The 44896-nt window shown below is 66.5% G+C and carries 51 protein-coding genes (1 of these 51 running past the window's edge); 44 read left to right on the forward strand and 7 right to left on the reverse strand.

The window, feature by feature from the left end; translation table 11 throughout:
* The 17 genes from B2A78_RS10295 to B2A78_RS10375 form a co-directional block, all read left to right on the forward strand.
* Positions 1-568: the 3' portion of a hypothetical protein gene (locus tag B2A78_RS10295; protein WP_143735139.1), read on the forward strand. It extends 656 nt beyond the left edge of the window; the window shows 568 of its 1224 coding nt (coding positions 657-1224); its start codon lies beyond the left edge, outside the window; its stop codon occupies positions 566-568.
* 8 nt (positions 569-576) lie between these two features.
* The gene (locus B2A78_RS10300) at positions 577-1533 is read left to right on the forward strand and encodes a hypothetical protein (protein ID WP_077729904.1); all 957 of its coding nucleotides are present in this window, start codon (positions 577-579) and stop codon (positions 1531-1533) included.
* A gap of 65 nt (positions 1534-1598) precedes the next feature.
* Positions 1599-1823: a DUF2188 domain-containing protein gene (locus B2A78_RS10305; protein ID WP_026045836.1), complete on the forward strand. Its 225-nt coding sequence runs from the start codon at positions 1599-1601 to the stop codon at positions 1821-1823.
* A 189-nt stretch (positions 1824-2012) separates the two neighbouring features.
* Positions 2013-2225, forward strand: coding sequence for a helix-turn-helix domain-containing protein (locus B2A78_RS10310; RefSeq protein ID WP_024892258.1), 213 nt, complete (start codon positions 2013-2015; stop codon positions 2223-2225).
* Complete coding sequence (locus B2A78_RS10315) at positions 2222-2692, forward strand: hypothetical protein (protein WP_077729905.1); 471 nt, start codon at positions 2222-2224, stop codon at positions 2690-2692. Before B2A78_RS10310 ends, B2A78_RS10315 begins: the two co-directional genes overlap by 4 nt.
* Before the next feature lie 5 nt (positions 2693-2697).
* Positions 2698-2979 (forward strand): hypothetical protein, encoded by a 282-nt coding sequence (locus B2A78_RS10320; protein ID WP_077729906.1) that lies wholly within the window; start codon positions 2698-2700, stop codon positions 2977-2979.
* Complete coding sequence (locus B2A78_RS10325) at positions 2976-3833, forward strand: ATP-binding protein (RefSeq protein ID WP_017364499.1); 858 nt, start codon at positions 2976-2978, stop codon at positions 3831-3833. The genes B2A78_RS10320 and B2A78_RS10325 overlap by 4 nt, the downstream gene beginning before the upstream one ends.
* 12 nt (positions 3834-3845) lie before the next feature.
* Positions 3846-4442 carry a hypothetical protein gene (locus B2A78_RS10330; protein ID WP_077729907.1) on the forward strand — a complete coding sequence of 199 codons (597 nt, stop codon included), beginning with the start codon at positions 3846-3848 and terminating at the stop codon, positions 4440-4442.
* A 15-nt stretch (positions 4443-4457) separates the two neighbouring features.
* Positions 4458-6134, forward strand: coding sequence for a DEAD/DEAH box helicase (locus tag B2A78_RS10335; RefSeq protein ID WP_077729908.1), 1677 nt, complete (start codon positions 4458-4460; stop codon positions 6132-6134).
* Complete coding sequence (locus B2A78_RS10340) at positions 6131-6487, forward strand: DUF6511 domain-containing protein (RefSeq protein ID WP_143735140.1); 357 nt, start codon at positions 6131-6133, stop codon at positions 6485-6487. The genes B2A78_RS10335 and B2A78_RS10340 overlap by 4 nt, the downstream gene beginning before the upstream one ends.
* 10 nt (positions 6488-6497) lie before the next feature.
* A complete protein-coding gene (locus B2A78_RS26590; protein WP_077729910.1) occupies positions 6498-7265 on the forward strand; it encodes a hypothetical protein in 768 nt (255 codons plus the stop codon).
* Entirely contained in the window at positions 7265-9451 is a 2187-nt protein-coding gene (locus tag B2A78_RS10350; RefSeq protein WP_077729911.1) for an AAA family ATPase, read from the forward strand. The genes B2A78_RS26590 and B2A78_RS10350 overlap by 1 nt, the downstream gene beginning before the upstream one ends.
* Positions 9452-9726: 275 nt before the next feature.
* A complete protein-coding gene (locus B2A78_RS10355; protein ID WP_051180857.1) occupies positions 9727-10227 on the forward strand; it encodes a hypothetical protein in 501 nt (166 codons plus the stop codon).
* Positions 10224-10439, forward strand: a complete 216-nt coding sequence (locus B2A78_RS10360) for a hypothetical protein (RefSeq protein WP_077729912.1) — start codon at positions 10224-10226, stop codon at positions 10437-10439. The genes B2A78_RS10355 and B2A78_RS10360 overlap by 4 nt, the downstream gene beginning before the upstream one ends.
* The gene (locus B2A78_RS10365; protein WP_077729913.1) at positions 10426-10821 is read left to right on the forward strand and encodes a DUF6362 family protein; all 396 of its coding nucleotides are present in this window, start codon (positions 10426-10428) and stop codon (positions 10819-10821) included. Before B2A78_RS10360 ends, B2A78_RS10365 begins: the two co-directional genes overlap by 14 nt.
* 373 nt (positions 10822-11194) lie before the next feature.
* Positions 11195-12691: a site-specific DNA-methyltransferase gene (locus tag B2A78_RS10370; protein WP_205780732.1), complete on the forward strand. Its 1497-nt coding sequence runs from the start codon at positions 11195-11197 to the stop codon at positions 12689-12691.
* Positions 12688-13953 (forward strand): site-specific DNA-methyltransferase, encoded by a 1266-nt coding sequence (locus tag B2A78_RS10375; protein WP_077729914.1) that lies wholly within the window; start codon positions 12688-12690, stop codon positions 13951-13953. The genes B2A78_RS10370 and B2A78_RS10375 overlap by 4 nt, the downstream gene beginning before the upstream one ends.
* Here the strand turns inward: B2A78_RS10375 and B2A78_RS10380 are convergent.
* The 3 genes from B2A78_RS10380 to B2A78_RS10390 all read right to left on the reverse strand — a co-directional run bounded on the left by B2A78_RS10380 (position 13917) and on the right by B2A78_RS10390 (position 15167).
* Positions 13917-14285 carry a hypothetical protein gene (locus B2A78_RS10380; protein WP_077729915.1) on the reverse strand — a complete coding sequence of 123 codons (369 nt, stop codon included), beginning with the start codon at positions 14283-14285 and terminating at the stop codon, positions 13917-13919. The two genes, B2A78_RS10375 and B2A78_RS10380, sit on opposite strands and share 37 nt — an antisense overlap.
* A 96-nt stretch (positions 14286-14381) precedes the next feature.
* A complete protein-coding gene (locus B2A78_RS10385; RefSeq protein ID WP_077729916.1) occupies positions 14382-14897 on the reverse strand; it encodes a DUF3489 domain-containing protein in 516 nt (171 codons plus the stop codon).
* 81 nt (positions 14898-14978) lie between these two features.
* On the reverse strand, positions 14979-15167 hold the full coding sequence (locus tag B2A78_RS10390; protein ID WP_077729917.1) for a hypothetical protein: 189 nt from the start codon (positions 15165-15167) through the stop codon (positions 14979-14981).
* A 106-nt stretch (positions 15168-15273) separates the two neighbouring features.
* On the opposite strand from B2A78_RS10390, the gene B2A78_RS10395 reads away from it, so the two are divergent.
* The 27 genes from B2A78_RS10395 (at position 15274) to B2A78_RS10520 (ending at position 37657) form a co-directional block, all read left to right on the forward strand.
* Positions 15274-15804 (forward strand): elements of external origin, encoded by a 531-nt coding sequence (locus tag B2A78_RS10395; RefSeq protein WP_077729954.1) that lies wholly within the window; start codon positions 15274-15276, stop codon positions 15802-15804.
* On the forward strand, positions 15804-17768 hold the full coding sequence (locus B2A78_RS10400; protein WP_077729918.1) for a phage terminase large subunit family protein: 1965 nt from the start codon (positions 15804-15806) through the stop codon (positions 17766-17768). The genes B2A78_RS10395 and B2A78_RS10400 overlap by 1 nt, the downstream gene beginning before the upstream one ends.
* Positions 17756-18220, forward strand: coding sequence for a hypothetical protein (locus B2A78_RS10405; RefSeq protein ID WP_143735141.1), 465 nt, complete (start codon positions 17756-17758; stop codon positions 18218-18220). The genes B2A78_RS10400 and B2A78_RS10405 overlap by 13 nt, the downstream gene beginning before the upstream one ends.
* A 2-nt stretch (positions 18221-18222) precedes the next feature.
* Positions 18223-18429 carry a hypothetical protein gene (locus tag B2A78_RS10410; protein WP_017364480.1) on the forward strand — a complete coding sequence of 69 codons (207 nt, stop codon included), beginning with the start codon at positions 18223-18225 and terminating at the stop codon, positions 18427-18429.
* On the forward strand, positions 18429-19919 hold the full coding sequence (locus tag B2A78_RS10415; protein ID WP_077729920.1) for a phage portal protein: 1491 nt from the start codon (positions 18429-18431) through the stop codon (positions 19917-19919). The genes B2A78_RS10410 and B2A78_RS10415 overlap by 1 nt, the downstream gene beginning before the upstream one ends.
* Before the next feature lies 1 nt (position 19920).
* A complete protein-coding gene (locus B2A78_RS10420; RefSeq protein ID WP_077729921.1) occupies positions 19921-21162 on the forward strand; it encodes a S49 family peptidase in 1242 nt (413 codons plus the stop codon).
* Positions 21163-21165: 3 nt separating this feature from the next.
* Entirely contained in the window at positions 21166-21540 is a 375-nt protein-coding gene (locus tag B2A78_RS10425; protein ID WP_077729922.1) for a head decoration protein, read from the forward strand.
* A 2-nt stretch (positions 21541-21542) separates the two neighbouring features.
* Entirely contained in the window at positions 21543-22547 is a 1005-nt protein-coding gene (locus B2A78_RS10430) for a major capsid protein (RefSeq protein WP_077729923.1), read from the forward strand.
* Positions 22547-22828: a hypothetical protein gene (locus tag B2A78_RS10435; RefSeq protein WP_037411660.1), complete on the forward strand. Its 282-nt coding sequence runs from the start codon at positions 22547-22549 to the stop codon at positions 22826-22828. The genes B2A78_RS10430 and B2A78_RS10435 overlap by 1 nt, the downstream gene beginning before the upstream one ends.
* Positions 22825-23253: a hypothetical protein gene (locus B2A78_RS10440; protein WP_077729924.1), complete on the forward strand. Its 429-nt coding sequence runs from the start codon at positions 22825-22827 to the stop codon at positions 23251-23253. Before B2A78_RS10435 ends, B2A78_RS10440 begins: the two co-directional genes overlap by 4 nt.
* A 5-nt stretch (positions 23254-23258) precedes the next feature.
* Positions 23259-23426 (forward strand): hypothetical protein, encoded by a 168-nt coding sequence (locus tag B2A78_RS26030; RefSeq protein WP_168175389.1) that lies wholly within the window; start codon positions 23259-23261, stop codon positions 23424-23426.
* A gap of 2 nt (positions 23427-23428) precedes the next feature.
* Entirely contained in the window at positions 23429-24181 is a 753-nt protein-coding gene (locus B2A78_RS10445; protein WP_077729925.1) for a hypothetical protein, read from the forward strand.
* Between the two features lie 11 nt (positions 24182-24192).
* Entirely contained in the window at positions 24193-24582 is a 390-nt protein-coding gene (locus B2A78_RS10450) for a DUF6631 family protein (RefSeq protein WP_037411656.1), read from the forward strand.
* A 41-nt stretch (positions 24583-24623) separates the two neighbouring features.
* Positions 24624-24794 (forward strand): hypothetical protein, encoded by a 171-nt coding sequence (locus B2A78_RS10455; RefSeq protein WP_201769617.1) that lies wholly within the window; start codon positions 24624-24626, stop codon positions 24792-24794.
* Complete coding sequence (locus B2A78_RS10460) at positions 24772-25419, forward strand: DUF6441 family protein (RefSeq protein ID WP_077729926.1); 648 nt, start codon at positions 24772-24774, stop codon at positions 25417-25419. Before B2A78_RS10455 ends, B2A78_RS10460 begins: the two co-directional genes overlap by 23 nt.
* A gap of 2 nt (positions 25420-25421) precedes the next feature.
* Positions 25422-28613 (forward strand): tape measure protein, encoded by a 3192-nt coding sequence (locus B2A78_RS10465; RefSeq protein ID WP_168175390.1) that lies wholly within the window; start codon positions 25422-25424, stop codon positions 28611-28613.
* A 10-nt stretch (positions 28614-28623) separates the two neighbouring features.
* The gene (locus B2A78_RS10470) at positions 28624-29874 is read left to right on the forward strand and encodes a hypothetical protein (RefSeq protein WP_077729928.1); all 1251 of its coding nucleotides are present in this window, start codon (positions 28624-28626) and stop codon (positions 29872-29874) included.
* On the forward strand, positions 29874-30800 hold the full coding sequence (locus B2A78_RS10475) for a hypothetical protein (protein ID WP_077729929.1): 927 nt from the start codon (positions 29874-29876) through the stop codon (positions 30798-30800). The genes B2A78_RS10470 and B2A78_RS10475 overlap by 1 nt, the downstream gene beginning before the upstream one ends.
* A gap of 2 nt (positions 30801-30802) precedes the next feature.
* A complete protein-coding gene (locus tag B2A78_RS10480) occupies positions 30803-32497 on the forward strand; it encodes a hypothetical protein (RefSeq protein WP_077729930.1) in 1695 nt (564 codons plus the stop codon).
* Complete coding sequence (locus B2A78_RS10485; protein ID WP_077729931.1) at positions 32494-33303, forward strand: phage BR0599 family protein; 810 nt, start codon at positions 32494-32496, stop codon at positions 33301-33303. The genes B2A78_RS10480 and B2A78_RS10485 overlap by 4 nt, the downstream gene beginning before the upstream one ends.
* Before the next feature lie 9 nt (positions 33304-33312).
* Complete coding sequence (locus B2A78_RS10490; RefSeq protein ID WP_077729932.1) at positions 33313-33546, forward strand: hypothetical protein; 234 nt, start codon at positions 33313-33315, stop codon at positions 33544-33546.
* A 70-nt stretch (positions 33547-33616) separates the two neighbouring features.
* Positions 33617-33835: a hypothetical protein gene (locus B2A78_RS10495; protein WP_077729933.1), complete on the forward strand. Its 219-nt coding sequence runs from the start codon at positions 33617-33619 to the stop codon at positions 33833-33835.
* Positions 33825-36011: a phage tail protein gene (locus B2A78_RS10500; protein WP_077729934.1), complete on the forward strand. Its 2187-nt coding sequence runs from the start codon at positions 33825-33827 to the stop codon at positions 36009-36011. Before B2A78_RS10495 ends, B2A78_RS10500 begins: the two co-directional genes overlap by 11 nt.
* Positions 36011-36364, forward strand: coding sequence for a DUF2793 domain-containing protein (locus tag B2A78_RS10505; protein WP_077729935.1), 354 nt, complete (start codon positions 36011-36013; stop codon positions 36362-36364). The genes B2A78_RS10500 and B2A78_RS10505 overlap by 1 nt, the downstream gene beginning before the upstream one ends.
* Before the next feature lie 65 nt (positions 36365-36429).
* Positions 36430-36729: a DUF6127 family protein gene (locus tag B2A78_RS10510; protein WP_077729936.1), complete on the forward strand. Its 300-nt coding sequence runs from the start codon at positions 36430-36432 to the stop codon at positions 36727-36729.
* On the forward strand, positions 36726-37202 hold the full coding sequence (locus B2A78_RS10515; RefSeq protein WP_077729937.1) for a hypothetical protein: 477 nt from the start codon (positions 36726-36728) through the stop codon (positions 37200-37202). The genes B2A78_RS10510 and B2A78_RS10515 overlap by 4 nt, the downstream gene beginning before the upstream one ends.
* Positions 37199-37657, forward strand: a complete 459-nt coding sequence (locus B2A78_RS10520) for a lysozyme (RefSeq protein WP_205780733.1) — start codon at positions 37199-37201, stop codon at positions 37655-37657. The genes B2A78_RS10515 and B2A78_RS10520 overlap by 4 nt, the downstream gene beginning before the upstream one ends.
* Positions 37658-37668: 11 nt before the next feature.
* On the opposite strand, the gene brxL is transcribed toward B2A78_RS10520, so the two are convergent.
* From brxL to B2A78_RS26305, 4 genes are all read right to left on the reverse strand, one after another.
* Positions 37669-39771, reverse strand: a complete 2103-nt coding sequence (gene brxL / locus B2A78_RS10525; RefSeq protein ID WP_077729938.1) for a BREX system Lon protease-like protein BrxL — start codon at positions 39769-39771, stop codon at positions 37669-37671.
* Positions 39772-39776: 5 nt separating this feature from the next.
* Positions 39777-42299, reverse strand: coding sequence for a PglZ domain-containing protein (locus B2A78_RS10530; protein ID WP_077729939.1), 2523 nt, complete (start codon positions 42297-42299; stop codon positions 39777-39779).
* Between the two features lie 115 nt (positions 42300-42414).
* Entirely contained in the window at positions 42415-43533 is a 1119-nt protein-coding gene (locus tag B2A78_RS10535) for a Fic/DOC family N-terminal domain-containing protein (protein ID WP_205780734.1), read from the reverse strand.
* Positions 43533-44896 (reverse strand): hypothetical protein (locus tag B2A78_RS26305; RefSeq protein ID WP_205780735.1); only part of this gene is annotated, 1364 nt, incomplete at its 5' end. The genes B2A78_RS10535 and B2A78_RS26305, both read right to left, overlap by 1 nt.

Consider the following 44896-nt stretch of genomic DNA (forward strand, 5'->3'; position numbering starts at 1 on the left):
GGTCTACTTTCCCGCATCCGGCATCGTCGACACCGTCGGCCGGGGCGGCGCCAAGGTCCACCAGCCGCTGGTGACGCTCTTCGCACGCCATCTGCTGAAACAGGAGGTCAAGCCCGAGGCAGTGAAGCAGCCGATGTTCTATCTCAACCGGCTGCGGCACGGCTTGGACCTTCCGGAGGACAGCGACATCGACCTCGCCGCCCACGGCATTGATCGCATTCGCCTCCGCCGCGCCCGGCTCAGGAGCACGAGGGCGCCGATCTGCGACTTCTGGGTAGGCGTACCGGCGGATCAGGCCGAACACTGCGTGCTCGCTGCATCGAGCGCCCACCTGAAGGACCACGACCTGTTCCGCGGTCCGTTCAATATCGTCGAGGCCCTCATCAGCATCTACTTCGCCCCTGCCGAGGTGGGCAAGCGCGGTCGCGTACTGAACATCGACCTCAAGCAATCGGGGATCTCCAACCTCCAGGACATGGCAGAGGAGGACGCCAAGCTCGCTGAGCGCCTCCTGCGTGCCTGGCGCGTCTCCGAACCGACCGAAGTCGAACTGGCCCTGGTCGCGTAGAAGCCGCCGTGCAAGCACGCAACGACATCGCCTTCGGCCTGCTCTGCGGGCTCGTCGAGGAATCCGAGGAAAGCCTCCATCCGGATGCCGCCCGGTATTCCGGACAAATGGATGCCTATCGGCATCTCCTCGACCTCGGCGCCCTCGGGGCGGGCGACGGTGTCGGATCGAGCATTCTCTGTCCCTGGTGCGGAATGGGCGATCTGGAGGGGATTCGCTTCGAGCAAGGAGGCCGCCAGGGGTACTGCACGGACTGCGGCTGGGTGGATCTGGCCAGTGATCAAGTGACACGGCTCAGGGTAGACATCACGCGCATCGTCCGCTGGCTCGCCTCGGCCCTGGGCCTTGCGGGACGGTATCAACATGAAGAGCTGGTTCCGACAGCGCTGTGGCGCCTGGGCGAGATCGAACATCGGCGAAAGCGGCGCATTATCTTCTTCGGTCGAAGGCTGAACGACCCGGCCTTGACGCCCATCATCGAACATCGACTTCGCACTGCCTGCGCACCGGGTTGCGGCGTCCTCATCACCACTACACCCGACGTCGCCCAAGCGATCCAGGCCGCCGGCCATCTCGTCGTTCCGCTGCGTGCCGTGGCGCATCTCCGCAAGGCCGGCTTCGTCATCGAGAATCTCGACGCATACCTCGACGGCTCCGCCGGGATCGGCGAACGGGATTCGGAAACCTCCCTGCGGCTCATGCACTCCGGCCGCATCGCACTGATCGACGGAGAGCGGCACGCACTGTCGCCCCAGGTCTACCGCTTTCTTTCGGTACTCGCGCAGGGCGGCGGCGATCCCGTCCATAAACGCACCATCGCCGACGCCTTGGAAATCGATGTCGACAAGTGCAAGGGCGCGGACATCTGCAAGCGGCACAAGGCCGTCTACCGCACCTTCGTCGCCCACGACAACGACGGTCACTATTGGCTGAAACCCGAATTCGTCAACGACCAAAGGAGGTGATGCACCCAACGAAGCGCAATCCTTTCATCCGGCAGTTCAACTTCGATCTGGATGAGGTAAATGACATGAGTGGTAAGAACCAGTGGGTCGTCCGCAACGGCGACAAGTGGGGTGTCCGGGGGGAAGGCAACGACCGCCTGACCTCCGTACACGATACACAACAGGAAGCCTTCGAGCGCGCACGCGACATCGCGCGCAACCAGGGCAGCGAGGTGCTCATCCAGGGCGAGGACGGGAAGATCCGCGAGCGCAACAGCTACGGCAAAGATCCGTTCCCGCCTCCCGGCTGACCACCCCGCATTTCCACCCCCGATAAGGGCCCGGAGCCAACCACTCCGGGCCTTTTTCTTTTCCGGCTCTGCGCAGGGCCGATTTGCACGATTTGCCCGCCCATCCTGCCCGCTTTGCCCGCCGGTTTGTCCACCCCCTGAAACCCAGAATGACCTCACGTTTCCGCAACAACCCGTAAGGAGCGAATCGTGAGTATCAAACACCTCAACCAACGCCAACTGGCCGACCGTTGGGGCGTCAGCGAAGCCACCCTGGAACGTTGGCGCTCCGAAGGAATCGGGCCGGTCTTTCTCAAGATCCAGGGGCGCGTGCTCTACCGCGTCGAGGACGTCGAGTCCTACGAGGCGGAGTGCCTGCGCAAGAGCACCTCCGAGCGCGTCGGCGCGGGAGGTGTGGCATGAGCCGCCTCACCCCAGACCAGGTTCTCGCCACGCCGGCCGGCGAGCTCGCCGCGCTGCAAAGCGATGCGCTGTTCCAGCTGAAGAACGACGCCGCCGATCTGCTCTCGGCCGCCAAGGCCATCGTCGAGCACCTCGAACGCGCATTGGAGCTGAAGTACGCCGACCGCGCGCACGCCCTGCGCCTGGCCGCCCGCAAGGATACCGGTGTCGTGCATTTCGACGACGGCCGCGTGCGCGTCACCGCCGACCTCCCCAAGCGGGTCGAGTGGGACCAGAAGCGTCTCGCCGAGATCGTGCGCCGCATCGCCGAGGGCGGAGAGGACCCCGCCGAGTACGTCGAGACCGCCTACCGCGTCTCCGAGACCAAGTTCAACGCCTGGCCCGAGTCGCTAAAGAGCGCCTTCGCCCCCGCCCGCACCCTCAAGACCGGCAAGCCCGGATTCCGTCTCGCCCTGCTGGAGGAGTGACCGTCATGTTCAAGAACCGCACTTTGCTCGACAAGCTGAAAAAGCAGCACCCCTATCTGCTGGAGTCCCTGCCGGAACGGATCGAGACGAATGGCGCCGACGTGGCCATCGAAGACGCCACTCTGGACCAGATCGCCTTCGCCGTCATCGCCCTCGAAAACGAGGTCCGGCCCATCAGTCGCCGCATGAACGCCTTGCGGGAGCTCTACGACCTCGCCCGTAAACGCGGTGCACTCGGCGCGCACCGGATCGGAGACGCCATCGCCGACAAGGAGGGCCGCTCATGAGCCTTCCCATCATCTCCGCCGACCAGCGCCTGGCCGAGAAGCGCGGCGTGAAAGGCGTGCTGGTCGGCAAGAGTGGCATCGGCAAGACCTCGCAGCTCTGGACCCTGGCGCCCGAGGCGACCCTGTTCTTCGACCTCGAGGCGGGCGACCTCGCGGTCGAGGGCTGGGCGGGCGACACCATCCGCCCGCGCACCTGGCAGGAGTGCCGCGACTTCGCGGTGTTCATCGGCGGTCCGAATCCGGCGCTGCGTGAGGACCAGCCATTCAGCCAGGCTCACTTCGACGCCGTCTGCGCGCGCTTCGGTGACCCGACCGTGCTCGATCGCTACGACACCGTGTTCGTCGACTCGATCACCGTCGCCGGGCGTCTGTGCCTGCAGTGGTGCAAGGGCCAGCCGCAGGCCTACTCGGAGAAGACCGGCAAGCCGGATACCCGCGGCGCCTACGGCCTAATGGGCCAGGAGATGATCGCCTGGCTCACCCACCTGCAGCACACGCGCGGCAAGAACGTGTGGTTTGTCGGCATCCTCGACGAGCGTCTCGACGACTTCAATCGCCGCGTCTTCCAGCTGCAGATCGACGGCTCCAAGACCGGGCTCGAGCTGCCGGGCATCGTCGACGAGGTGGTGACGCTGGCCGAGCTCAAGGCCGACGACGGTACGGCCTACCGCGCCTTCGTCTGCCACACGCTCAACCCCTGGGGCTACCCCGCCAAGGACCGCTCCGGCCGCCTCGACCAGATCGAGGAGCCGCACCTCGGCCGGCTGATGGCCAAGATCGCCGGCCCGGCCCGCCCTGCACTCGAACGCCTCGACTTCGCGCGCCCCGCGCCTTCCGAACCCGTACAGCAATAAGGAGCCACGACCATGAGCTATTTCGATTTCAACGACGCCAACGAGCAGTCCTCGTTCGACCTGATCCCCAAGGGCACGCTGGTGCGCGTGCGCATGGCCATCCGCCCGGGCGGCTTCGACGATGCGAGCCAGGGCTGGACCGGCGGCTACGCCACCCGAAACGACAACACCGGCTCGGTGTACCTCAATTGCGAATTCGTGGTGATGGAGGGTGAGTACGCCCGCCGCAAGCTGTGGTCGCTGATCGGTCTCTACAGCCCCAAGGGTCCCGAGTGGGCCAACATGGGCCGCGCCTTCGTCAAGGCGATCCTGAACTCGGCGCGCGGCGTCCATCCGGGCGATGCCAGTCCCCAGGCCCAGAACGCGCGGCGCATCGCCGGCTTCGCCGATCTGGACGGCATCGAGTTCCTCGGCAAGGTCGATTGGGAGAAGGACCAGAACGGCCAGGACAAGGCGGTCATCAAGCAGGCGATCCAGCCCGATCACAAGGACTACGCCGCGCTGATGGGCAACGCGCGTCCGTCCGCCCCGGCGCCCACCACGCCCAACGCATATGCCCAAGCCACGGGTCGCGCTCCGATCACGGGCCGTCCGAGCTGGGCGCAGTAAGGGGGGACTGCCGGCATGATGCTTCGTCCCCGTCAGGCCCTGCTGGTGGAGCGCTCGCTCGCGGCGCTCTACCGGCACGGCAACACCCTGGCCATCGGCCCGACCGGTTCGGGCAAGACCATCATGCTGTCGGCGGTGGCCGGCGGCGTGTTGGAGGAGCCCGACGCAAAAGCCTGCATCCTCGCGCACCGCGACGAGCTCACCGCCCAGAACCGGGAGAAGTTCGGCCGGGTCAATCCCGGTCTCACCACCTCGGTGTTCGATGCCAAGGAGAAGTCCTGGGCCGGGCGCGCCACCTTCGCGATGGTGCAGACGCTCTCGCGCGATGCGCATCTCGACGCGATGCCCACGCTCGATCTGCTGGTGGTCGACGAGGCGCACCATGCCGCCTCGCCGTCCTACCGGCGCGTGATCGATCGCGTGCTGTCGCGCAACCCCAAGGCGCTGATCTTCGGCGCCACCGCCACGCCCGCGCGCAGCGACGGCAAGGGGCTGCGCGAGGTGTTCAGCAACGTCGCAGACCAGATCACCCTGGGCGAGCTCATCGCCTCCGGCCACCTGGTGCCGCCGCGCACCTTCGTCATCGACGTCGGCGCGCAGTCTGCCCTCGCACAGGTGCGCCGCACCGCCACCGACTTCGACATGACCGAGGTGGAGGCGATCCTCAACAGGACGCCGATCACCGACGCGGTGATCCGTCACTGGCGCGAGAAGGCCGGCGAGCGCAAGACCATCGTGTTCTGCTCCACCGTGGCGCACGCGCAGTGCGTGGCCGACGCGCTCAATGCCGCCGGCATCCGCGCCGTGCTGATCCACGGCGAGTTGTCGGACGCCGAGCGCAAGGCGCGCCTCGCCGAATACGAGACCGGCGAGGCGCAGGTCGTGGTCAACGTGGCGGTGCTGACCGAGGGCTACGACTACACGCCCACCTCCTGCGTGGTGCTGCTGCGACCGAGCTCCCACAAGTCGACGCTGACCCAGATGATCGGGCGGGGGCTGCGGACCGTCGATCCGGCCGAGCATCCCGGCGTGGTCAAGACCGATTGCATCGTGCTCGACTTCGGCACCGCGACGCTCATGCACGGCTCGCTGGAGCAGGAGGCCAACCTGGACGGCCACCAGCACCAGGGCGAGGCGCCCACCAAGGAGTGTCCCTCCTGCGAGGCGACCGTGCCGCTCGGCTGCCGCGAGTGCCCACTGTGCGGCTTCGAATGGACCATTGATCCGGCCGAGCAGGCGGAAGCCATGGACGACTTCGTCATGACGGAGATCGACCTGCTCAAGCGCTCCAACTTCCGCTGGTGCGATCTCTTTGGCTGCGACGATGCATTGATGGCCACCGGCTTCGGCGCCTGGGGTGGCGTCTTCTTCCTGAACGGCCGCTGGCACGCGGTCGGCGGTGGCAAGGACCTGCTGCCCCGTCTGCTGGCGGTGGGCGATCGCACGGTCTGCATGGCCAAGGCGGACGACTGGTTGAACGAGAACGAGTCCCTCGACACCGCCCACAAGACGCGCCGCTGGCTCAACGAGCCGCCCACCGAGAAGCAGCTGCGCTACCTGCCGCAGGCCATACGTTCCGACTTCGGGCTCACCCGCTACCAGGCCTCGGCGCTGCTCGCCTTCCAGTTCAACAAGTCGTCCATCCAGCGCCTCGTGCTGGCAGCCAACGACGAACACCGGAGGGCGGCGTGATATGCGCGATCTGCGGACGAGAGGGACGCGGCTTCTGCTGGCTGTCGCCGAGGAATGGCCCGCGTGCGCCGGACGGAAAACCCCTGTTCAAGCGCTTCTGCTCGATGCGCTGCCAGGACATCCATCTGCACAGCCTGAAGGCGGGAGGTGGCGTCGTGATTGATCCCACCCACAACGAGAAGGCCGCGATGGAGGCCGTGCTGCCCCACCTCGGCGAATACGTCGCCGCCATCGGGATGGACCGGCCGCTGTCGGCCTACAGCCGCAAGGAGGTCCTGCAACTGGTCGACGTGGTGCTCACCGCCTACTTCGACAACCTGCGTGAGATCACGCCCGACGACGTGCCGTTCTGAGGGGGTGGCCATGCTCGATTACAACCACCGCCCCAAGTTCCACGAGCGCCTCGGCGCCGTCATCGACGAGGCGCTGGCGCGTGAACGTGCCTCACAAACGCCGCGCCGTTATCTCGGCGCGTCACGGCTCGGCGTGGCCTGCGAGCGCGCCCTGCAGTACGAGTACGCCCAGGCGCCGGTCGATCCCGGCCGCGAGCTGCCCGGGCGGGTGCTGCGGGTGTTCGAGGTCGGGCATGCCCTGGAGGATCTGGCGATCCGCTGGCTGCGCCTGGCCGGCTTCGAGCTCTACACGCGCAGGGCCGACGGCGGGCAGTTCGGTTTTTCCGTCGCCGGCGGCCGCATCCAAGGACACGTCGACGGCATTCTCGCCGCCGGCCCCGCCGACATCGATCTCGACTTCTCCATGCGTTGGCCCGCGCTGTGGGAGTGCAAGACGATGAACGACAAGTCCTGGCGCGAGACCGTCAAGCAGGGCGTGGCCCGCGCCAAGCCGATCTATGCCGCCCAGCTCGCCGTCTACCAGGCCTACATGGAAGGCGCCGTGCCGGGCATCGCGAGCAATCCCGCGCTGTTCACCGCCATCAACAAGGACAGCGAGGAGATCTGGTTCGAGCTCGTGCCGTTCGACGGCGGGCTCGCGCAGCGCATGTCGGACCGGGCCGTGCGGGTCATCACCGCCACCGAGGCCGGCGAGCTGCTGCCCCGGCACTCCACCACGCCGACCCACTTCGAGTGCAAGTCGTGTCCCTGGCAGGACCGCTGCTGGAGACCGGCTTGATGGCGGAAAACATCGTCTGGCTCGATTTCAATGATGCACCGGATCAGCAGACGCATGCGTCATCCGATACCGAGGCGCTGCGCAGGGGTCTTCTCGATCGCCTGGAGGCGGTGCTGCTCTACCTGTTCCCACAGGGCCGCATCCGCGGCGGCAGGTTCTATGTCGGTGACGTCGACGGCAACCGTGGCAAGAGCCTGGTGGTCGAGCTCGAGGGCGAGCGGCGCGGTCTGTGGAAGGACTTCGCCTCCGACGAAGGCGGGGATGTCATCGATCTATGGGCGCGCTCGCGGGGGCATTCCGCCCGGCACGACTTTCCCCGGCTCGCGGACGAGATCCGCCGATGGCTCGGGCTCGCACCGCCCATCGGCCGAGCGAAGCCATCGGATGTCCGCAGCGCACCGATCGACGAGCTCGGCCCCTACACCGCGAAGTGGGATTACCTCGCGGAGGACGGTCGGCTCATCGCCTGCGTCTACCGCTTCGATCCGCCCACTGGCAAGGAGTACCGCCCCTGGGACGTGCGCGCCCGCCTATGGCGCGCCCCCGACCCGCGTCCGCTCTACAACCTGCCGGCCGTGGCCCAGGCGCGCGAGGTGGTACTGGTCGAGGGCGAGAAGGCGGCCTCGGCGCTGATCGGGACGGGCATCACGGCGACCACGGCTATGAACGGCGCGCGGGCCCCGGTGGAGAAAACCGACTGGACGCCGCTCGCCGGCAAACATGTGCTGATCTGGCCGGATCGCGATGCGCCCGGTTGGGACTACGCGGAGAACGCCGCCCGTGCCTGCGTGGCGGCCGGGGCGGCCTCGGTCGCCATCCTCATGCCGCCGACGGACAAGCCCGACAAGTGGGATGCGGCCGACGCCGTGGCCGAGGGCTTCGATTGCGCCGAGTTCATTCGAGAGGGCGAGCGCAGGGTCGTGAAGATCGCCGCCCCCGGGCTCCCGACCTTCACCCTGGGCATGCTGCTCGACGACGACTCCCCGTTGCCGCCCGACCTCGTCGCGCCCCGCGTGCTCACCCCGGGCGGGATGCTCGTCTTCGGCGGCGCGCCCAAGGTGGGCAAGAGCGACTTCCTGCTGGTCTGGCTCACGCACATGGCGGCGGGCGCCACCTTCCTCGCCATGACGCCGCCGCGCCCGCTGCGGGTGTTCTACCTGCAAGCCGAGGTGCAGTACCACTACCTGCGCGAGCGCGTGAAGGAGATCCGCCTCCCGCCCAGTCGCCTGGGTGCGGCACGCGCCAACTTCGTCGCCACGCCCCAGCTGCGCCTGGTGCTGGACGACGCCGGGATCAATCAGGTCATCCCCGCCATCGCGCAGGCCTTCGGCGGCGAGCCGCCCGACATCATCGCCATCGATCCCATCCGCAACGTCTTCGACGGCGGGGACGCCGGCGGCGAGAACGACAACGCCGCCATGCTGTTCTTCCTGTCGCAGCGGGTGGAACGCCTGCGCGACGCGGTGAACCCGGACGCCGGCGTCGTGCTGGCCCACCACACCAAGAAGCTCGGCAAGAAGCAGTTCGAGGAGGACCCGTTCCAGGCCCTGGCCGGGGCCGGGAGTCTGCGCGGCTACTACACCACCGGCATGCTGCTGTTTCGCCCGGACGAGACACGCACCACGCGCCAGCTGATCTTCGAACTGCGCAACGGCGCGGCCATCCCCTCGATGCACGTGGACAAGATCCGCGGCGAGTGGCGGGAGGTCGATGCCAACGAGCGGCTGGTGATGAAGGACTACGGCGAGCGCCTCGATGCCGAGCGCCGGCGCAAGCGCGACGCCATCCTGCAGATCCTGTTCGACGAGGCGGCCCAGGGGCGCTGCTACACCGCCAACCAGTTCGCGGAAAGCTTCGAGGGCAAGGCGGGGCTCGGCGGCGAGCGCACCATCCGCGAGCGCCTCTCCGCGCTCTCGACCCAGGGCTACATCAAGTACTTCCGCAACGCGCAGGACTACGGCCTGCCGCCCGCCCGCACCAAGTTCGGCTACCTGTGCGTCGAGGCGATGGTGCTGCGCTCGGTCGTCGGCGAGCCCGATCCAGACACCGGCGAAGTGTCGCTGCGCGAACTGCCGGTGCTGCCCACCCACTTCAAATGCCCGCAATCGGGGGCCGCGCTGCCGGTCGAGAACCCCGAGGTGTGGGTTTACCAAGACGACCTGAACGACCCCGAGGAGCCCGCATGAACACGCACAGCCAAGTTGGCAAAACCGCTGCCAACTTCCCCCCGGTTTTCAGAGACGTTGGCAAGTTGGCAAACGCCTGCCAACTTGAATCCCATACTGATCAACGTGTTAGGGAGTTGTCGGCAGGTTGGCAAGTTGGCAACGCTGCCAACTTGCCAACTTCCCCAAACCCGCGTGGTTGCTGGGTTTCCGGAGATTTCCAAGTTGGCGAAAACTCCCTCCCCCCTTCGGGGGGAGAGGAACACGCGGTGTCCTCTCCCCCGACCCGAAGGGGTCTGCCCGGCACGGAAGGTCGGGATCGGGGACCGGGCACTGCCATCCTGAGCCTCGACCTCGGCACCCGGACCGGCTGGGCGCTGCTCGGCCGTGACGGCTCCATCACCAGCGGCTCGGAGTCCTTCAAGCCCCGGCGCTTCGAGGGCGGCGGCATGCGTTACCTGCGCTTCAAGCGCTGGCTCACCGAGGTCAAACAATCGGCGGACGGGCTGGATGCGGTGTACTTCGAGGAGGTGCGCCGCCACGCCGGAGTGGATGCCGCCCACGCCTACGGCGGCTTCATGGCCCAGCTGACCGCCTGGTGCGAGCACCACGGCATCCCGTACCAGGGTGTGCCGGTGGGCACGATCAAGAAGCACGCCACCGGCAAGGGCAACGCCGGCAAGCAGGAGATGGTGGCCGCCATGCAGGCCCTGGGTTTCCGGCCCGCGGACGACAACGAGGCCGACGCGCTGGCACTGCTGATGTGGGCGATCGCGACGCAGGAGGTGCCGGCATGAACGCGCCCAACCCCCACTATCGTTGCCCCCTGGGGCGCCTGCAACCGACTCGCCCGGACGTCGATGTCATCAAACGCGACGGCTGGCGCGACCAGGGCATCCTGGTGGTGTCGCTCGACGACGAGCGGCTGGACTGGATCGAGCGGGAGCTGGTGAAGCGCATCGGCGAGCGGCTCTACGGTCGCCTGGGAGACGGCCATGTGGAGCGTTGACGGCGTCGCCGAGCGCTTCCGGGAGGCCGCCCAGACCGCGCGGCGCCTGCCGCCCGTGCGCGTCCAGGGCTACTTCAACACCTGGCCGGCCATCCTGCGCCAGCCGTGGGAGACCTACTCCGGCGACGACGTGCTGTACCGCTTTCCGCCCGACCCGGCCGCCATCGACCGCATGGAGGAGACCATGCGCTGGGTGCTGTGGCTCACCGAGGAGCAGCGCCATCTCGTCTGGATGCGCGCCGAGGAACGGGGGTGGCGGGAGATCTGCCGGCGCTTCGGCTGTGACCGCACCACGGCTTGGCGGCGGTGGCAGAAGGCGCTCGACATCGTCGCCTGCCGTCTGAACGAGCAGACCCGCCGGACGGTGGCCAGCCTTTCATGAGTGAAGTTGCGGGTCGTTTCCAAAGCGATCCAAGCCATGCGTGCGGATGCGGAAAGATGCCGGTTTCGAGCCATTTTGGACGTGCAACACTTCACCCGTTTTTGCGCTAGGATTTCGCTAACCTCGCGAGAGAAGCATGTGCGAAGGCCACGGAGCGATCCGTGGCCTTCGTCGTTTCTGCCTTCGCGATCCGACCCGCCGAGCGCGATGGGTCCTTCCTGGCCGAAAAGCCATGCGGGGGGCGCGAGCGCGATGCTTTTCTAGCGTCAGAGTGCAAACCGGGGTTTGCACGGTTTGCGGTTTGCAGGCCCCATCCCTGGGGCCTGCCGCTTCGCGGTCAGCCTGCGGCTGTCCAAATCCGCTCCAGGCGGATTTGTGCACTCCCCGATACACATCAAGCCCGCCCACGGTCCTCCGTCGGCGGGCTTTCCATTTCGAGGTTCCGATCCTGAACACACTCAACGTCGAATACCGCAAGGTCGAGACGCTGATCCCCTACGCCCGCAATCCGCGCACCCACAGCGACGAGCAGGTCGCGCGCATCGCCGCCAGCATCGCCGAGTTCGGCTGGACCAACCCCATCCTGGTCGATGGCGAGCATGGCGTGATCGCCGGCCACGGCCGGCTGCTGGCCGCACGCAAGCTGGGGCTGACCGAGGTGCCGGTGATCGAGCTCGCGCACCTCACCCCGGCGCAGAAGCGCGCCTACGTGATCGCCGACAACCGGCTCGCGCTCGATGCCGGCTGGGACGAGGCCATGTTAGCGCTGGAGTTCGCGGAGCTGGCCGACGCCGGCTTCGATCTGGACCTGACCGGCTTCTCTGCCTCCGAGATCGAAGGCCTGCTCGACCACATCGAGGAGACGGAACCGTCCGCCGATGAGGACGAGCGCGCTTTGGTCCCCGACGCGGACGAGGACGACGTCACGCCGCCCACGGTTGCGGTCACGCGACCCGGCGATCTGTGGCTCCTGGGCGAACACCGGCTGCTCTGCGCCGACAGCAGCGACGCGGCCGCCGTCGCGCGCCTCCTCGATGGCGAGCGCGCTCACCTGCTGTTCACGAGTCCTCCTTACGCGAACCAGCGCGACTACACCACCGGCGGGATCGATGACTGGAACGCGCTCATGCAGGGCGTGTTCGGCGCCGCCCGCGGCGCGTTGCGCGAGGACGCGCAAATCCTGGTCAACCTCGGCCTCGTCCATCGCGACGGCGAGTGGCAGCCGTACTGGGACGGCTGGATCGAATGGATACGCACCCAGGGCTGGCGCCGCTTCGGCTGGTACGTCTGGGACCAGTCGGTGACCGTGCCCGGCGACTGGGCCGGGCGCCTCGCACCGCGCCACGAGTTCGTATTCCACTTCAACCGCCAGGCGCGCAAGCCGAACAAGATCGTGCCCTGCAAGTGGGCCGGTCACGAGACGCACCTGCGCGCCGACGGCTCCTCCACCGCGATGCGCGCCAAGGACGGCAAGGTCGGCGAATGGAACCACGCCGGACAGCCCACGCAGGAGTTCCGCATCCCGGATTCCGTCGTCGAGGTGACGCGCCAGCGCGGCCGCATCGGTGAAGGCATCGACCATCCGGCCGTATTCCCGCTGGGCCTGCCGAAGTTCTTCATCGAGGCCTACACCGACGCGGGCGAGATCGTCTTCGAGCCGTTCTCCGGCGGCGGCACCACGCTGCTGGCCGGGCAACTCACCGACCGCAAAGTGCGCGCCATCGAGCTCGCGCCCGAGTACGTCGACGTCGCGCTGCGCCGCTGGCTGCAGCACCACCCGGGCATGGAGCCCGTGCTCGCGGCCACCGGCCAGCCCTTCGCCGAGGTCGCGGCCGAGCGCTTGGGCGAGACGGCGGAGGCGGCCGCGTGAACTGGTTCGCCGAGCGCATTGAGCACTGGCCGATGGACAAGCTACTGCCCTACGCGCGGAACGCCCGCCAGCACTCGGACGAGCAGATCGCCCAGATCGCGGCCTCCATCGCCGAGTTCGGCTTCGTCAATCCCTGCCTGGTCGGCGCCGACGGTGTGCTGGTCGCTGGCCATGGGCGGCTCGCCGCCGCGCGCAAGCTGGGCCTTTCCACCGTGCCGGTGGTGGTGCTCGATCACCTGACGCCAACGCAGCGCCGGGCGCTGGTGCTCGCCGATAACCGGCTCGCGGAGCTCTCGACCTGGGACGATGCGCTACTGCGCATCGAACTTGAGGCACTGCAGGACGAAGGCTTCGACCTCGATTTGACCGGTTTCGATGCCGATGCGTTGGCCGAGCTACTGGCCGGTGAGGAGCCAGAGCACGAAGGCCAGACCGAGGACGACGCCGTCCCGGAGATGCCGGAAGAGCCGGTGTCGAAGCCGGGCGACGTCTGGAGGCTGGGGCCGCACCGCCTGGTCTGCGGCGATGCGACCGCGGCAGAGGCCTACGCGCAGCTGTTCCCGGACGGCGAGCGGGCGGACATGGTCTTCACCGATCCGCCGTACAACGTGAACTACGCCAACAGCGCCAAGGACAAGCTGCGGGGCAAGCACCGTCCCATTCTCAACGACGCGCTCGGCGCAGGCTTTCACGACTTTCTCTACGACGCGCTGTCGCTGCTCGTTGCTCACACCCGCGGCGCGATCTACGTCGCCATGTCGTCGAGCGAGCTCGACACCCTGCAGGCGGCGTTCCGCTCTGCCGGCGGCCACTGGTCTACGTTCATCATCTGGGCGAAGAACACCTTCACGCTGGGCCGCGCCGACTACCAGCGCCAGTACGAGCCGATCCTCTACGGTTGGCCCGAGGGCGCGGAGCGCTACTGGTGCGGCGACCGCGACCAGGGCGACGTCTGGCAGATCAAGAAGCCGCAGAAGAACGACCTGCACCCGACCATGAAGCCAGTGGAGTTGGTCGAACGGGCGATCCGCAATTCGAGTCGTCCCGGCGACGTGGTGCTGGACCCCTTCGGCGGTTCCGGCACCACCCTGATCGCCGCCGAGAAGTCAGGGCGCGTGGCGCGCCTGATCGAACTCGACCCGAAGTATGCGGACGTGATCGTGCGGCGCTGGCAGGACTGGACGGGCAAGCAGACCACCCGCGAATCGGATGGCCTGGCGTTCGATCAGGCGGCGACTTCCTCCTGGACGATCTCGCAGTGAATCACGAACCCGGTCAGATAAGGAAGCCCGCGCGGAATACCGTAGTCCTTACTGGTGCGGCGTCCGATGGTCCATTCCATCCACTGCCGGGTGGCGGCGCGGATCGCGTCGTGGAGGGCATGGCCCGCATGCATGCGGTTGAGGACTTCGTCCGCGAAGTGGCGTCCGTGGCGGCTGTCGAGGAAGGCCCGCACCGCTTCGAAGGGCTGTCCCGTAGCGTCTGAGATGGCGTTCATCGCGATGGGCCAGGCGGCTTGCGCGTGCGCGTCCATCGTGCCCCAGAAGCCCCAGGCTTCGTTGCGGGTGGCGGGAATCGTTTTGGCGATGGTCATCGTTGTTTCCTTCGTTGATCGTTGCGACACACGTATGAACGCGCTGCTGGCGCGGGAAGCCAAGCGTTTTCTGCTTGGCTTCCCATTCCGCTCGAATCACGCGATCCGGTAGATGCGCTCGCCGCCCTCGGGCTTGTCCGAGGTGATGGTGAGGCCCAGCTTTTTCTTGAAGGCGTTGGCAAAGGTGCCGCGCACCGTGTGCGCCTGCCAGCCGGTGAGTTCGCAGATCTGGCGCACCGTCGCGCCCTCCGGGCGCCGGAGCATCGCGATGACTTGGGCCTGCTTGCTGTTCTCGCGGGTGCGGGGCTTGGTCTCGGCGCGCTGCGGTGCCCAGGTGGCTTCGGCGGCTGCGACCTCCGCCTCGAGATCCGCATCTGCCTCCGCCGGCGCCGGCGCGGGACGCGGGCGCCCCAGGGCCTCGTAACCCTCGGCGGCGACGAACCAGGCGGGACCAATGGTGGTGATCAGGGCCCGATTGCAGAGGCCGTCCAGCACCTTCTTGCGGGCGCCGCCTTTCACGTTGTCGGGGAACCACTCGATCTTGCCGCCGGTGTGCTCGACGGCGTAGGCCAGGATGGCGTGCTGGGCGGGGGTGAGTTGGATGGTGCTCATTCGATGCTCCTTCGTGGTGGTTGATGGTGTGGTCATGAACGCGCTGTTCTCTGGAGAAGCCAAGCGCCTTCCGCTGCTTTCTCAGCCCTGCCGCGCGGCCTGCCGGCCTGCCTGGTAGGCGGCTATCAAGGCGCTCTTGACGGCCCAGACGCTGACCTCATGGAAGTCCAGCCGGTCGCTGTTGCGGGTTTCCAGGGTGTCGATGAACAGGTGATCCAGCGCGATCTGCTGCAGCTGCCGGTCGATGTCCTTTTCGGCTTGCTCGGTCACGTGCTTCTCCTCGAGGTGTCGTTGATGGTGATGACATGAACGCGCTGTCCCCGAGAGAAGCCAAGCTGAATCCGAGCGGGAAGGCGCCCAATGCTTGATGGAGACCATGGGACTGTCGATTCGCGCCTACGCCCGCCACCGCGGGGTGTCGGACACCGCCGTACACAAAGCCATCCGCGCCGGGCGCATCACGCCCGAGGCGGACGGCACGATCGATCCGGACAAGGCCGACCGCGACTGGGCAAGGAACTCCGAGCCGCCCAAGGAGGGAACGAGCGCCAAAGCCGCGAAGGTGCGGGTGGCGGACGATCCGGCCCCGAACCTCGCCGCCGGGCTGCCCGTGGGCGGCACCTCGCTGCTGCAGGCGCGCACGGTCAACGAGGTGGTCAAGGCGCAGACCAACAAGGTGCGCCTCGCCCGCCTCAAGGGCGATCTGGTCGATCGCAACCAGGCCATCGCCCACGTGTTCAAGCTCGCGCGCACCGAGCGCGACGCCTGGCTCAACTGGCCGGCGCGCATCTCGGCGCAGATGGCGGCCAGGCTCGGCATGGACGCACACGCGCTGCACGTCGCGTTGGAGGCGGCGGTGCGCGAGCACCTCGCCGAGCTCGGTGAACTGAAGGTCCGCGTCGATTGATGGACGACTACGTCTACGAGGGCTTCGACGCCATCGAGCGCGCCTGGCGCGAAGGACTGACGCCCGATCCGCTGCTCTCCGTCTCCGAGTGGGCCGACCGGCACCGGATGCTCTCCAGCAAGTCCTCGGCCGAGCCGGGCCGCTGGCGCACCAGCCGCACGCCGTATCTCAAGGCGATCATGGACTGCCTGTCGCCGACCTCGCCGGTCGAGCGCGTGGTGTTAATGAAAGGCGCACAGGTGGGCGCCACGGAAACCGGCTCGAACTGGATCGGCTACGTCATCCACCACGCGCCCGGTCCGATGATGGCGGTGTGGCCCACCGTGGAGATGGCCAAGCGCAACTCCAAGCAGCGCATCGACCCGCTGATCGAGGAGTCGCCGGTACTCTCCGAGCTGATCGCCCCGGCACGCTCGCGCGACTCGGGCAACACCATCCTCGCCAAGGAGTTCCGCGGCGGCGTGCTGGTGATGACGGGCGCGAACAGCGCCGTGGGCCTACGCTCGATGCCGGTGCGATATCTGTTTCTGGACGAGGTGGACGGCTACCCGCTCGACGTCGAGGGCGAAGGCGATGCGATCTCGCTCGCCGAGGCGCGCACGCGCACCTTCGCGCGGCGCAAGATCTTCATCGTCTCGACACCGACCATCGCCGGGGCGAGCGCCGTCGAGCGCGAGTACGAGGCATCCGACCAGCGCCGCTACTTCGTGCCCTGCCCGCACTGCTCGCACCGCCAGTGGCTGCGCTTCGAGCAGCTGCGTTGGGAGAGGGGCCGGCCGGAGACGGCGGTCTACGTGTGCGAGTCGTGCGATACGCCCATCGCCGAGCATCACAAGACCTGGATGCTGGAGCACGGCGAGTGGCGCGCGATGGCGCCGGAGAACGGCGTCAAGACGGCGGGCTTCCATCTCTCGTCGCTCTACAGCCCGGTGGGCTGGCGCTCGTGGCGCGACATCGCGAGCGCGTGGGAGAGCGCGGTCAGCAAGGAGTCCGGCTCGGCCGCCGCGATCAAGACTTTCAAGAACACCGAGCTCGGCGAGACCTGGGTCGAGGAAGGCGAAGCGCCCGACTGGCAGCGCCTGATCGAGCGGCGGGAGGACTACCGCATCGGCACCGTCCCCATGGGCGGCCTGCTGCTGGTCGGCGGTGCCGACGTGCAGAAGGATCGCATCGAAGCCTCGATCTGGGCCTTCGGGCGCGGCAAGGCGTCCTGGCTCGTCGAACACCGCGTGCTGATGGGCGACACCGCACGGGATGCGGTGTGGAGACGGCTGTCCGAGCTGATCGACGAGACCTGGACGCACGAATCCGGCAACCAGGTTCCGCTGGCGCGCTTCGCGCTCGACACCGGCTTCGCCACCCAGGAGGCCTACGCCTTCGTGCGTGCCGTGCGTGACACGCGCCTGATGGCGATCAAGGGCGTCCCGCGCGGCGCGGCCCTGATCGGCACGCCCACCGCCGTCGATGTGTCGCAGGGCGGCAAGAAGCTGCGCCGGGGCATCAAGGTGTACTCGGTGGCGGTGGGACTCGCCAAGCTCGAGTTCTACAACAACCTGCGCAAGAGCGCGGATGTGGCCGGCGACGGCACCACGCCGATTTATCCGCCAGGCTTCGTCCATCTGCCCAAGGTCGACGCCGAGTACGTCCAGCAGCTCTGCGCCGAGCAGCTGATCACCCGCCGTGACCGCAACGGCTTTCCGGTGCGGGAGTGGCAGAAGCTGCGCGAGCGCAACGAGGCGCTGGACTGCTACGTGTACGCCCGCGCCGCCGCGGCAGCGAGCGGTCTCGACCGCTTCGAGGAGCGCCACTGGCGCGAGCTGGAAAGACAACTGGGCATCGCCGCACCGCCCGAGCAGGACGAACACACCGTAATCACAGAAGACGCCCCCGACTCCGGGGGCGTCGTCGTTTCGGGCCGACGCATCCGGCGCCGGTCCGTCGTCAAGAGTCGTTGGATGAGCTGAAGATGATCTTGGAAGGCACCTACCGCAACCCGACCACCGGTCGAGACGAAATCCGCTGCATCCGTTGCGATGCGTCGGGACACCTGACGGGCACGCCGGCCCTCGCTTCCGCCTTCGCGGTGGGAGCCCTGTCCGCCGATGGCTCCGTCACCACCGACGCGGTCGATCTGGGTGAGGAGCACGGCTACACGCTGCTGCTGGCCCGCAAGAGCGGCGTCGCCTCCAAGCAGGAAGCGATGGAGATCCAGAGCTCGATCGACGGCGTGCGTTGGCTGCCGGCGGCGGGCATCTATCCGGACGAGAACACGGGCTCGCACGAGCCGCCGAACGGCAGCGACTCCTTCACCGTCCAGGGCCGACCCATCGGTCGCTTCGTGCGCATCGCCTTCAAGAACGGCAACACGGCCCAGACCGAGCTGGTCCTCGAGCTGGCCGCATTGGCGGGTGTCTGACCATGGCCTACACAGCGGCCGATCGCGAGGCGCTGGAGCGGGCATTGGCGCGCGGCGAGCGGCGCGTCACCTTCGGCGACAAGACGGTGGAGTACCGCTCGGTGGACGAGCTGCGCGCGGCCCTGCGCGAGGTGGATGCGGCGCTCGCCCGCGAGGCGGGCCGACCCAAGCTGCGCCAGATCCGGGTCACCACGGGCAAGGGGCTGTGATGGGTTTCTGGAGCCGCCTCAAGCTCGCCTTAGGCGCCACCCCCACCTACGACGGCGTGGGCGCCGGGCGCCGCGCGCTCGCCTGGATGCCGGGCAACCCCGGCGCGGTGGCCGCGCTGCTCACGACGCAGACGGAGCTGCGCGCCAAGAGCCGTGACCTGGTGCGCCGCAACGCCTGGGCAGCCGCCGGCATCGAGGCCTTCGTGGCCAACGCCATCGGCACCGGCATCAAGCCGCAGTCGATGGTCGAGGACCCGGGCCTGCGCGAGACGATCCAGGCCCTCTGGCGGGACTGGACCGAGGAGGCCGACGCCCAGGGGCTCACCGACTTCTACGGTCTGCAGGCCCTGGCCTGCCGCGCCATGCTCGAAGGCGGCGAGGCGCTGGTTCGGCTGCGCTACCGGCGGCCGGATGACGGGCTGGCGGTGGCGCTCCAGATCCAGGTGCTGGAGCCCGAGCACCTGCCGGTGACGCTCAACCGGTTGGCCGACAACGGCAACGTGATCCGCGCCGGCATCGAGTTCGACCGGCTCGGGCGGCGCGTGGCCTACCACCTGTACCGCTCGCACCCGGAGGACGGCCTGCTCTCGCCCATGTCCGGTGGCGGCGGCATGGAGACCGTGCGCGTACCCGCCGCCGAGATCGTGCATCTGTTCCGGCCCTTGCGTCCCGGGCAGATCCGCGGCGAGCCATGGCTCGCGCGGGCCTTGGTGAAGGTCAACGAGCTGGATCAGTACGACGACGCTGAACTCGTGCGCAAGAAGACCGCCGCCATGTTCGCCGGCTTCGTCACCCGCGACCAGCCGGAGGACGCCCTGATGGGCGAGGGGCCGGCCGATGCCTCGGGCGTGGCGCTGGCGGGGCTGGAGCCGGGCACCCTGCAGATCCTCGAACCTGGGGAGGACGTGAAGTTTTCGCAGCCGGCCGACGTGGGCGGCTCCTACGCCGAGTTCATGCGCCAGCAGTTTCGCGCGGTGGCCGCGGCCATGGGCGTCACCTACGAGCAGCTCACGGGCGACCTCACCCAGGTGAACTACTCCTCCATCCGCGCAGGGCTGCTGGAATTCCGCCGCCGCTGCGAGGCGATCCAGCACGGCGTCATCGTCCACCAGCTCTGCCGCCCGGTGTGGCGCGCGTGGATGGCGCAGGCGGTGCTGGAGGGACGACTCGAGCTCCCCGGCTTCGCCCGGGATGCCGCGCGGCGCCGCGCCTGGCTCGCGTGCAAGTGGATTCCCCAGGGCTGGCAGTGGGTCGATCCGCAGAAGGAGTTCAACGCCATGCTCACCGCGATCCGGGCGGGGCTCTTGTCCCGCTCGGAGGCGGTGTCCTCCTTCGGCTACGACGCCGAGGACGTGGATCGGGAGATCGCCGCCGACAACCGGCGCGCCGATGCGCTCGGCCTCGTCTTCGATTCCGACCCGCGCCACGACCGCAACCCACCCGCGGCGGCCTCCGACCCGGCACCGCCGCAAGACATCCAGGACCTCTGACATGCAGCTCGTACACCTGGCGTCCCGTCTCTACGGGACGCCGCTTCTCATCGCGCGTTCGAAGCTGGACGTGATCCTCTCCGTGCTCGGTCCCCGCATCGGTCTGCCCGACGTTGAAGCCGCCGTACCGGCGGTGATGCCCGCGAGCCCGGAGGTCGCGGCACCGCCCGGCATCACCGTGATCCCGATCCACGGCACTTTGGTGCGCCGAACCCTGGGGCTGGAGGCCGCTTCCGGCCTCATGAGCTACGGTGAGATCGGCGCCCGTCTGGATGCTGCGCTCGCCGACCCTGCCGTGTCCGGCATCCTGCTCGACGTGGACTCACCCGGCGGCGAGGCGGGCGGCGTGTTCGAGCTCGCCGAGCGCATCCGCGCGGTCGACGCCGTGAAACCGGTCTGGGCGATCGCCGCCGACTCCGCCTTCTCGGCCGCCTACGCCATCGCCTGCGCCGCCTCGCATCTCGCCGTCACGCGCACCGGCGGCGTGGGCTCGGTCGGGGTCATCGCCATGCACGTCGACCAGTCGGTCCGCGACGCCCAGCAGGGCTATCGCTACACGGCGATCACCGCCGGCCGGCACAAGAACGACTTCTCGCCCCACGAGCCGCTGGACCACGAGGCTTTGGTGCGCCTCCAGGCGGAGGTGGATCGCCTCTACGACCTGTTCGTCGGGCACGTGGCCGCGATGCGCGGGCTGGACCCCGACGCCGTGCGCGCCACGGAGGCCGGGCTCTTCTTCGGCGAGCAGGCGATAGGCAGCGGGCTCGCCGACGCCGTGGCGAGCCGCGACCAGCTGCTCGCCGTCTTCGCGAGCTTCTTGAACACGCAGGGCCGTTTGCGGAACCCGGCCCCCCGCACCCGTCCCGGTTCCGCCTACGCCAAACAGGAGAACGACCCGATGCGATCCCCCGATCCGACCCCCGAAGTCCCCGAGACGACCCTCATCGCCGCTGCTGCCTCCGCGGCGCCCGCGCCCGAGACGCCCACCACCACAGTGGCGGACCGGCGCGAGGCCGTGGCCATCGCCGAGCTGTGCCAGCTCGGCGGCTGCCCGGAGCGCACCGCCGAGTTCCTGGCCGCAGGACTCTCGGAAACCGATGTCCGCCGCGCGCTGCTCGCCGCCCGCACCCAAAGCCCCGAGATCGGTTCGGCGATCCATCCGGATGCGCACGCCGCGCACCGCGCTTCCCCCGAACACAACCCGCTGATCAAGGCGGTCAAGCACCTCACCGGAAAGGAGTGAACCATGCCGACCCTAGTTGAACCGATGAACCTGGGCGACCTGCTGAAGTACGAGGCGCCCAACCTGTACTCGCGCGACCCGGCCACGGTCGCCGCCGGCCGGAGCCTCCTCCTGGGCAGCGTCGTCGGCCGCGAGACCGCCACAAACAAGCTGAAGGCGCTCGACCCGGCCGCCACCGACGGCACCGAGCTGCCCGCCGGCGTGCTGATCGTCGACGCCGACGCCACCGCCGCCGACCTCGATGCGGTCATCGTCGCGCGCCACGCCATCGTCGCCCGCCACGCGCTCGTGTGGCCTGCCGGCATCACGCCCGCGCAGCAATCCGCAGCCATCGCCGCCCTCGAAGCGCGCGGCATCCTCGTTCGTGAAGGAGCCTGACCATGCAGAATCCCTTTTCCAATCCCGCCTTCTCGATGGCGAGCCTCACCGCCGCCATCAACCTGATCCCCAACCGCTACGGGCGGTTGGAGACCCTAGACCTGTTCCCCATCAAGCCGGTGCGTACCCGCCAGGTCGTGGTGGAGGAGATGCACGGCGTGCTGAACCTGCTGCCGACCCTGCCGCCCGGCTCGCCCGGCACCGTGGGCAAGCGCGGCAAGCGGGCGATGCGCGCCTTCGTCGTGCCGCACATCCCGCACGACGACGTGGTGCTGCCCGAGGAGGTTCAGGGCATCCGCAGCTTCGGGCAGGAGACCGAGACCGAGAGCGTGGCCGGCGTGCTCGCCCGCCACCTGGAGACCATGCGCAACAAGCACGCCATCACCCTGGAGCACCTGCGCATGGGGGCGCTGAAGGGCGAGATCCTCGATGCCGATGCCACGCCGCTGGTCAATCTCTACACCGAGTTCGGCATCACGCCCAAGAGCGTGAACTTCTCCCTCGGCAACGCCAACACCAACGTCAAGGGCAAGTGCGCCGAGGTGCTGCGCCACATCGAGGACAACCTCTCGGGCGAGTTCTCGACCGGCGTGCACTGCCTGTGCTCGCCCGAGTTCTTCGACGCGCTGACCGGCCACGCCAAGGTCGAGGAGGCCTACAAGAACTGGCAGCAGGGCGCGGTGCTCATCAACGACATGCGCCGCGGCTTCACCTTCGGCGGCATCACTTTCGAGGAGTACCGCGGCCAGGCGAGCGACGCGTCCGGCACCACCCGGCGCTTCATCGCGGCGGGCGAGGCCCACTGCTTCCCGCTCGGCACCGTCGACACCTTCGCCACCTACGTCGCGCCCGCCGACTTCAACGAGACGGTCAACACCCTGGGCCTGCCGCTCTACGCCAAGCAGGAGCCGCGCAAGTTCGACCGCGGCACCGACCTGCACACCCAGAGCAACCCGCTGCCCATGTGCCACCGGCCCGGTGTGCTGGTGAAGCTGACGGCAGCGTGATGACGCAGGTGACGGATCTATACGAGGCCGCCGGCCGCGCCGGGCTGCTCACCGACGTCATGGTGGGTTCGCTCACGGTGCAGTGCGTCTTCAGCGCCCCGGACGAGCTGGCGCTCGACGGGCTCGCACTGAACCGCGACTACCACCTCGAGTACCCGAGCGCCTGGCTCACCCTCGCCGCCGGCGACACGGTGGAGATCGCGGGAAGCCCGTATCGGGTGCGCGAGGTCCGCCAGCTGCGCGACGGCTCCGAGATGCAGGCCAAGCTGACCCGGCTATGACGTCCTCCGTCCGCGAGCGTCTGGTCCGGACGGTCGTGGCGCGTATCGGTCCCGCGATCGCACCGACGCCGCTGCATCGCCAGCCCACCGTGCCGCTCCCGCGCGAGGCGAGCCCCGCGCTCCTGCTGTTCATCGAAGGCGATCAGGTCCTCACGCAGGCGAACGACCGGCTCGACCGCGCCCTGACGCTGAGGCTGGTCGCGCTCGCGCGCGAAGACGACGCCTTCGACGTGGCCGACGCGCTCATCGTCGCGGCGCACGGCGCGCTGATGGCCGAGCCGAGCCTCGGCGGGCTGGCCCTGGGCGTGCGCGAGATCGACTGCGAGTGGGACACGGAGGACGCCGACAGCCAAGCACTGGCCGTGCCCGCGCGCTACGAGATCCGCTACCGCACCCTGGCCTCCGACCTCACCCAAAAAGGATAGTCACCATGCACATCGAACTCATCGAACCGCACACCCACGCCGGCCGACTCCACGCCCCCGGCGAGATCCTCGATCTCGACGAGGCAGCGGCCCAATGGCTGATCGAGCGCGGAGCCGCGCGGCCGGCCGACCCCCAACCCCAGACCCCGATCAAGACCCGTAAAGGAGACTGACCATGCCTTACTTTTCCGGACAGGGGCGCGTCTACATCGGCGCCCGCGACGCACTCGGCAACCCGCAGGGCCTGGCCTACGTGGGCAACGTGCCCGAGCTCAAGGTGTCCCTCTCGGTGGAGACCCTGGAGCACCAGGAGTCGGTGAGCGGCCAGCGCCTCACCGATCTGCAGCTCATCAAGACCAAGAAGGGCGAGTTCGCCTGCACCCTGGAGGAGCTCATCGCGACCAACCTGGCGCTCGCCCTCTACGGCGCCACCACCGCCCAGACCCCGGGCACGGTCACCGCCGAGGCGCTGCCGAACCCGGTCACTCCCGGCAGCCTCTACCTGCTCGCCAAGCAGGACGTCTCGTCGGTGGTGGTGAAGGACTCCAGCGCCACCCCGAAGACCCTGCCGGTCGCGCAGTACTCGGTGAACGCCAAGCACGGCTCGCTGGTGATCCTCGACGCCACCACCGGCGGCCCCTACGTCGAGCCCTTCAAGGTCGACTACGCCTACGGCACGGCCTCGGTCACCGCGATGTTCACCCAGCCGCTGCCCGAGCGCTGGGTGCGCTTCGAGGGGCTCAACACCGCCGACGGCAACCGCGAGGTGGTGATCGATCTCTACCGCGTGGCCATCAACCCGGCCAAGGAGCTCTCGGTCATCACCGACGAGCTGCTGAAGTTCGAGCTTTCAGGCCAGGTGCTGGCCGACACGCTCAAGCCCGCCGCCGGTGACCTCGGCCAGTTCGGCCGCATCGTGCTGCTGTGAGGGGGATGACGATGAGTGGCTCCGATCTGGATGTTCTCGTGCCGCAGCCGCAAGTTGTGGATCTGGCCGGCCAACGCCTCGCGATCAGCCCGCTGGTGCTCGGCGAGCTGCCGGCGATGCTCAAGGCCGTGCAGCCTTTCGCGCAACGACTGGCGGGCGAACCGGACTGGCTCGCCTTGCTCTCGGACCACGGCGATGCGTTGCTCACCGCGTTGGCGATCGCCAGTCGCCAACCGCGCGAGTGGGTAGACGCGCTGGCTCTCGACGATGCGATCACCCTGGCGGCGACCGTGTTCGAGGTGAACGCGGATTTTTTCGTGCGCCGGATCGCGCCGAAAGTGGGCGATCTGGCGCAGCGTCTGAACGGCCGTTTGGCTGGGCTGACGCCATCGCCCGCCTGATTCGGGGCGGTCACCGCTACCCGGACATCCTCGGCTACACGTTGGGCCAGCTGAACGCCTTCCTCGCCGCCGATCGCCGCCTCGAACACGAACGGCTCGCCACCCGGCTTGCCGTCATGACCGCTGCCGCCCAGGGCAGTCGCGACGGCATCCGTGAGCTCCAGGCCGAACTCCATCGAGGCATGCGTGATGAAGATCGATCTGGTCGCTGACGGTTTGCTGGATCGGCGGCGCTTCAGCGCCTGGCAGGGCGACACCCGCAAGACGATCCACACCGCCGTGGCCCGCGCGATGCGCGACACCGGCAAGGAGATGGCCGAGCGGGCGCGGAGCGAAATGCGCGCCGGTTTCAAGGTCGTGAAGCCGAAGTTCCTCCGCTCGATGCACGCCAAGGTGTTCAACCGCAAGGCCGAGGAATTCCCGGCCCTCTACATCGGCTCGAAAGTGCCCTGGCTGGGTATCCACGAACAGGGCGGAACGATCCGGGGGCGGATGCTCGTCCCGCTGCTGCCGCAGCACCGGCGCATCGGGCGCAAGGCGTTCGCTCGGGTGATCGATGCCCTGATGCGCTCCGGCAATGCCTTCTTCATCGAGAAGAACGGCCGGCAGATCCTGATGGCCGAGAACATCGCCGAGAACGCCCGGCCGCTCGCGCGCTTTCGCCGTGCCGAGCGGGAGCGCACCGGCGCCAGGCGCGTGCGGCGCGGCCAGGAGATTCCCATCGCCGTGCTCGTGCGACGCGTGAGCTTGAGAAAACGGTTCGACCTCGCCCGCTCGGTGCGAGGCGATCTTCCCCGCCTGACGGCGGCCATCCGTAAAGCAATGTCGAAGGTTTGAACGTGGCCGGTAACCGTGCCCAGATCCTCATCACCGCCGTCGATGAGACGCGACGGGCCTTCCAGTCTGTACAGGGAAATCTCGCCCGCCTGCGCGGCGAAGCCGCCCAGGTCGGCCAGGTGCTCTCACGCATCGGCGGCGCGATCGGCCTTGGGCTGGGGGTGCGCGAACTGGTCGAGGTCGCCGACCAGTACAAGAACCTGCAGGCGCGCCTCAAGCTCGCGGTCACCTCGCAAGAGGAGTTCGACCGCGCCGACGCGGCCCTCTTCGAGATCGCCCAGAAAAACCGCGCGCCCCTGGCAGAGACCGTCACGCTCTATGCGCGGCTCGCACCCTCGGTGCAGGCGTTGGGGCGTTCGCAGGCGGACGTGCTGGCGGCTACCGATGCCATCGGGCAGGCCGTGTCGATCTCCGGCGCATCCAGCGACGCGGCGGCCGGTGCCCTGCTGCAGCTGGGGCAGGCCTTCGCCTCGGGCCAGCTGCGCGGTGAGGAGTTCAATTCCGTCATCGAGCAGACTCCGCGCCTGGCGCAGGCCATCGCCGACGGCATGGGCGTGCCGCTCGGCTCACTGCGGGCCCTGGCGCAGGAAGGCAAGATCACCTCGAAGGCCGTGCTCGATGCTTTGCTCAAGGAGCGGACGCGCCTCGCCGAGGAATACGCGAGCCTCCCCGATACGGTATCGGGTGCGCTCACCCGCCTCAAGAACGCCTTCCAGCGAGCCTTCGGCGAACGCGACGCGAGCTCGGGTCTGACGGCGGGACTGGCGCAGGCGATCCAGTTCGTCGCCCGGCATCTCGAGCTGTTGATCGACCTGGCCGGTGTCGTGCTGGTCGCTGCCTTCGGCCGGATGGCAGGCGCCTTTGCGACCAGTGTTGCTGCCGCCCGGGCGGAAGCGGCCGCGCGCCTGGCCAACCTGCGCACGCTGGAAGCCGAGGCGCTCGCTCGGGTGCGGCTCGCCGATGCCGCCTTGGCTCAGGCACGTGCACAAGGGGTTGCCACCAGCGCGCTGGTCGCGGACGCGGCCAAGGCCCGGCTGCAAGCCACCGCCGCCTCCGGTGCAGTTGCTCAAACAGTAGCCTCCACGTCCCTGCTCGGCCGCGCGGCGGGTCTGTTGCGCGGGGTGCTCGCGCTCCTGGGCGGGCCCATCGGCGTCATCGTGACCGCCGCGGGGCTGCTCGCGGGCGCACTCTATTCGGCGCGCGACGCCGTGGTCGAATTCGGCGGCAGGACCGCCTCGATCAAGCAGATCGTCGCCGCCGCCTGGGACCTGGTCGTCGAGAAGGTCGGCGAAGTCGTCAGCGCCTTGGGGCGGCTGATCGGTATCAACGACCTGTCCTGGGCCCGCGTGCGCGCGGCGATGGTCGGCGCGCTGAACGCCGTCGGCACGGCGGTCCGCGCGATGGTGAACGTCGTCATCGGCGCGTTCAACGCCATCGGCAGCGTCGTCGGCATCACGGCCGCCTTCCTGGTCGAGCGCTTTCGTAGCGCCTTCTCCGACATCGGGGAACTGGCGAAGGCCTTGGGCCAGGACGTGGCAGCGGCCTTCAGCGGCGACTTTTCGATGCAGGCGCTGCGCGCGGCACTCGGCCGCCAGCTCGGCGAGGTGCGGGATTTCGGGAAGGAGCTGGCTGGAGCCGTGCGCGACGCCGTCACGCGTGACTACGTCGGGGAGGCTGCGCAAGCCATCGCCCGGCGTATCCGCCCTGAGCAAACCCAGTCGGGCGTCTTCGGCCGTTCGCAGCCGCCGGCCAAGCCGACATCCGACAAGGGAGGCGAAGCAGCGAAGCTCGCCCTCGTGCAGGCCCAGGCCGAGGCCGAATTCAAGCTCCTCAAGGACGCCTTGGATCGCCAGGCGCGGGCATTGGATGCCTCCCTCGAAGACCGGCTGATCTCGCTCAAGGACTACTACGCGGCCAAGACTCGGATCGAACAGCAGGAGATCGATGCGGAGATCCGGCGCGTGCAGGTCTCGCTCGCGGAGCAGCAGCGCCTGCAAAAGACCGGCAAGGACGAACCGGCACGTCTCAAGGCGAAAACCGAGGTCGCCAAGCTCGAAGCGGAGCTCACCGTCCTCAACAACAAGCGCGCGGACGTCGAGGTCGCCAATGCCCGCAAGGCCGCCCAGGCCGAGCGCGAGCTGCGCGAGGAGCTTGCCAAGGTGCGCGACGAACTGCTCGACCTCACCGGCGCCGCGACCAGCCAGGATCGACGCGAGGCGATCGAGCGGCAGTACCAGACCCTGATCGAGCGGCTGCGTGCCGAGGGCGACACCGAAGGCGCGGCCACGGTCGGGCGCCTCATCGACGTCAAATCGGCGGCCGCCGATCTCGCCGACTACGAGCGCCAGTTCAACGACACGCTCGCCCGGATGCGTGCATCCGAGGAGTCGATCAACCTGCAGCGTCAGTCGGGGCTGCTCACCGAATCCCAGGCACGAAGCCAGATCCTCACGCTGCATCGGCAGACTGGCGAATCGCTCGATGCGCTCCTGCCGCAGTTGGAGGCCGCCGCCGCGGCCATTGGCCCGGAGGCCGTCGCCCGGGTGCAGGCCTGGAAGAACGAGATCGCGCAGGTGAAGCTCGTGGTGGACGACGTGGCGGTCGCCATCGACGGGGCGGTGCAGGACGGCTTCGCGCAGATGTTCGAGGCCATCGGCAGCGGCGCCAAGTCGGCCAAGGACGCCTTCGCCGACTTCGCCCGCTCGGTGCTGGCCGCCATCAACCGCATCGCCTCGCAGAAGCTCGCCGAGGCGCTGTTCGGCAGTCTGTTCGGGGGCGGCGGTGCGGGCGGGTTCAGCCTGGGATCGCTGGTCTCGTCGTTGTTCCAGGGCTTCGCTGGCGGCGGCTACGTCACCGGCCCGGGCACCTCCACCAGCGACTCGATCCCGGCACGGCTCTCCGCCGGCGAGTACGTGCTCAACGCCGCCGCCGTGAAGCGCGTGGGCGTGGCGTTCCTGGAGGCGATCAACGGCATCGAAGGCGGACCGCGCATCCAGGGGCCCCGGCTCGCTTTCGCCGCCGGCGGGTTGGTGCCCGAGACGCCGCCCCCGCAATCGCAGGGCCAGGCGGTGCGCATCGTCAACGTGATCGACCCGGCGATGGCCGCCGACTACCTCAACTCGTCCGCGGGCGAGAAGACCATCCTCAACATCCTGCAGCGCAACGCCGGGGCGGTGCGACAGGTCCTGCGCTGAAGGCGACGACATGGCATTCGAAATCGGCACCGCCGCCAACCATGTGGATCTCTTCGAACGACTCGTCACGTTCCTGAGCACCGGACTCGGGGCATCGGAGAACTGGCAGGTACTCCGGCACACCGGGGTCTCCGAGATCGACGCCAGCTCCTTCGTGGTCAACTGGGAACCCTGGACCGCCTTCAAGGGTCCGTACCACGCGCACGCGAACGGCTGGGCGACGGCTGTCGGGCAGTACGCCAACTGCTGGCTGCGCTGGAAGATGGTTCAGCCGTTCGACATCACCCGGCTGAAACTCGTCGGCAGCGCCACCGCGAACCAGTCCCCCAGGGACTTCACGCTGCAATGGTCGGATGACGGGATCAATTGGACCGACCGGAAGGTCTTCACCGGTATCACCTGGGCCAACAACGAAACGAAGGAGTTCACGATCGATGGCACCTCGCCGGGCGCGAAGTCCCACTGGCGAATCTTCGTCTCGGCCAACGGCGGCAACACGACCAGTACCGTGATCGTGCAGGTGCTGCTGCCCGAATGGCAGATCTACCAGGACTTCAACCACGCGCGCCGGCCGGCGGTTTGGTTCAAGGCGCCGGGCATGACCGGCTTCGATCCGTGCTACATCAACTTCCAGCTGTACGATCGCCCGACCAACGATTACTACAACATCGCCGTCACCGGCTGCACGGGCTTCGTGGGCGCCGCCCAGTTCGATGACCAACCGGGTGCACTCACCGCCCTGGCGATCCCGTTGTGGAATCAGCCCATCCCGTATTGGTTCAGCGGCAACGGCCAGCGCGTCATCGTCTCGGCCAAGGTCGACACGGCCTACCTCTCGAGCTACGCGGGGAAGATACTGCCCTTCGGCACTCCCCAGCAGTATCCCTACCCGCTGCTGATTGGGGCGCCGCTGCCGTCCGCCTCGGGGACGCGCTACTCCGACAGCGCCGTGAACCTGCCCTACAAGGGCAATCGGACGACGCTGAAACTGCGCAAGAACGACGGATCGTGGATTCAGCCCCAGGCTTGGCCGTACTCGAAGACGACGACGTTCCGCGACACCGACGGCGCTTACCCCTTGCTGCCGGTCACCCTCTACGACACGTCGAACACCTACGGCGTGCTTGACGGCGTCCATTTCGTCACCGGCTTCGGCAATGCGGTCGAGAACACGGTGACCGTGGGGACGGAGACCCACGTCGTCCTGCAGGACGTGACCCGCAACGGGCTGAGCGACTTCTTCGCCATGAGGATCGGGTGATGGCCTATCAGACCGGAGTCATCACCTCGGCCGCAGACCTGGTCGTCGCCATCACGGATTTCGCGGTGGCCAACGGCTGGACGGCCAACGGCAACGTGTTGAGCAAGGGCGGTACCTACATCCGTCTGACGGCGCCGAGCGCTTCCGAGGTCCGCATCGAGGGCGCGAGAAACGGCAACTTCGTCGCGCCCGACCTGTGCGGGCGTCATTCCCGGATCTACAACACCGCGTGGCCGGCCTCGGCCACCTATCACCTCGCGGCGTTCGACAACCCGGATACCGTCTGGTGCACGATCAACTTCGCCGTGACCACTCACCAGCACATCGGCTTCGGCACGGTCGAGAAGTACGGCAACTGGGCCGGCGGCGGATGGTTCCATGCTCAGCACACGCCGGCCTCCGCGGACGGCGGCGTGTGCTCGCTGATCGACGGCTCGCAGCAACCCTACTACCCGAGCAGCCCGAGAGAGTGTGCGCTCTTCTGGAGCCCCTCCATGCGCGACTCCTGGAACGGCTATTACCAGGAGAACGCCGCCAGCAATGTGCACTGCGAACTGCGAGGCTACGTGTGGGAGCCCCCTATCGGGAGCACGGCGATCGGCGTGCATTGCCCGACCATCGTCTCCCCGATCCACAAGTACAACCCAAACGTGTTCAACGGCCAGACGGTGCTGACGCCGTTCCAGTTGTTCCTGCAGAACACGGACGGCCACTACATGAGCATCGGCCACGTCGGCCATCTGCGGTTCGTGCGCCTGACCAACTACAACCCGGGCGACGTGATCGAGCTGGGCACCGACCGCTGGAAGCTCTTTCCCTGGCACATCAAGAACGCGGCCTATCCGGACGGCAAGCAGGTGGCCTACAGCGACGGCAACTACAGCACGGGGCTCCTGGGGGTCGCCGTGCGCTACGACGGGCCCTGATCGTGCCGGCCCTGACCGGGTTCTATCCCACCGCGTTCCTGCAATGGACGCGGGACCACTTGAACGTGGTGCCGCTGGACCAGCTCGGCGACGCACTCTACGAGAATCGCCGGGCCTCGGCGATCCCCGTCGGTCGATTCGGCCCGCTCACGAACAACGCGCCGGTCGACAGCAGTCCCCGGGCACTTGCCGGCGTGCACGCGCGCAGCTTCGTTGAGGACTACTACTACCGCGTGCACGTGCGGCCGAACCGCATCGACCTCGGCAACACAATGTCGGTGCAGACGCGCGAGGTCGAAGTGTGGAACGCGTGGTTCGAAGCCAACGCGCTGGCCGACATCGTTGCCACCAACGCCGAGGGGATGACCCTGTCCGGTCCCTCGGTGCCGCCGACAAGCTTCGGACCGCTCGAGTCCCGGATCTATGTGCTGTCGGTCACGCCGAACGGGCCGCCCGTCGTCAATGCCGCATTCCGCTTCGACTTCGCGCTCGACGACCCGATCCTGCGGGCGCTCGGTCGCCGGATCGTGGGCTGGGTCTTCGCGCCGGATTGGAGCGAGCCCGTCATCGAGCGGCTGGAGTGGATGACCGACGTGATGGAGTCCCATGTCGGCGTCGAACAGCGGGTACGCCTGCGCGCCGAGCCGCGCCGAAGCTTCGAGTACCGCGTACTTCTGGGCTCCGATCAGGCGCGCGTTCAGATGGAGAACCGGCTGATCTCTTGGCAGGCGCGCGTGTATGGACTGCCGGTCTGGACCGATGCCTCGATCACCGCCAGCGCCATCCCGGCCGGAGCGACGAGCCTCGCCGTTTCGACGGCGAACAAGGATTTCGTGGTCGGCGGCATCGTGGGGCTGGTGAATGGATTGCGCTCCGAGTTCGCGGAAATCACCGCCGTGACCGCGAACTCGGTGACGCTCAATGATCCGATCGCCAACGACTGGCCGGCCGGGACCAAGATCGTGCCGGTGCGATCGGCCCGGGTGCAGAACGACCTGGGCGTGGCTTACCTGACCGACGCGATCGCGGCCTCCCGACCTCAGTTTCAACTGGAAGAGGAATGGCCGATCACGCCCGCCTCCGAGTCGCAGGACTACCTCGGCTACCCGGTGATGCTGACGCCGCCCAACTGGACGGAGGATCTCGAAGGCCGGTTCGGGCGGAAATGGCACGACCTCGACTACCTGACCGGCCGCCGCGTGATCGATGACCTGACCGGTGTGGCAGGCGTGAACCGAACGCACCGGTGGCTGCTGGTGGGTCGTGCCGCCGTCGCGGCCTTTCGCGCGTGGCTCGCGGCCCGGGCCGGCAAGCTGAAGCCGTTCTGGTTGCCGAGCTTCCAGTCGGACCTCGCGGTCGTCGCGCCGGTCGGCGGCACCGACGCCTTTCTGACCGTGGAGAACCGCGGCTACGCCGAGGGGCCGGTGGCGGCGATCGGCCGGCGCGATCTCCTGATCACCACCGTTTCGGGGGTGAGGTTCTATCGCCGCATCACCGCCGCCTCCGAGATCGATGCCGCGAGCGAGATGGTCGCGATCGACGGCACGCTCGGCACCACGCTGCAGCCCCACCAGTTCCAGCGGATCTCCTTCATGCATCTGGTGCGGCTGGACACCGACAACGTGGAGATCGCGCACGTCACCGACGAGGTGGCCGAGGTCGTGCTGCCCTTGCGAAGCCTCCGGGACGACCTATGACCTACGCAGACCGGGAGGTTTCGACCGATGCCGCCAGCCCCGTCGAACTCTACGAGTTTCGGCGCGGTTCGAACGCGTGGCGCTATACCAGCGCATCGCAGGACGTCGTCTATAACGCCTTCAACTACACCGCCGTGCTCCTCAAGCGGGGAAGCATCGAGCAGACCAATGAGATCGGGCGCGCGGGGCTGCGGATCACCCTGGCCCGGGACGTTGAAGTCGTCGGTGAGTTCATCGCGACCCCGCCGTCCGAGGTGACGTTGCTGACGGTGTATCGGCAGCACCGCGGTGACCCCGAGACGGCAGTGGTCTGGATGGGGCGCGTGCTCAACGCCGAATGGCGGGGCTCCGAGGTCGAGCTCAACTGCGAGCCGGTCTACACGAGCCTGCAGCGCACCGGGCTGCGGCGGCTGTACCAGCGCAACTGCCCGCACGTGCTCTACGGCGGTCTCTGCCAAGCGAGCCCCATCGTCCATCGGGTGCAGGGAACGGTCGGGGCCATCGCCGGAACGGTCGTCAGCGTGCCGGCCGCCGCCGGTTTCGCGCCCGGCCATTTCGCCGGCGGCTTCGCCACCTGGTCGGCCAGCGGCATCACCGAGAAGCGGATGATCCTGGTCCATTCGGCCGACAGCATCACCCTCGCGGCGGCGCCGCCGGGACTCTCGGTCGGCGCAACCGTCGTGCTCTATCCAGGGTGCGATCACACCCTGAGCACCTGCGAGAGCAAGTTCGGCAACAGCGCCAACTTCGGCGGCTTTCCGTTCATTCCGACCAAGAACCCCTTCGGGGGAAGTCCGATTTACTGAGCGTGTCCCATGCCCTGGATGCAAATCGTCGTCTGGATCGTCACGGCGCTGATCCAGTACGCCCTCGCCCCCAAGCCGCCCCAACCGCAGGCCGCCGAGCTCAAGGACTTCGATGCACCGACCGCCGACGAGGGGCGTCCCGTGCCAGTGGTGTTCGGAACCGTGCTGGTGAAGAGCGCCAACGTCGTGTGGTACGGCGACCTGCGCACGACGCCGATCAAGTCCAAGGGCGGCAAGAAATGACAAAACGACAGGATTGGCGTTTTGCACGCCCGAAGGGCGCCCGTCAGGGTGGCGCACAGGGAGGTGCGCCATGAGCGAGCTGATCGTGACCCATGCCGACATGCGTTCCCTTGGGTACTGCAACCGGGGCGCGCGGGAATGGTTCGCCCGTCACGGGCTCGACTGGTCGCGTTTCATCGACGAGGGGCTGCCCGCGGACGTGCTGCTCGCCATCGGCGACAGCATGGCCCAGGACGTGGTGCAAGTGGCCAGCCGACGGATGAATGCCGGAGGAGAGGATGGGCGGTAGCAGCAAGAGCGTCACGGTCGGCTATCGGTACTACCTGGGCATGCATCTGGCGATCTGCCATGGGCCGGTCGACGCCGTCACCGAGATCCAGGTCGGCGAGCGGCAGGCCTGGAGCGGCAACCTCACGGCCAGCGGGCGCATCACGGTCAATGCGCCCGAGCTCTTCGGCGGCGAAAAGCGCGAAGGCGGGATCTCGGGCGCGGTGGATGCGGCCTTCGGGGAATCGACGCAGGGTGCGAACGACTACCTGGCTTCGACGATCGGAACCCCCCAGCCGGCGTATCGCGGCCTCCTGAGCCTGATCCTGCGCCAGGTCTACATCGCCGCCAACAACCCCTACATCAAGCCTTGGGCGTTGCGCGTGAAGCGCTGCTTTCGGGACTGGTACTCGACCAAGGCGGAGATCTCGGGCGCGGCCAATCCGGCGCACATCCTCTACGAGTGCCTCACGAATTCCGCCTGGGGCATGGGGTATCCGTCGGTGAGCATCGACGACGCGAGCTTCAAGGCGGCCGCCGATACGCTCTCGTCCGAAGGCTTTGGGCTCAACATGATCTGGCTGCAGCAGAGCAAGATCGAGCAGTTCGTCAAAGAGGTGATGGACCATATCGGCGGTGTGCTCACGACGTCACCGTCTACGGGACGCTTCGTCCTGAAGCTGGTGCGGGCGGACTACACCGTAGCGACGCTCCCCATCCTGAACCCGGACAACGTCATTGAGCTGGAGAGCTTTCAGCGCGCTGCTTGGGGTGAGACGACCAACGAGATCGTGCTCATCTACACCAAGCCGGACACGTTCAAGGAGACCAGCATCGCGGTCCAGGACCTGGCCAATATCCAGGCTCAGGGCGCCGTGGTGTCGCAAACTCGCCGTTACCCCGGCATCACCTCGGACAACCTCGCCGCCCGCGTCGCGATGCGCGATCTGGCATCCGTGTCCACGCCGCTCGCCAAGGTGCGGCTCAAGGTGAACCGCAAGGCATGGAATTTGTACCCGGGCGATGTCTTCAAGCTGGAGTGGCCTGCGCTCGGGATCGCCGGTCTGGTGATGCGGATTGCCGGCGTCGATGGCGGGTCACTCACCAACGGCGCCATCAGCATCGACGCTGTCGAGGATGTGTTCGGCCTGCCGTCAGCGGTCTACACCGCATCCCAGCCCACCGGCTGGACCGACCCGGTGCCAGCGCCATCCGCGACCACACCACGGCGTCTGCTCGAAGCGCCGTACTGGGACGTGGCCCGCGCGCTGTCTGCATCCGAGCTCGCCTACCTCGATGCCACCGACTGCTTCCTGCAGACCCTGGGCGGTCGCCCCGCCCCAGGGGCGCTGAACTACGACCTGTACAGCAAGACGAACTCGGCCACGACCTACAACCAGCGCGGCCAAGGCGAGTTTTGTCCCACGGCGGTGCTCGCCACCAGCCTTGCGCAAGAGGTAACGAGCACGACAACCTACAGCGGCGAACTCGACATCGATCTGGTCGCAACCGGGAGCTATGCCTACATCAACGACGAGGTCGTCCTGGTCACGGCCATCAATACGACCACGCAGAGCCTGACCCTGACCCGTGGCGTCATGGATACCGTGCCAACCAGCCACGCAGCCGGCAGCCGGATCTGGTTCGCCGATGGCGCGCAGGGCGTCGATCCGACCGAGTACGCCGCTGGCGAAACGGTCAACGCGCGACTACTCACCGTGACCGGAAAAGGCACGCTGGCGCTGGCATCGGCACCAACCGATTCCCTGGCCATGAACCGCCGGCAAAACCGCCCATACCCACCCGGCAACATAAAGATCAACAACGTGGCCTACCCGGCAGTCGCCAAGGGTGACTTGGTCATCTCCTGGGCGCACCGGGACCGGCTGAGCCAGACGGTGAGCCTGGTGCCCCAGACCAACGGCAACATCGGCCCCGAAGCCAGCGTGACGTACACGCTGCGCATCTACGGGGAAGCGGGCAGCCTGCGCCGCACCTACTCCGGCCTGACCGGCGCCAGCCAGACCTACACCTTGGCAGACGACACCGCTGATTCCGGCCTTGGCCGACCCAACGCCGCGCTGCGCATCGAACTCGAATCCAACCGCTCGGGCGTGATCAGCCTGCAGAAGCACTCGATCGCCTTCGAGCGTGCCGGCTACGGACTTCACTATGACAAGTACTACGGAGGCATCTGATGCCCGCAATCACTGACCCGAACCTGGGACTCAACTACGGCTGGACGCTCGGCGAAAGCGGCTGGGGCGCCGGCATGGATGCCAACCTGAAGCGGCTGGGCGCCGTCGTCAGCCTGTCGGTCAAAGACCGCGATCTGGCCACACCACCTGCCAGCCCGGTAAATGGTGACCGTTACCTCATTCCCGTTGGCGCAACCGGCGTCTGGAGCGGCAAGACCGATCAGATCGCGGCGCGCATCGCGGGCGTCTGGGAATACCACATCCCTAAAGTCGGCTGGCTCTGCTTCATCGAGGACGAGGCAGTGCTCTCGGCCTACAAGGTCACCGGCTGGAGTCCCGGCATCGCCATCTGACCTCTTTCCCTGAACCCCCGGAAACCCGCCCAAGTGGCGGGTTTTGCATTTCTGGAGCCCACCCTATGACTGACCCACAAATACCCGCACTGGTCGATAACATGCTCCTCCTGCGCAAGGAGGATTTCGAAGAACTTCTGGACCGCGCCGCCGAACGCGGCGCCAGGCGTGCACTTGCCGATGTTGGCTTGGACGGTGACGACGCCGCACACGATATCCGCGAACTGCGCGGACTCCTCGATGCCTTCAATACCGCCAAGCACACCGCGTGGCAGACCGTCATCAAGATGGTCACCACCGGATTCCTGCTGGCATTGGTGGCGGGCGCACTCATCAAGCTCAAGGTGTTTGGAGGTGGCCAATGATCGAGACGTTACTCGGCGGCCTGCTCGGTGGCGCCTTCCGCCTTGCGCCCGAGCTGCTCAAGTGGCTCGACCGCAAGGGCGAACGCGGCCACGAACTGGCGATGCAGGACAAGGCGCTGGAGTTCGAGAAGCTGCGCGGCGCGCAGCGGATGACCGAAATCGGCGCAGGTGCCGATGCGGCCTGGAACGTCGGAGCCATCGAGACGCTGCGCGACGCCGTGCGCACTCAGGGCGAGAAAACCGGCGTGCGCTGGGCCGATGCGCTGTCGAGCAGCGTGCGCCCGGTGATCACCTATTGGTTCATGGCGTTGTATTGCGCCGCCAAGACGGCGGCGTTCGCGGCCGCCGTGACCGCTGGCGCTGGCTGGGGCACGGCCGTTCTACACGCGTGGACAGAGGCCGATCAGGCGCTGTGGGCCGGAGTGCTGAACTTCTGGTTCCTCGGGCGCGTGTTCGACCGGGCGCGGCCGTGATCGAAGTTCCGAAAGCGGCCATCGAGCTGGCCAAGCGCTTCGAAGGGTTTGAGCGCAAGGTGAAGCGTGGAATCGAGATCACCGCCGTTCCGTACATTTGCCCCGCAGGTTTCTGGACGATTGGGTACGGCCATCTCTGTGATCCGAAGCACCCACCGATCAGCGAGGCCGAAGCCGAGGTCTATCTGGCGCGCGATCTACAGACGGCACTGGCGGCGACTCTGCGCTACTGCCCGGTGCTGGCCACCGAGCCCGAGGGGCGGCTCGCGGCCATCGTGGACTTCACCTTCAACCTCGGAGCCGGGCGGCTGCAGACGTCGACGCTGCGGCGGCGGATCAACCAACGAGATTGGGCCGCAGCCGCAACCGAACTGCGCCGATGGGTCTATGGCGGCGGAAAGGTGCTCCCAGGATTGGTGGCGCGACGAGAGCAAGAAGCTGCGCTGCTCTCGTGACCTCCGGGCAATCAAGCCCGGAAGATATCCACCTTCGTTTCAAGGCACTTGCGCAGACTTAGATCGTTCGCGCCCACCTCAAACCAGCCTCCAGGCTTCTGGAAGAAGTCCAGCCCCCGGCCAATCTTGATCACCCAGCCGTTGTCGATACGAATCTCCCGATCGTGCATGTTCGGGTTGAGCTTTACCTCCAGCTCGACATCCAACTCCAGCAGGCTTTGCTTCAGTTCATCGAGCTTTTCAGCAATGTCGGCTAACTGGGTCTTGTCGTCATATCCGGTGATCAGGTTGATCTTCTTCACCGTGCCCGCCTTAAGGACCGTCTCGCAGAAGCGCACGAAGTTCTGAATCTGGTGTTGCAGCCGGATGTAGGGGTCTTCGATGACAACAGACTTCGCGCCTTGCAGGTAGGGGCCGAGGATCGACTCATAGCTGTACCCGGTATCGCCATAGAGGATGGTAAAGTGCTGTTCCTTGAGCTCAACCGGTGACGGCCCAATCGCAGTCAAAGCCGCATCAGGGGCCGGTGATATCGGCGTCGGCACTGCTGGAGAATCCGCAGCAGCAGGCGTCGGTTGCGCAGCGGGCTGAACCTCGACCGCCTCAGCAGGCTTCCCATCCACTTGATTCAAACGACGACGCGCAGGCTCTTGCGTTGCCGACGCATCTTTCGACTCAGGGCAGAAAACCACCACTTCCTCGCCACTGGCTTTGAAGTAGGACAGGTTGATCCTCGCAAACTCGTCGTCCGGTTTGCGCTTGTTCATCTGCTCCTTGACGCGGCGGCGGCACTCGGTGGCATAGGCCACGTATTCCTCGAACTCCTCGTCCGTCGGCGGCCCGTTGGGGTGCAGCACCTTCAAGAACGCGCAGACGGTCTTCTTGATGCCTTTCTCGTCGCGCCCTTCGATCGATTTGCCGAGTCGAATGCGCTTGCTCACTTCCTCATACCGATTCGTGTGCTTGAACTGGTAGTGGAAGGCCTCGGCCAAATAATCGGTGATGAACCCGTAGTTGCTGGTCAGGAACTCGCTGCTGTTCTTGGGCATCTCCCAACCTGGGATGTACGCGGCGAAGCGATCCATCACGGCCAGATCGAGCTCCGGCGGCAGGGGCTGAAACAAGTCGTGCTCGTTGGAATTGACCACCTGCTGCACTGACACGTCGATGTTGCCGACAAAACTCAGGCTGGCATCGGCAATGACCTCGGCCCCACGCGAAAAGCGCCCGTTGGCCATGAAGTCCTTCATGATCTGGATGGTGTCCGGATCACGCACTTTGATCCCGCCAACCTCGTCAAAGGCGACCGTGTCCCAAAACCCAACCAAACCCACCTTGCGGCGCGCGTTGTTGTAAAACAGTGTGGCCTTGGTCGCCTGGCCGCCCGAGATCAGGGTGGCATAGGGCGAAAACTCGCTGAAGAAGTAAGACTTGCCGGTGCCACGTGGCCCCAGCTCGATGTAGTTGTAGTTGGGCTCCACCAGCGCAGCAAGCCTAGCGATGAAATGCATCTGCACGCGCTTCGAGAGCTTGCTGGGTTCCAATCCCACAGAGCGCAACACCGCCGCCAGCCATTCATCACGCGTGAACGCCCCGCGCCCCTCTGCATAGCGTTCGAAGTCAAAGCGGGTCAGCTGAATCGGCCGCAAATCCTCGATGGAAAACGCGTAGTCGTCTTCGTCAATGTCGTTGTGCGCCAGGGTCACTTCCGCCCAAATGCCGCCTTCCAGCAATCGATCGTTGTCGCGGTAGAACTTCTCGCCAATCGCGATGCGTTGCGAGTTGAAGTTCTCCAGCGATGCCCAGTGGCGCTTTTCCTTTTCGACGTAGCGAACGTGAACCTTGTCGATGAACCGATGCTTGCCTTTGGTGGCCACCTTGGACTGCGCCGCATTGGCCTCGTCGGGCCGCACGTAGTTTTCCTGCAGCGACGACAGCACGGCTTCCATGCCGGCATCCATCTCTGCCTGGTCGTTGCTGGCGCAATACTTGGCGAGCAGGAACTCCAGGACGAACGTCGGGACGTTGGTGCCTTTCTTAATTCGATGTAACAGGTCCTTGCGTAGCACCTTCCCGTCGAATGTGGCGTTTAATTTTTTGTCGAGTTCGTCCATAGGGCTCATTCCGTATAGTCGGTTTCAAGCGCCAGATTGCTGTAAGCTGCCAGGGTTGTGGGGTTCAGCGCTTTGACCGAGAACTTGCCTCTGAACTCATCATCCATTCGCAGCGCAATTTGCTTGCGCTGGTCTGGCATCAGGGTCACGGTTCTGGTCGCGGGGTTTACATCGCCGCCTGGGCGCGGCTCTCCCACCACATTACCCTTGCTGTCCTGGGCTTCCAGCAGAATCTCCACGCTCATGTCTTGCGAGAACATATCGTCGGCCACCAGTATCACTTCGATGACCGGCAATCGCGTAGTAATTCGTTTGGCACCGTTCTTGTAGCTCAGCTCCACCACCACCTTGCGCAATTCCGCATGGGCGGCGGTATCCAGGCGTGCCACCAGCACTGGTACAACGGCCTCGGCCAGGGATGCGCCGCCGTGGAAATACAGATGCCCCGAGCGATAGGGAGCCATGCTGCGTGGTAGTGCCACTTCCGTGAAATCACCGCGAATGCCGACCTTCTCTGCACTGACGACCAGGCTGTGACCATCGGCTGTGCCGTCGCCCAGCATCATGCGGTCATGGGCATTCACCGGCCATTTCCCTTGCGGTTTCACGCACACATCGCCAGCTTCCGCTTGCGCATTGAGGAAGAAGCCGTGGTCGGTGACGATGACCGCCTCTTTGAAACCCATGCCACGCAGCTTGTGTAGCGCGACACGGATCAGCTTGAGCGTGCCGGGGATCAGGCCCAGCGTCGTCTCGGGGTTGCTTTCCAGTTGGCTGTCGATTTCCGTGGAGCGCAGCACCAGCAGATCGACGGTGTCTGCGATCTTGGATTTGCCGCGCACAAAATCGTTGAGCGGCATTTCCGCGAAGCGATCTCCATACCGCTTGGCCAGCACATTCATACGCTGTGCGACGTTGCTCACTGGCGCCCCCGCCAGCTTCGGCACCAGTGACTCGCTCTCCAGCGACAGGGTCAGCCCCGTGCGTGCGCCCGGCAGCAAACTGGCCATACCCACCAGCGTGATGGTCGGCAGCTGCGCATAGGCCGCTTGCAGCTCCACAGGCCCATCCTCCGCCAGCAGCTTTTCGAGGGCCACACCCAACTCATAGCGCAGTGCGTCCACCATCAGGTAGGCCACCTTGCGTCCGCTTTCCTTGAGGCGATCCGCCACCAGGCGATCAAAGGCATCGGCATTGGCCAGGCGCCCGGTGGGTGGCCAACCGGCGGTCTCGACGTGTTTCACAAACACGCCCTGAACCTTTTCCGCCAAGCGTCGATAGCGCGCCCGTGCCTGGCTGATCACTTCATGCATCAAGCCATGCGGGTCAAGGAAGTCACCAGCCGCTTGCTCAAACTCGCGCTGCAGGCGATCTGCCTCGCGTAGGCTGCCCAGGTAGAAGTCGATCAGCTCCGCTTGCGAGCGGGCGTGGTCCGGTAACTGGCGTTCAAAATCGTCGCAGGCCTCGACCAGGCTCAAACCAGACCGCACCAACTCCCACTGGGCCTGGCTTTCGCCTTTGCCTAGCCATACCGAGCTCTTGTGGCGGGTCAGCACACGGCGCGTGGCATCGGTGTCGCCAGTGACAATGCCTTTGATCGCCGTGCGAAGGAAGGTCCGCTCTTCGAAGGGGAAGGTGTCGCGCTCGCCCAGGTCTTCGATCGCACCACAAAGATCGGCCAGATTAAGTTCAGCCTCGGTGGTCTCGGCGCGCTCGATGTACGTCGCGCGTGACTTCGGGTCGCTGCGCAGGCGGTCGCACACATCTTCGACGATGGGTCTGGCTTCCATCGACGCATGCGGCACACCCTTCAGTGTGTCTGGCAGTGCCACCGGCAAATCGAACACGAATTCACTGAACAGCACGTAGCGCCACAGTTCATCCGCCAGGGCAGACCACGTCTTGCCGCGCGTCTTCACACTCAGGCCCAAAGTGGCGCGGAGGAAATCGCGCGCTTCTTGTACCCAGCCTTCCTGCCCCTTGAGCGCTTCGGATTGACTGGCACTCGGGGCCAGCAGTGCGGCCAGGATCTCGCGTCCCGACTCCACCCGCAATGTGGCTCGCAACTGGGGCCAACTCACACCGCCGCCGATGGCATCAATCACCGCAAAGGTCGGCCCAGACGGAGAGGTGGCAAACACCTGCCGAATCTCGGTTGCGTGATCCGGCCTGGCGCGCAGGCACAGGCTCAGGTACTCGTCGCCATCATCTTGCGGGAACACCGCACCGCATTCCGCGTACAGGGCGAATGGGTCAGTCTGCTTCTGCTCGTCTGTTTCGGGTCGTTTGGTGGGCACATAGATCAACACACTTTCCAGCGCAGCCTTGCCCACTTCGCGCAATGCCAGCAGCGCCGCCTCGCGGCTCTCGATGCTGCTGTCGGAGGCATCGACCACGCAAACCTTGTCCGTTGCCAGGTCGAAGCATTGTTCGCGATAGCGGCGGTCTGCGTCGTACACCACCAGGCAGCCCGCTTGCTTCAGGCGTGGTCGCAGCACGCTCTCGCGAATGAACTCGGCAATGCTCATACGCCTGCCCCCAAGCGTTCGTGTTTGTGGATCATGGATTCACCTCTATTGTCTTTATGGCGCACAAACCGCCACTTTATGCGCAACAAAAGCGCTTGTATCGCACCCGTGCGCATCAAAATGCCTCCCGTCCTTCGGCAATGTTGAGCAGCGCTGGGAAGCACAGCGTGGCCGCCCGCCGGCCGCTGGCCTCTACCAGCGCCCGCAGCACACCGGCGTCGCGCAGGGCAGGCAGCATGCGCTTGGCGGTAGGCTCTGGAATGCCGCTGCTGGCCACAAAGTCCGAACTCTTGAAGATGGGCCGCTCAAAGATCCAGTCCAGGGCGTGGATGGCGTACTGCGAGCGCGTCAAATCAGCCAGTTCCCGCTTCATGCACTCATACAGCGCCAGAATGTCAGCCGCCTTGCGCTGGTTCTCTTCGGCCTGGGTCTTGATCGCCTGCAGAAAAAAGCGGCACCAACCCGTCCAATCGCCATCACGCGACACCGCCAGCAGGCGCTCGTAATACTCGTCGCGGTTCGCTTCCAGAAATGCGCTCAGGTAGAACATCGGCCGTTGAATCACTGCGTTTTGCCAGAGGAACAGCGGCACCAGCATGCGTCCCAGGCGGCCATTGCCGTCCAGAAATGGATGCAGCGCCTCAAACTCCGCATGCACGATGGCCAGTTGCACCAGCCGGTCGGGGGCATCGGTGTGCAGATAGCGCTCCCAGGCGCTCATGGCGTCGGGCAGTTTGTCCGCGCCAATCGGCACAAAGCGCGCCTGTTCTACGGTGCAACCCGCCGGACCAATCCAGTTGGGAATGCGCCGGTACTCGCCGAGCGATTTGCCCTGGCCGCGCACGCCATCGAGCAGCACCTTGTGCGATTCACGCACCACCCGCTGCGACAGCGGCACCGTCGCCAGCATTTTTTCCGCCATGCGCATCGCGGCGCGGTAGTTGAGCACCTCATGAATATCGTTGCGCCGCGCCTCGCTCAACTCAGGTGCCCCGCCTTCGGCCTCGAACTCCAACACCTCGCCCATGGTGGCCTGGGTGCCTTCGATGCGCGAAGACAGCACCGCTTCCTGCGTGGTTAACGGTGACAGCAGCACCGCGGCATTGGGAATGGCGGCCAGCGTACCGTCGTAGCGCGCCACTGCAGCAGACGCGGGCCCCAACAGGGGAATCAACTGAGGCCAATCCAGCTCGGCCGGGGGGAATGCGCCCAGATGATAGTGAACAGCCACCATCAACTATCTCCCTTCTTCTTGCGTGCCTTTTTCGGTTTGGCCTCGGGCTCGACGTACAGATTCTCCAGGCCATGCGCGATGGCGAGCGACTTGTCGGTCTTGCACTTCTCGCGAACGCGCTCGGGCCAGTAGTTCATGGCCAGGTGCGCCCAGTCGTAGTCACCTTTTTCCAGCTTGGCCCAGGTGTCTTTGAGCACTTTCTGCCAGGGTTTGTGGCGGAACAGCGGCCACAGCGGCGCGGCGCTGATCTGCACGCCGTCGTCGTGGTTTGGCTTGTAGGTGGGTGCGAGCTTGAGCAATGTGTCGCGCAGCTCGATCAGCTCCAGCTCAAAGGCTTGCAACGCCTCGAACTGCCTTTCTTCGTCGCGAGTGCGAGACGACCCCTTGTTACGCAGCGCCGTCACGTCAGCGCCGACTTGTTTGAGCTTGGGCTCAACGAAGTCGTTGATCGCCGTGTACAGCGTCTGGCTGCTGAGGCTGGGGTAATAGACCCACAGCGTGTAACTGGCGGACGTCGTGCTCAACGGCCAGTAGATAGGCGCTTTGCGGCGGCTCTTGGAGTAGCGCTGCAGGTGGAAGAGGAAGAAGTCTCGTTGCAGCCAGCGGCGGACATCCTCCGGGACGGGTGCCTCGACACGACCGAGCACTTCTTCGACCAGACGCGCCAGGTCGTGCGGGTGGCCGGGGTCGTCCACCAGGATACCGGGGTGGGCGTGAAACGGCGCTGCGCCATCGGACAACATGCCGGGGCTTTTCGCAGGCAGCGGATCGAAGGGTTCAGGTTCCGGCGGGGCGGCGCGCTCGCCGGTGGCCAGACGCCAGTCGAAGCGGCCAAATGCAACACCTGCCGCATACGACAATGCATCTTGTACAGGGCTTCGTTCTTCTTCGCTGGAATCTTCGTCATCTTCACCCGAATCGCTGCCGGCGGCACTTAGAAGCTCGTCTAATTCACGGAACTCAGAGACGTCGGTTCCATAGGAATCTGCAACCAGTTCATCTATCTGCCGCTCTGCAGTTATTAGATTCTGATCACTAATCTGCAGGCGCTCCTTAAACGGCTGCGCGAAAAAACTCGATGTTTCGTCTGTTGAAAGTTCAAGCCGTGTTCGCTTTAACAGCAAGTCAGCCAACTCTGCCAAGCTGCGTTTCTTTCCGTCACTAAAATCCGGATATGGCAGTTTCATCAGATTTGTCGGGTGCCATTGACGGCAGTCCGTTACAAGCTTTGCAAGTGCCCGAAAAGGTGTGGAAGCAAAGATTGCGAGCCCCTCAAGAATCTGGTCCCCAACAAACTGAACGGATGGTCCTTTCATATCAAATACACATCCTGCTGGAAGGGCTCTTGCAAAGAAGCCTTTAA

It is taken from the genome of Methylocaldum sp. 14B (assembly GCF_002005105.1).
In the GTDB taxonomy this organism is placed as follows: Bacteria; Pseudomonadota; Gammaproteobacteria; order Methylococcales; family Methylococcaceae; genus Methylocaldum.

What these genes read in the sequence shown, in the direction of transcription:
- B2A78_RS10305 (WP_026045836.1), top strand. Translation starts at nt 1,599, where the DNA reads ATGAGTGGTAAGAACCAGTGGGTCGTCCGCAACGGCGACAAGTGGGGT.
- B2A78_RS10315 (WP_077729905.1), top strand. Translation starts at nt 2,222, where the DNA reads ATGAGCCGCCTCACCCCAGACCAGGTTCTCGCCACGCCGGCCGGCGAG.
- B2A78_RS10320 (WP_077729906.1), top strand. Translation starts at nt 2,698, where the DNA reads ATGTTCAAGAACCGCACTTTGCTCGACAAGCTGAAAAAGCAGCACCCC.
- B2A78_RS10325 (WP_017364499.1), top strand. Translation starts at nt 2,976, where the DNA reads ATGAGCCTTCCCATCATCTCCGCCGACCAGCGCCTGGCCGAGAAGCGC.
- B2A78_RS10330 (WP_077729907.1), top strand. Translation starts at nt 3,846, where the DNA reads ATGAGCTATTTCGATTTCAACGACGCCAACGAGCAGTCCTCGTTCGAC.
- B2A78_RS10335 (WP_077729908.1), top strand. Translation starts at nt 4,458, where the DNA reads ATGATGCTTCGTCCCCGTCAGGCCCTGCTGGTGGAGCGCTCGCTCGCG.
- B2A78_RS26590 (WP_077729910.1), top strand. Translation starts at nt 6,498, where the DNA reads ATGCTCGATTACAACCACCGCCCCAAGTTCCACGAGCGCCTCGGCGCC.
- B2A78_RS10350 (WP_077729911.1), top strand. Translation starts at nt 7,265, where the DNA reads ATGGCGGAAAACATCGTCTGGCTCGATTTCAATGATGCACCGGATCAG.
- B2A78_RS10360 (WP_077729912.1), top strand. Translation starts at nt 10,224, where the DNA reads ATGAACGCGCCCAACCCCCACTATCGTTGCCCCCTGGGGCGCCTGCAA.
- B2A78_RS10365 (WP_077729913.1), top strand. Translation starts at nt 10,426, where the DNA reads ATGTGGAGCGTTGACGGCGTCGCCGAGCGCTTCCGGGAGGCCGCCCAG.
- B2A78_RS10380 (WP_077729915.1), bottom strand. Translation starts at nt 14,285, where the DNA reads ATGACCATCGCCAAAACGATTCCCGCCACCCGCAACGAAGCCTGGGGC.
- B2A78_RS10385 (WP_077729916.1), bottom strand. Translation starts at nt 14,897, where the DNA reads ATGAGCACCATCCAACTCACCCCCGCCCAGCACGCCATCCTGGCCTAC.
- B2A78_RS10395 (WP_077729954.1), top strand. Translation starts at nt 15,274, where the DNA reads ATGGGACTGTCGATTCGCGCCTACGCCCGCCACCGCGGGGTGTCGGAC.
- B2A78_RS10400 (WP_077729918.1), top strand. Translation starts at nt 15,804, where the DNA reads ATGGACGACTACGTCTACGAGGGCTTCGACGCCATCGAGCGCGCCTGG.
- B2A78_RS10410 (WP_017364480.1), top strand. Translation starts at nt 18,223, where the DNA reads ATGGCCTACACAGCGGCCGATCGCGAGGCGCTGGAGCGGGCATTGGCG.
- B2A78_RS10415 (WP_077729920.1), top strand. Translation starts at nt 18,429, where the DNA reads ATGGGTTTCTGGAGCCGCCTCAAGCTCGCCTTAGGCGCCACCCCCACC.
- B2A78_RS10420 (WP_077729921.1), top strand. Translation starts at nt 19,921, where the DNA reads ATGCAGCTCGTACACCTGGCGTCCCGTCTCTACGGGACGCCGCTTCTC.
- B2A78_RS10425 (WP_077729922.1), top strand. Translation starts at nt 21,166, where the DNA reads ATGCCGACCCTAGTTGAACCGATGAACCTGGGCGACCTGCTGAAGTAC.
- B2A78_RS10430 (WP_077729923.1), top strand. Translation starts at nt 21,543, where the DNA reads ATGCAGAATCCCTTTTCCAATCCCGCCTTCTCGATGGCGAGCCTCACC.
- B2A78_RS10435 (WP_037411660.1), top strand. Translation starts at nt 22,547, where the DNA reads ATGACGCAGGTGACGGATCTATACGAGGCCGCCGGCCGCGCCGGGCTG.
- B2A78_RS10440 (WP_077729924.1), top strand. Translation starts at nt 22,825, where the DNA reads ATGACGTCCTCCGTCCGCGAGCGTCTGGTCCGGACGGTCGTGGCGCGT.
- B2A78_RS26030 (WP_168175389.1), top strand. Translation starts at nt 23,259, where the DNA reads ATGCACATCGAACTCATCGAACCGCACACCCACGCCGGCCGACTCCAC.
- B2A78_RS10445 (WP_077729925.1), top strand. Translation starts at nt 23,429, where the DNA reads ATGCCTTACTTTTCCGGACAGGGGCGCGTCTACATCGGCGCCCGCGAC.
- B2A78_RS10450 (WP_037411656.1), top strand. Translation starts at nt 24,193, where the DNA reads ATGAGTGGCTCCGATCTGGATGTTCTCGTGCCGCAGCCGCAAGTTGTG.
- B2A78_RS10460 (WP_077729926.1), top strand. Translation starts at nt 24,772, where the DNA reads ATGAAGATCGATCTGGTCGCTGACGGTTTGCTGGATCGGCGGCGCTTC.
- B2A78_RS10470 (WP_077729928.1), top strand. Translation starts at nt 28,624, where the DNA reads ATGGCATTCGAAATCGGCACCGCCGCCAACCATGTGGATCTCTTCGAA.
- B2A78_RS10475 (WP_077729929.1), top strand. Translation starts at nt 29,874, where the DNA reads ATGGCCTATCAGACCGGAGTCATCACCTCGGCCGCAGACCTGGTCGTC.
- B2A78_RS10485 (WP_077729931.1), top strand. Translation starts at nt 32,494, where the DNA reads ATGACCTACGCAGACCGGGAGGTTTCGACCGATGCCGCCAGCCCCGTC.
- B2A78_RS10490 (WP_077729932.1), top strand. Translation starts at nt 33,313, where the DNA reads ATGCCCTGGATGCAAATCGTCGTCTGGATCGTCACGGCGCTGATCCAG.
- B2A78_RS10495 (WP_077729933.1), top strand. Translation starts at nt 33,617, where the DNA reads ATGAGCGAGCTGATCGTGACCCATGCCGACATGCGTTCCCTTGGGTAC.
- B2A78_RS10500 (WP_077729934.1), top strand. Translation starts at nt 33,825, where the DNA reads ATGGGCGGTAGCAGCAAGAGCGTCACGGTCGGCTATCGGTACTACCTG.
- B2A78_RS10505 (WP_077729935.1), top strand. Translation starts at nt 36,011, where the DNA reads ATGCCCGCAATCACTGACCCGAACCTGGGACTCAACTACGGCTGGACG.
- B2A78_RS10510 (WP_077729936.1), top strand. Translation starts at nt 36,430, where the DNA reads ATGACTGACCCACAAATACCCGCACTGGTCGATAACATGCTCCTCCTG.
- B2A78_RS10515 (WP_077729937.1), top strand. Translation starts at nt 36,726, where the DNA reads ATGATCGAGACGTTACTCGGCGGCCTGCTCGGTGGCGCCTTCCGCCTT.
- brxL (WP_077729938.1), bottom strand. Translation starts at nt 39,771, where the DNA reads ATGGACGAACTCGACAAAAAATTAAACGCCACATTCGACGGGAAGGTG.
- B2A78_RS10530 (WP_077729939.1), bottom strand. Translation starts at nt 42,299, where the DNA reads ATGAGCATTGCCGAGTTCATTCGCGAGAGCGTGCTGCGACCACGCCTG.
- B2A78_RS10535 (WP_205780734.1), bottom strand. Translation starts at nt 43,533, where the DNA reads ATGGTGGCTGTTCACTATCATCTGGGCGCATTCCCCCCGGCCGAGCTG.